This is a genomic window from Solwaraspora sp. WMMD1047, assembly GCF_029626155.1.
Classification (GTDB): Bacteria; Actinomycetota; Actinomycetes; order Mycobacteriales; family Micromonosporaceae; genus WMMD1047.
This window is the reverse complement of the sequence record NZ_JARUBL010000001.1, coordinates 2,227,906-2,284,288: the sequence shown is the minus strand read 5'-3', so window position 1 is coordinate 2,284,288 and position 56,383 is coordinate 2,227,906. Positions and strand designations below refer to the sequence as shown.

General features: G+C 72.7%; 50 protein-coding genes and 3 pseudogenes (1 of these 53 cut by a window edge). 19 read left to right on the top strand and 34 right to left on the bottom strand.

Going from position 1 to position 56,383, the window contains the following annotated elements:
• Positions 1-21: 21 nt before the first annotated feature.
• Both O7627_RS10555 and O7627_RS10550 read left to right on the top strand, forming a co-directional pair.
• Positions 22-1,230: a DUF349 domain-containing protein gene (locus tag O7627_RS10555; RefSeq protein ID WP_278093314.1), complete on the top strand. Its 1,209-nt coding sequence runs from the start codon at positions 22-24 to the stop codon at positions 1,228-1,230.
• A gap of 258 nt (positions 1,231-1,488) precedes the next feature.
• Positions 1,489-2,895, top strand: coding sequence for a cellulose binding domain-containing protein (locus O7627_RS10550; RefSeq protein WP_278093313.1), 1,407 nt, complete (start codon positions 1,489-1,491; stop codon positions 2,893-2,895).
• Between the two features lie 77 nt (positions 2,896-2,972).
• Here the strand turns inward: O7627_RS10550 and miaB are convergent, their stop codons facing one another.
• The gene (gene miaB, locus O7627_RS10545; protein ID WP_278093312.1) at positions 2,973-4,478 is read right to left on the bottom strand and encodes a tRNA (N6-isopentenyl adenosine(37)-C2)-methylthiotransferase MiaB; all 1,506 of its coding nucleotides are present in this window, start codon (positions 4,476-4,478) and stop codon (positions 2,973-2,975) included.
• Between the two features lie 82 nt (positions 4,479-4,560).
• Here miaB and O7627_RS10540 point away from each other — a divergent pair, with 82 nt between their 5' ends.
• Positions 4,561-4,845: a DUF2277 family protein gene (locus tag O7627_RS10540; protein WP_278093311.1), complete on the top strand. Its 285-nt coding sequence runs from the start codon at positions 4,561-4,563 to the stop codon at positions 4,843-4,845.
• Here the strand turns inward: O7627_RS10540 and O7627_RS10535 are convergent.
• Entirely contained in the window at positions 4,791-5,309 is a 519-nt protein-coding gene (locus O7627_RS10535; RefSeq protein WP_278093310.1) for a hypothetical protein, read from the bottom strand. The genes O7627_RS10540 and O7627_RS10535 overlap by 55 nt on opposite strands.
• A 448-nt stretch (positions 5,310-5,757) precedes the next feature.
• Here O7627_RS10535 and O7627_RS10530 point away from each other — a divergent pair, with 448 nt between their 5' ends.
• The 4 genes from O7627_RS10530 to O7627_RS10515 all read left to right on the top strand — a co-directional run bounded on the left by O7627_RS10530 (position 5,758) and on the right by O7627_RS10515 (position 9,182).
• Complete coding sequence (locus O7627_RS10530; protein WP_278093309.1) at positions 5,758-6,510, top strand: amino acid ABC transporter ATP-binding protein; 753 nt, start codon at positions 5,758-5,760, stop codon at positions 6,508-6,510.
• A 69-nt stretch (positions 6,511-6,579) separates the two neighbouring features.
• Positions 6,580-7,461 (top strand): glutamate ABC transporter substrate-binding protein, encoded by an 882-nt coding sequence (locus tag O7627_RS10525; protein ID WP_278093308.1) that lies wholly within the window; start codon positions 6,580-6,582, stop codon positions 7,459-7,461.
• 42 nt (positions 7,462-7,503) lie between these two features.
• Complete coding sequence (locus tag O7627_RS10520) at positions 7,504-8,211, top strand: ABC transporter permease subunit (RefSeq protein WP_278093307.1); 708 nt, start codon at positions 7,504-7,506, stop codon at positions 8,209-8,211.
• The gene (locus O7627_RS10515; RefSeq protein ID WP_278093306.1) at positions 8,208-9,182 is read left to right on the top strand and encodes an amino acid ABC transporter permease; all 975 of its coding nucleotides are present in this window, start codon (positions 8,208-8,210) and stop codon (positions 9,180-9,182) included. Before O7627_RS10520 ends, O7627_RS10515 begins: the two co-directional genes overlap by 4 nt.
• Positions 9,183-9,192: 10 nt before the next feature.
• On the opposite strand, the gene rny is transcribed toward O7627_RS10515, so the two are convergent.
• From rny to O7627_RS10485, 6 genes and pseudogenes are all read right to left on the bottom strand, one after another.
• Entirely contained in the window at positions 9,193-10,968 is a 1,776-nt protein-coding gene (gene rny / locus O7627_RS10510; RefSeq protein ID WP_278093305.1) for a ribonuclease Y, read from the bottom strand.
• 549 nt (positions 10,969-11,517) lie between these two features.
• Positions 11,518-12,303, bottom strand: coding sequence for a regulatory protein RecX (locus O7627_RS10505; RefSeq protein WP_278093304.1), 786 nt, complete (start codon positions 12,301-12,303; stop codon positions 11,518-11,520).
• Between the two features lie 17 nt (positions 12,304-12,320).
• Positions 12,321-12,821, bottom strand: coding sequence for a hypothetical protein (locus O7627_RS10500; protein ID WP_278098239.1), 501 nt, complete (start codon positions 12,819-12,821; stop codon positions 12,321-12,323).
• Positions 12,822-12,992: 171 nt separating this feature from the next.
• Positions 12,993-13,841, bottom strand: a pseudogene (locus tag O7627_RS10495) (recombinase RecA); the annotation flags it as partial.
• A 3-nt stretch (positions 13,842-13,844) separates the two neighbouring features.
• Positions 13,845-14,459: pseudogene (gene recA / locus O7627_RS10490) on the bottom strand (recombinase RecA); the annotation flags it as partial.
• A 183-nt stretch (positions 14,460-14,642) separates the two neighbouring features.
• On the bottom strand, positions 14,643-14,843 hold the full coding sequence (locus O7627_RS10485; RefSeq protein WP_278093303.1) for a DUF3046 domain-containing protein: 201 nt from the start codon (positions 14,841-14,843) through the stop codon (positions 14,643-14,645).
• Positions 14,844-15,042: 199 nt separating this feature from the next.
• Between O7627_RS10485 and O7627_RS10480 the strand changes: the two genes are divergently transcribed.
• Entirely contained in the window at positions 15,043-15,366 is a 324-nt protein-coding gene (locus O7627_RS10480; RefSeq protein WP_278093302.1) for a hypothetical protein, read from the top strand.
• Positions 15,367-15,461: 95 nt separating this feature from the next.
• Here the strand turns inward: O7627_RS10480 and O7627_RS10475 are convergent, their stop codons facing one another.
• From O7627_RS10475 to O7627_RS10465, 3 genes are all read right to left on the bottom strand, one after another.
• Positions 15,462-16,700, bottom strand: a complete 1,239-nt coding sequence (locus O7627_RS10475) for an MFS transporter (protein ID WP_278098238.1) — start codon at positions 16,698-16,700, stop codon at positions 15,462-15,464.
• A 95-nt stretch (positions 16,701-16,795) separates the two neighbouring features.
• A complete protein-coding gene (locus O7627_RS10470) occupies positions 16,796-17,938 on the bottom strand; it encodes an acyl-CoA dehydrogenase family protein (protein WP_278093301.1) in 1,143 nt (380 codons plus the stop codon).
• Between the two features lie 175 nt (positions 17,939-18,113).
• On the bottom strand, positions 18,114-18,497 hold the full coding sequence (locus O7627_RS10465) for a hypothetical protein (protein ID WP_278093300.1): 384 nt from the start codon (positions 18,495-18,497) through the stop codon (positions 18,114-18,116).
• A 116-nt stretch (positions 18,498-18,613) separates the two neighbouring features.
• Between O7627_RS10465 and O7627_RS10460 the strand changes: the two genes are divergently transcribed.
• A complete protein-coding gene (locus tag O7627_RS10460) occupies positions 18,614-19,432 on the top strand; it encodes a helix-turn-helix transcriptional regulator (protein ID WP_278093299.1) in 819 nt (272 codons plus the stop codon).
• On the top strand, positions 19,386-19,577 hold the full coding sequence (locus O7627_RS10455; RefSeq protein ID WP_278093298.1) for a DUF397 domain-containing protein: 192 nt from the start codon (positions 19,386-19,388) through the stop codon (positions 19,575-19,577). The genes O7627_RS10460 and O7627_RS10455 overlap by 47 nt, the downstream gene beginning before the upstream one ends.
• 468 nt (positions 19,578-20,045) lie before the next feature.
• Here the strand turns inward: O7627_RS10455 and O7627_RS10450 are convergent, their stop codons facing one another.
• A complete protein-coding gene (locus tag O7627_RS10450) occupies positions 20,046-20,747 on the bottom strand; it encodes a UdgX family uracil-DNA binding protein (RefSeq protein ID WP_278093297.1) in 702 nt (233 codons plus the stop codon).
• Positions 20,748-20,980: 233 nt separating this feature from the next.
• Here O7627_RS10450 and O7627_RS10445 point away from each other — a divergent pair, with 233 nt between their 5' ends.
• Positions 20,981-21,421, top strand: coding sequence for a hypothetical protein (locus tag O7627_RS10445; protein ID WP_278093296.1), 441 nt, complete (start codon positions 20,981-20,983; stop codon positions 21,419-21,421).
• Positions 21,422-21,593: 172 nt separating this feature from the next.
• Here O7627_RS10445 and O7627_RS10440 read toward each other — a convergent pair whose 3' ends face one another.
• Positions 21,594-22,934, bottom strand: a complete 1,341-nt coding sequence (locus O7627_RS10440; RefSeq protein WP_278093295.1) for an aminotransferase class I/II-fold pyridoxal phosphate-dependent enzyme — start codon at positions 22,932-22,934, stop codon at positions 21,594-21,596.
• Between the two features lie 39 nt (positions 22,935-22,973).
• Between O7627_RS10440 and O7627_RS10435 the strand changes: the two genes are divergently transcribed.
• Both O7627_RS10435 and leuE read left to right on the top strand, forming a co-directional pair.
• Positions 22,974-24,224 carry a bifunctional pyridoxamine 5'-phosphate oxidase family protein/GNAT family N-acetyltransferase gene (locus O7627_RS10435; protein ID WP_278093294.1) on the top strand — a complete coding sequence of 417 codons (1,251 nt, stop codon included), beginning with the start codon at positions 22,974-22,976 and terminating at the stop codon, positions 24,222-24,224.
• Positions 24,221-24,880, top strand: coding sequence for a leucine efflux protein LeuE (gene leuE / locus O7627_RS10430; RefSeq protein ID WP_278093293.1), 660 nt, complete (start codon positions 24,221-24,223; stop codon positions 24,878-24,880). The genes O7627_RS10435 and leuE overlap by 4 nt, the downstream gene beginning before the upstream one ends.
• Positions 24,881-24,900: 20 nt before the next feature.
• Here the strand turns inward: leuE and O7627_RS10425 are convergent, their stop codons facing one another.
• From O7627_RS10425 to O7627_RS10375, 11 genes and pseudogenes are all read right to left on the bottom strand, one after another.
• Positions 24,901-25,674, bottom strand: a complete 774-nt coding sequence (locus O7627_RS10425) for a sporulation protein (protein WP_278093292.1) — start codon at positions 25,672-25,674, stop codon at positions 24,901-24,903.
• Position 25,675: 1 nt separating this feature from the next.
• Positions 25,676-26,740: a hemolysin family protein gene (locus O7627_RS10420; RefSeq protein ID WP_278093291.1), complete on the bottom strand. Its 1,065-nt coding sequence runs from the start codon at positions 26,738-26,740 to the stop codon at positions 25,676-25,678.
• The gene (locus O7627_RS10415; protein ID WP_278093290.1) at positions 26,737-28,074 is read right to left on the bottom strand and encodes a hemolysin family protein; all 1,338 of its coding nucleotides are present in this window, start codon (positions 28,072-28,074) and stop codon (positions 26,737-26,739) included. The genes O7627_RS10420 and O7627_RS10415 overlap by 4 nt, the downstream gene beginning before the upstream one ends.
• Positions 28,075-28,187: 113 nt before the next feature.
• Positions 28,188-28,574, bottom strand: a complete 387-nt coding sequence (gene mnhG, locus O7627_RS10410; protein ID WP_278093289.1) for a monovalent cation/H(+) antiporter subunit G — start codon at positions 28,572-28,574, stop codon at positions 28,188-28,190.
• Positions 28,575-28,666: 92 nt separating this feature from the next.
• Positions 28,667-28,924, bottom strand: a pseudogene (locus O7627_RS10405) (monovalent cation/H+ antiporter complex subunit F); the annotation flags it as partial.
• On the bottom strand, positions 28,921-29,544 hold the full coding sequence (locus tag O7627_RS10400) for a Na+/H+ antiporter subunit E (RefSeq protein WP_278093288.1): 624 nt from the start codon (positions 29,542-29,544) through the stop codon (positions 28,921-28,923). The pseudogene O7627_RS10405 and the gene O7627_RS10400, both read right to left, overlap by 4 nt.
• Positions 29,541-31,046: a Na+/H+ antiporter subunit D gene (locus tag O7627_RS10395; RefSeq protein ID WP_278093287.1), complete on the bottom strand. Its 1,506-nt coding sequence runs from the start codon at positions 31,044-31,046 to the stop codon at positions 29,541-29,543. Before O7627_RS10395 ends, O7627_RS10400 begins: the two co-directional genes overlap by 4 nt.
• Complete coding sequence (locus tag O7627_RS10390; protein WP_278093286.1) at positions 31,043-31,570, bottom strand: Na(+)/H(+) antiporter subunit C; 528 nt, start codon at positions 31,568-31,570, stop codon at positions 31,043-31,045. The genes O7627_RS10395 and O7627_RS10390 overlap by 4 nt, the downstream gene beginning before the upstream one ends.
• A 1-nt stretch (position 31,571) precedes the next feature.
• Positions 31,572-34,406, bottom strand: a complete 2,835-nt coding sequence (locus tag O7627_RS10385; RefSeq protein ID WP_278093285.1) for a Na+/H+ antiporter subunit A — start codon at positions 34,404-34,406, stop codon at positions 31,572-31,574.
• Between the two features lie 142 nt (positions 34,407-34,548).
• Entirely contained in the window at positions 34,549-34,947 is a 399-nt protein-coding gene (locus O7627_RS10380; protein ID WP_278093284.1) for a hypothetical protein, read from the bottom strand.
• A 49-nt stretch (positions 34,948-34,996) separates the two neighbouring features.
• A complete protein-coding gene (locus O7627_RS10375) occupies positions 34,997-35,386 on the bottom strand; it encodes a hypothetical protein (protein ID WP_278093283.1) in 390 nt (129 codons plus the stop codon).
• Between the two features lie 142 nt (positions 35,387-35,528).
• Here O7627_RS10375 and O7627_RS10370 point away from each other — a divergent pair, with 142 nt between their 5' ends.
• The 4 genes from O7627_RS10370 (at position 35,529) to O7627_RS10355 (ending at position 42,409) form a co-directional block, all read left to right on the top strand.
• On the top strand, positions 35,529-40,106 hold the full coding sequence (locus O7627_RS10370; protein ID WP_278093282.1) for an ATP-dependent helicase: 4,578 nt from the start codon (positions 35,529-35,531) through the stop codon (positions 40,104-40,106).
• A gap of 207 nt (positions 40,107-40,313) precedes the next feature.
• Positions 40,314-41,090, top strand: a complete 777-nt coding sequence (locus O7627_RS10365) for an SAM-dependent chlorinase/fluorinase (protein WP_278093281.1) — start codon at positions 40,314-40,316, stop codon at positions 41,088-41,090.
• A gap of 94 nt (positions 41,091-41,184) precedes the next feature.
• On the top strand, positions 41,185-41,403 hold the full coding sequence (locus tag O7627_RS10360) for a CPCC family cysteine-rich protein (RefSeq protein WP_278098237.1): 219 nt from the start codon (positions 41,185-41,187) through the stop codon (positions 41,401-41,403).
• A gap of 187 nt (positions 41,404-41,590) precedes the next feature.
• Entirely contained in the window at positions 41,591-42,409 is an 819-nt protein-coding gene (locus O7627_RS10355; RefSeq protein WP_278093280.1) for a DNA-formamidopyrimidine glycosylase family protein, read from the top strand.
• Here O7627_RS10355 and O7627_RS10350 read toward each other — a convergent pair.
• Positions 42,401-42,742, bottom strand: coding sequence for a hypothetical protein (locus O7627_RS10350; protein WP_278093279.1), 342 nt, complete (start codon positions 42,740-42,742; stop codon positions 42,401-42,403). The genes O7627_RS10355 and O7627_RS10350 overlap by 9 nt on opposite strands.
• A gap of 591 nt (positions 42,743-43,333) precedes the next feature.
• On the opposite strand from O7627_RS10350, the gene O7627_RS10345 reads away from it, so the two are divergent.
• Both O7627_RS10345 and O7627_RS10340 read left to right on the top strand, forming a co-directional pair.
• Positions 43,334-43,675, top strand: coding sequence for a hypothetical protein (locus O7627_RS10345; RefSeq protein WP_278093278.1), 342 nt, complete (start codon positions 43,334-43,336; stop codon positions 43,673-43,675).
• 253 nt (positions 43,676-43,928) lie between these two features.
• Complete coding sequence (locus O7627_RS10340) at positions 43,929-47,315, top strand: fibronectin type III domain-containing protein (RefSeq protein WP_278093277.1); 3,387 nt, start codon at positions 43,929-43,931, stop codon at positions 47,313-47,315.
• Here the strand turns inward: O7627_RS10340 and O7627_RS10335 are convergent.
• The 9 genes from O7627_RS10335 to O7627_RS10295 all read right to left on the bottom strand — a co-directional run.
• Positions 47,237-48,064 carry a hypothetical protein gene (locus O7627_RS10335; RefSeq protein ID WP_278093276.1) on the bottom strand — a complete coding sequence of 276 codons (828 nt, stop codon included), beginning with the start codon at positions 48,062-48,064 and terminating at the stop codon, positions 47,237-47,239. The two genes, O7627_RS10340 and O7627_RS10335, sit on opposite strands and share 79 nt — an antisense overlap.
• A gap of 29 nt (positions 48,065-48,093) precedes the next feature.
• On the bottom strand, positions 48,094-48,960 hold the full coding sequence (locus tag O7627_RS10330; protein WP_278093275.1) for a PspA/IM30 family protein: 867 nt from the start codon (positions 48,958-48,960) through the stop codon (positions 48,094-48,096).
• Positions 48,961-49,010: 50 nt separating this feature from the next.
• The gene (locus tag O7627_RS10325; RefSeq protein ID WP_278093274.1) at positions 49,011-49,430 is read right to left on the bottom strand and encodes a helix-turn-helix domain-containing protein; all 420 of its coding nucleotides are present in this window, start codon (positions 49,428-49,430) and stop codon (positions 49,011-49,013) included.
• An 85-nt stretch (positions 49,431-49,515) separates the two neighbouring features.
• A complete protein-coding gene (locus O7627_RS10320) occupies positions 49,516-50,031 on the bottom strand; it encodes a CinA family protein (RefSeq protein WP_278093273.1) in 516 nt (171 codons plus the stop codon).
• Positions 50,028-50,621, bottom strand: a complete 594-nt coding sequence (gene pgsA, locus O7627_RS10315; protein ID WP_278093272.1) for a CDP-diacylglycerol--glycerol-3-phosphate 3-phosphatidyltransferase — start codon at positions 50,619-50,621, stop codon at positions 50,028-50,030. Before pgsA ends, O7627_RS10320 begins: the two co-directional genes overlap by 4 nt.
• On the bottom strand, positions 50,618-52,141 hold the full coding sequence (gene rimO, locus O7627_RS10310; RefSeq protein ID WP_278093271.1) for a 30S ribosomal protein S12 methylthiotransferase RimO: 1,524 nt from the start codon (positions 52,139-52,141) through the stop codon (positions 50,618-50,620). The genes pgsA and rimO overlap by 4 nt, the downstream gene beginning before the upstream one ends.
• A 63-nt stretch (positions 52,142-52,204) precedes the next feature.
• A complete protein-coding gene (locus tag O7627_RS10305; protein WP_278093270.1) occupies positions 52,205-54,682 on the bottom strand; it encodes a DNA translocase FtsK in 2,478 nt (825 codons plus the stop codon).
• A 68-nt stretch (positions 54,683-54,750) separates the two neighbouring features.
• The gene (locus tag O7627_RS10300) at positions 54,751-55,209 is read right to left on the bottom strand and encodes a DUF2784 domain-containing protein (protein ID WP_278093269.1); all 459 of its coding nucleotides are present in this window, start codon (positions 55,207-55,209) and stop codon (positions 54,751-54,753) included.
• 71 nt (positions 55,210-55,280) lie between these two features.
• A protein-coding gene (locus O7627_RS10295) for an alpha-lytic protease prodomain-containing protein (protein WP_278093268.1) crosses the window boundary here: on the bottom strand, positions 55,281-56,383 show its 3' portion. The gene runs 463 nt beyond the window's last position; 1,103 of the gene's 1,566 nt are visible here — the last part of the coding sequence; its start codon lies off the right edge, out of view — the gene reads right to left on this strand; its stop codon occupies positions 55,281-55,283.

Sequence of the window (56,383 nt, the reverse complement as noted above, 5' to 3'; positions counted from 1 at the left end):
CGGGAGAACGAGGATGGGCACATGAGCGACTGGACGACCTTCGGACGGGTGGACGCGGACGGCACCGTATACGTCAAGACCGCCGAGGGTGAGCGGGTCGTCGGGTCCTGGCAGGCGGGCTCCCCGGAGGAGGGGCTGGCGCACTTCGCCCGTCGCTTCGACGACCTCGTCACGGAGGTCGACCTGACCGAGGCGCGCCTCAACTCCGGCGCGGCGGACGCGTCGCAGTCGCTGGCCACCATCCGGCGGCTGCGCGGCTCGCTGGCCTCGGCGCACGTGGTCGGCGACATCGACGCGCTGGCCGGCCGGCTGGACCGGCTGGCCACGGTGGCCGAGGAGAAGTCCGTCGAGGCCCGGGCCGCCCGGGAGGCCGCCCGCACGGAGGCGCTGGCGCGCAAGACCGCGCTGGTGGAGGAGGCGGAGAAGCTCGCGGCCGAGTCGACCGGTTGGAAGACCGCCGGGGATCGGCTCAAGGAGATCCTGGAGGAGTGGAAGACCATCCGCGGGGTCGACAAGAAGACCGACGGCGAGCTGTGGAAGCGGTTCGCGGCGGCCCGCGACGGTTTCACCCGGCGCCGGGGTGCCCACTTCGCCACCCTCGACGCGCAGCGCAAGCAGGCGCAGGGGGCGAAGGAGGAATTGGTCGCGGAGGCCGAGTCGCTGGCCGACTCGACCGACTGGGTGCCCACCGCGAACCGGCTCAAGGAGCTGATGGCGCAGTGGAAGGCGGCGCCCCGGGCCGCCAAGGAGGCGGAGCAGAAGCTGTGGGAGCGGTTCCGGGCCGCGCAGGACGCCTTCTTCACCCGGCGCAGTGAGGTCTTCTCGGCCCGCGACGCCGAGCAGCGCGGCAACCTGGAGCGCAAGCAGGCGCTGCTCGCCGAGGCTGAGGCGCTCGACGTGGACGCCGATCCGCGCGGGACGCAGGCCCGGCTGCGGGAGATCCAGGGGCAGTGGCACGAGGCCGGCCGGGTGCCCCGGGAGGCCGCGACCGGCCTGGACCGTCGGATGCGGGCGGTGGAGGAGCGGGTCCGGCTGGCGATGGATTCGGCCTGGCGGCGTACCGAGCCGTCGGCGAACCCGCTGCTGGCGCAGATGCGCGAGCAGGTCGCCGAGGCCGAGCAGCGGCTCGCCCGGGCCCAGGCCGCCGGCGACGCGAAGCGGATCCGCGAGGCGGAGCGGGCGCTGGCCACCAAGCGGCAGTTCCTGCAGCTCGCCGAGCAGGCCAGCTGACCTCGAACACGTCCTGACCCGGCGCCGGCGGTGCCGGGCACCGGCCGGGCCAGCCCGGTTTGCAACTTTTTCAGGGACTGCCGAAACGCTTCGACGCTGTTTACATCGATCATGTCCTATGCTCTGATCGGAAAGCGCTTGCCCCGGGCAGCGAGCGCGGGAGCCTCTGACCATCCGGCCGGGTCGCGGAGGTCGACTCCGGGGCGGTACCGCTCGATCGGCACCGCGATCCGGCCACACTCCAGAGGAGAGCAGCAGATGTTTTCAGCACGGCGTCGTACGACGCTGTTCGCCACGGCGCTGGCCACCGTGACGCTGGGCGCGGCCGGTGTGGTCACCGCCGTCACCGCGCACGCGGCCGCCGGCTGCCAGGTGAGCTACGCCGTCGGTTCGCAGTGGCCCGGCGGATTCAACGGCAACGTCACCATCACCAACCTGGGCGACCCGCTGTCCGGTTGGACCCTGCGCTGGTCGTTCGGCGCGGGTCAGCAGGTCGTCCAGGCGTGGAGCGCCACGGTGACCCAGAGCGGCAGCCAGGTGACGGCGGTGAACGTCGGCTACAACGGCAACCTCGGCACCAACGCCAGCACGTCGTTCGGTTTCAACGGCAGTTGGAACAATTCCAGCAACCCGGTGCCGAGCGGCTTCACCCTCAACGGGGTGGCCTGCACCGGCTCGGTCAACCCGACCTCCGGCCCGACCACCGGCCCGCCCCCGCCCACCACGGCTCCCCCACCGACCACGCCCCCACCGACCACACCGCCGCCGACCACACCGCCGCCGACCACCGGTCCCCCGACCCAGCCGCAGACCGGGCTGGTCGGCTGGGCCACCCAGAACGGTGGCACCACCGGCGGCGGCAACGCCGGCACCACCACCGTCACCAACGCCTCCGCCCTGACCAGCGCGCTCGGCTCGAGCAGCGCCGCCGTGATCCGGGTCTCCGGCACCATCTCCTGCTCCGGCATGCTCCGGGTCCGGTCGAACAAGACCATCCTCGGCAACTCCGGCGCCACCATCTCCGGCTGCGGCTTCAACATCAACGGTGACCGCAACGTCATCATCCGCAACCTGACCTTCCGCAACTGGAACGACGACGCCATCAACGTGCAGGAGTCGGCGACGAACATCTGGATCGACCACAACAGCTTCACCAACGGGTACGACGGTGCCGTCGACATCAAGCGCGGCTCGGACTTCATCACCGTCTCCTGGAACCGGGTCTTCGGGCACGACAAGTCCATGCTGCTCGGCCACAGCGACGACAACGCCGCCCAGGACCGCGGCCACCTGCGGGTGAGCTACCACCACAACTGGTTCGACGGCTCCAACCAGCGCCACCCCCGGGTCCGCTTCGGCAACCCGGTGCACGTCTACAACAACCTCTACAGCAACGTCGGTGGCTACGGCGTCGCCTCCACCGAGGGGGCCGGCGTCCTCGTCGAGGGCAACTACTTCGAGAACACCGACGACCCGTACCACCTGGGTGAGGGCTCCTCCGGTCCGGGCAGCCTGGTGGCCCGCAACAACCACTTCGTCAACTCGGGTAGCGGCCAGACCGGCGGCAGCGTCGCCGGCATCCCCTACTCGTACCAGCTCGACGCGGCCAGCAGCGTCAAGTCGATCGTGACGGCCGGCGCCGGCGCCGGCCGGATCACCGTCTGACCGCGACCGGGTCCACGGGCCCCGCGCATCGTCCTACCCGGACGGTCGCGGGGTCCGCGCGCGTCGGGCGAGGCGGATCAACCGGCGCCGCACGCCCCGGCGGGCGCCGCGGCCGGCGGCGGGCCGAGGGTGGGCAGGCCCAACGAAACCCCGGGGGTACGCGGAGCGCGCCCCGCCTCGGCCGCGTCCCCCGCCCGGGTCCGCCGGTGGGCCACCAGCGGCCCGTCGGCGTTGAGGTGGTGCGGGGCCGCATAGGTGACCGTGGCGTGCACGATGTCACCCGGCCGGATCGCCGCCGGATCGACGGCGCCGCCGGCCGGTGCGGCGAAGTGCACCAGCCGGCCGTCGCGGGCCCGGCCGGAGAGCCGCCCGGTGCGGTCGTCCTTGCGCCCCTCGCCGACGGCGACCAGCACCTCGACGGTCTCGCCGATCAGCTTGCGGTTCTCCGCCCAGGTGATCTCCTCCACGCAGGCGATCAGCCGCTCGTACCGCTCCTGCACCACCGGCTTGGGCAGCTGGTCGGGCAGTTCGGCGGCGGGGGTGCCGGGCCGCTTGGAGTACTGGAAGGTGAACGCCGAGGCGAACCGGGCCTGGCGTACCACGTCGAGGGTGCGGCAGAAGTCGGCCTCGGTCTCGCCGGGGAAGCCGACGATGATGTCGGTGGTGATCGCCGCGTCCGGCATCGCCGCCCGCACCTTTTCGATGATGCCCAGGTAACGCTCGGCCCGGTAGGACCGGCGCATCGCCCGCAGCACGTCGTCCGAACCGGACTGCAGCGGCATGTGCAGGCTGTGGCAGACGTTCGGGGTCTCGGCCATCGCGGCGATCACGTCGTCGGTGAAGTCCTTCGGGTGCGGGCTGGTGAACCGGACCCGTTCCAGGCCGTCGATGCCGCCGCAGGCGCGCAGCAGCTTGCCGAAGGCCAGCCGGTCGCCGAACTCGACCCCGTAGGAGTTCACGTTCTGCCCGAGCAGGGTCACCTCCAGCACGCCCTCGGCGACCAGCGCGCGCACCTCGGCGAGCACGTCACCGGGGCGGCGGTCCTTCTCCCGGCCGCGCAGCGACGGCACGATGCAGAAGGTGCAGGTGTTGTTGCAGCCGACCGAGATCGACACCCAGCCGGCGTAGGTCGACTCCCGGCGGGTCGGCAGGGTGGAGGGGAAGACCTCCAGCGACTCCAGGATCTCCACCTCGGCGGCGGCGTTGTGCCGGGCCCGCTCCAGCAGCACCGGCAGCGAGCCGATGTTGTGGGTCCCGAACACCACGTCCACCCACGGCGCCCGGCGGACGATTTCGCCCCGGTCCTTCTGCGCCAGGCAGCCGCCGACCGCGATCTGCATGCCCGGCTGGCGGTCCTTGACCGGCCGCAGGTGGCCCAGGTTGCCGTAGAGGCGGTTGTCGGCGTTCTCCCGTACCGCGCAGGTGTTGAAGACGACCACGTCCGGATCGTCGGAGTCGGCGGCCCGGCGGTAGCCGGCCTGCTCCAGCAGACCGGAGATCCGTTCCGAGTCGTGGGTGTTCATCTGGCAGCCGTAGGTGCGCACCTGGTAGGTGCGCGGGGCGCCCGGCGTTGCGATAGTCATGACAGGTGACAGAGTATCCGCAGCGCCGGGGAGTCGACGGCGCCGAGGCGCCGCCGGGCGCCGACCGGACCGGGGAGGGGCCATGTGCCGCAGCATCAAGACCCTGCGTGAGCCGTACGCCGAGGTGGTGACCGACGCCGACATCCAGGCGGCGGCGTTGCAGTACGTCCGGAAGATCTCCGGATTCCGCACCCCGGCGGCGCACAACGCGGCCGCGTTCGACGCCGCGGTGGCCTCGGTCGCCGAGGCCACCGCCGTCCTGCTGGGCCAGCTCGTGGTCCGCGGCGGCGGGGCGGCGCGGACCGGCGCCGATCACGCCGCGGCGAGCGCCGGGACCACCGAGTCGGGCGCCCACCGGGACCGGTGACACGGCGACCAGCCCTGACAGCGCGGGCTGGCCGTGGTGCAGAGCCGCCAGTTGGACAGCACCTCGCCGTCGTCGGTGTCGCGCACGTCGACGTGCACCGGGCGCATCGTGCCGTCCGGTGCGACCAGCAGGTGCCGCCCGTGGTCCAGGGTGTCGTCGGGCAGCAGGCAGCGCCGCCCCAGCCGGCGGGCGAAGGCCGCCACCGCACCCGGCTCGGTGAGCAGCTCCGGCGGGCCGTACCGGTCGCCCGCGCCGAACCGGGCGACGGCGCCGTAACAGTCGACTGAGGTCGGAAAGTCCCCGGGCCGGTGCCAGGCGTCGCAGAGCAGCACGCCGGGCGGCAGCCGCAGCGGGTCGGCGCCGGCCAGCGGCAGCACCGGTCTGCCGAGCGCGCCGGCGAGTGCCGCGTAGACCTCCGCCGGTGCCACCCGGTCGTCGATTCTCCAGTTCCACAGCTCGGTCATGCCGCCCCTCCTCGCTGTGCTCAGCGGTGCCCCGAAATGAGCCGTTATGGATGATGGTGACGCTCCCACGACCCTGCGCGCGGCTAAGTTACTAGTCTGTGACCATATCTGCCGAAATTCACTGATCTCGACTACCAGTCGTAACCAGAGAGTGACACAGTATCCGCACCCAGCGGCGTACCACACTCACCCAACGTGGTCGTTCATCCGACCCGATGTGGTCGGATGAACCGTCGCGCCCCGTTCACGGCCGGTCACCCCCCGGTGTTACTGCCTCGTGACCAACTCGATTGCGTTCCAGCACGTCAGGTCCCCTAGAGTTGCGGCACCGAGCCAGACTGGACCGGGAACGGCGGATCGGACCGACGACGGCGGCGTGTCGGACCGGCCCGGACGCCGACCGCCGGCCGGCTCTGGATCGACGGGCCGCAGACGAGACAGGTGGGCAATGACCGGGGCGACCGACGAACCGCTGATCAAGCTCGACGGGGTGAACAAGTGGTTCGGCCCGCTGCACGTGCTCGACGACGTCAACCTGTCGGTCGGCCGCGGTGAGGTCGTGGTGGTGATCGGACCGTCCGGTTCGGGCAAGTCGACGCTCTGCCGGACGATCAACCGGCTGGAGCCGATCAACTCCGGGACCATCACCTTCGACGGGCAGCAGCTGCCCGCCGAGGGCAGGGCGCTCGCCCGGCTGCGCAGCGAGGTCGGGATGGTCTTCCAGTCGTTCAACCTGTTCGCCCACAAGACCATCCTGGAGAACGTCACCCTCGGGCCGATAAAGGTCCGCAAGGAGAAGCCCGGCGCCGCCCGGGAGCGGGCGATGGCCCTGCTGGAGCGGGTCGGCATCGCCAACCAGGCCGACAAGTACCCGGCCCAGCTCTCCGGCGGGCAGCAGCAGCGGGCCGCGATCGCCCGCGCCCTGGCCATGCAGCCCAAGGCGATGCTCTTCGACGAGCCCACCAGCGCCCTGGACCCGGAGATGGTCGGCGAGGTGCTCGACGTGATGACGTCGCTGGCCGGCGAGGGCATGACCATGGTCGTGGTGACCCACGAGATGGGCTTCGCCCGGCACGCCGCCAACCGGGTCATCTTCATGGCCGACGGCCAACTCGTCGAGGACGCTCCCCCGACCGAGTTCTTCGCGAACCCGCGCAGCGAGCGGGCCAAGGACTTCCTGTCGAAGATCCTGACGCACTGATACAGCACCCCACCACAGTGGAGTGTGTCGCTCCTCGGCGGCACCCCTCGATCCAAGGAGGAGAAAGCAATGCGCGCTACCCGCTTGGCGGCCCTGGCCACCGTCGCGGCGCTCGCGGTCAGCCTGACCGCCTGCGGTGACGACGGCGGCGACGGCGGTGACACCGGCGCCGGCAGCAAGACCTTCGAAGCCGGCACGACGATGGAGAAGCTGAACCAGGCGCAGGTGCTGCGGCTTGGCACCAAGTACGACCAGCCCGGCTTCGGCCTGGTCGGCCTCTCGGAGAACCCGGAGGGCTTCGACGTCGAGATCGCCAAGATCATCGCCGAGGAGCTGGGCATCCCCGAGGACAAGATCGAATACACCGAGGCGCAGTCGGCGGTCCGCGAGGAGCTCCTCGAAACCGACCGGGTCGACATTGTGGTGGCCACCTACACCATCAACGACACCCGCAAGGAGCGGATCGACTTCGCCGGCCCGTACTACGTCGCCGGCCAGCACCTGATGGTCAAGGCCGACGACGACTCGATCACCGGCCCGGACTCGTTCAAGGCCGGCGACAAGAAGGTCTGCTCGGTCACCAACTCCACACCGGCCGCGAACATCAAGCAGTACCTGGCCAACGAGACCGAGCAGCTGATCCTCTTCGGCGGCTACCAGGAGTGCGTCGACGCCCTCGAGTCCGACCAGGTGGACGCGGTCACCACCGACAACGTCATCCTGACCGGCTTCATCGCCCGCAACGAGGGCAAGTACAAGCTGGCCGGTGAGAAGTTCACCGACGAGCCGTACGGCATCGGGGTCAAGAAGGGCGACACCGCCTTCCGCGACTTCATCAACGACACGCTGGAGAAGGCGTTCGCCGACGGCCGGTACGAGCAGGCGTGGAAGGACACCGCCGGCAAGTTCGACGAGAACCTGCCGGACCCGCCCACCATCGACCGCTACTAGGACGACGGGCAGCTGGAGGGTGAGAAATCAGGGGGCGCACGGATGTCAGTGATCATTGACAACCTGGACGTGTTCGTCAGTGGCTTCTGGGTCACCCTCCAGCTCTGCCTACTCTCCGCGGTCGGTGCCCTGATCCTGGGCACCATCGTGGTGGTCATGCGGATCTCCCCGGTGGCCCCGCTGCGGGCCGTCGGGACCGCGTACGTCACCGTCTTCCGGAACGTGCCGCTGACGGTGGTCTTCTTCTTCGCGGCCTTCGCGCTGCCGGCGCTGGGCACCAACGCCGAGCTCCTGAAGATCCCCGGCCTGACCACGGTCTTCAGCCGGCTCGGCATCGACCTGCCGTACTTCCGGTTCGCCATCATCGCGCTCAGCGTCTACACCGGCGCGTTCGTCTGCGAGGCGCTGCGCAGCGGCATCAACGCGGTCGCCGCCGGGCAGGCCGAGGCCGCCCGGGCGATCGGGCTGACCTTCACCCAGAACCTGCGCCACGTCATCCTCCCCCAAGCCTGGAAGGCCGCCGTCGTGCCCCTCGGCAGCGTGATCATCGCGATGATCAAGAACTCGGCGATCGCCGGCTTCTTCGGCGTCGGCGGTGACCTCTCCAACTCCGCGCAGGCGCTGATCACCACCGGCGGCCAACCCGCCATCCCGATCCTCACCGGCATCTCCGTCTTCTTCCTGGTGATGACCGTGCCGCTCGGCATGATGCTGGACCGGCTGGAGAGCCGCCGGGCGGTGGCCCGATGAGCGGCGAGCGCGGCGCCAGCGTCCTCTACGACGCCCCCGGCCCCCGGGCCAAGCGGATCACCAACATCGCCAGCGTGATCACCGCCGGGGTGATCGCCGTCGGCGCCTACTTCCTGGTCTACCGGCCGCTGGCCGAGCGGGAACAGTTCTCGATGGAGCTGTGGGGCCCGCTCGTCGACCCCGGCAACGAATACTTCACCACGGTCTGGGGCCGACTCGGCGACGGCTTCCTCGCCACCCTCAAGGCCGCCGCCCTGGCCATCCTCGCCTCGCTCGTGCTCGGCACCGCGCTGGCCGTGCTGCGCATCCAGCTCAAGGCCGCGCTACGTCGCCGCTTCGTCGGCCTCGCCACCCCCCTGGCGTACGCGCTGCGCGCGCTGAGCTGGACCCTCAACACCGTCACCCGGATCTTCGTCGAGGTGTTCCGGGGCATCCCGGTGGTGATCACCATCTTCTTCGTCTGGCGCGGCCTGCCGTCCACCGGCGTCGACCTCGGCAACACCATGTGGTACCTGGTCATCGGGCTGACCCTCTACAACATGGTGGTCATCGCCGAGATCCTCCGCTCCGGCATGGAGGGGCTGGCCGGCGGCCAACGCGAGGCCGCCGACGCGATCGGGCTCAGCTCGTTCCAGACCACCCGGCTGGTGCTGCTCCCGCAGGCGTTCCGGATCATGCTGCCGGCCCTGATCAGCCAGCTCGTGGTGATCCTGAAGGACACCTCGCTCGGCTTCATCATCGGCTACCAGGACGCGCTGCGGATCGGCCGGTCGATGGCCCAGGAGCTGACCAACCAGATCCAGATGTACTTCGTCATCGGGGTCATCTTCGTGCTGGTCAACTACGCGCTCTCCAAGCTCGCCCAGTACGTCGAGCGCCGGCTGGCCCGCGGCCAGCGGACCGACAAGACGGCGCCCGCCGAACCGCCGGCCAGCACCCTGCTACCGGCCGGCGGCGACGGCGCGAAGTAACCCGACCGGCTCAGCGGGCGATCTCGGTGGCCCGCGACTCCCGCACCACGGTCACCCGGATCTGCCCCGGGTAGGTCAGCTCCTCCTCGATCTGCTTCGCCACGTCGCGGGCCAGCACCGCCGCACCGATCTCGTCCACGTCGTCCGGCTTCACCATCACCCGGATCTCCCGGCCGGCCTGCATGGCGAAGACCTTCTCCACCCCCGACTTGCCGCCCGCGATCTCCTCGATCCGCTCCAGCCGCTTGACGTACGCCTCCAGGCTCTCCCGCCGGGCCCCCGGCCGGCCGCCCGAGCACGCGTCCGAGGCCTGGGTCAGCACCGCCTCGATGGTCTGCGGCAGCACCTCGTTGTGGTGCGCCTCGATCGCGTGCACCACGTCCTCCGACTCGCCGTACTTGCGGGCCAGATCCGCGCCGATCAGGGCGTGACTGCCCTCCACCTCATGGGTGAGCGCCTTGCCGATGTCGTGCAGGAACGCACACCGTTTGATCAACGGCACGTCCAGCCGCAGCTCCGCCGCCATCACCCCGGCGATGTGCGCGGTCTCCACCAGGTGCTTGAGCACGTTCTGCCCGTACGACGTCCGGTAGCGCAACCGGCCCAGCAGCCCGACCAGCTCCGGGTGGATCTCGGTGATGCCGACCTCCACCAGCGCGTCCTCGGCGGCCCGCTCGCAGAGCCGGGCCACCTCGTGCTTGGCGGTGTCGAACACCTCCTCGATGCGGTGCGGGTGAATCCGCCCGTCCAGCACCAGCTTCTCCAGGGTCAGCCGGCCGATCTCCCGACGCACCGGATCGAAGCACGACAACAGCACCGCCTCCGGCGTGTCGTCGATGATCAGGTTCACCCCGGTGACCGACTCGAAGGCCCGGATGTTGCGGCCCTCCCGGCCGATGATCCGCCCCTTCATCTCGTCACCCGGCAGGTGCAGCACGCTCACCACGCTCTCCGCGGTCTGCTCGCTGGCGACCCGCTGGATGGCGTCCACGACGATGTGCCGGGCCCGCTGCTCGGCCGTGTTGCGGGCGTCGGTCTCGATGTCGCGGACCAGCAGCGCCGCCTCCCGCTTCGCCTGGCCCTCGATCGACTCGACCAGCTCCAGCCGCGCCGACTCGGCGGTCAGCCCCGCGATCCGCTCCAACTCCCGGCGGCGGGTCTCCTCCGCCTCGGCGACCGCCAACTCCCGCTTCTCCAGCTCCGCGGCCCGGGCCGCCAGCTCCGCCGTCGCGGTCGCCAGCCGGCGCTCCCGCTCGGTCAGCCGGTCGACCTCCTCGCTGTGCAGCCGCTCCCGCTCGTCCATCCGCTGGGCCCGCCGCTCCACCTCGACGGCCTGCTCCCGGGTGGTGGTCGCCAGCAGCGCGGCCTCCCGCTCACCGCTGCGCCGAGCGGCCGCCCGGACCTGCTCGGCGTCGCTCTCGGCCTGCCGGTGCGCCCGCTCCAGGACGGTGTCGGCCTCGATCCGGGCGGCGTCCAACACCCGCCGGGCCTCCGCGCGGGCGGACTTCGCCTCGGCCTTCGCCGCCGCCGCCTCGGCCCGCGCCGCCGCCGCGGCGGACTTCGCGACGTCGACGGTGCTGGTCGCCTCGTCCGCCGCGCTGCGCAACGCCGCCAGCGACTGTTCCTGGCGGTCCTTCTCCGCGACGAACCGCGGATCGTCCGGCGCCGGCATCGCCGACGGCACCGCGATCCGCCGCAGCGCGCGGGCACCGAGCAGCACAGCGCCGAGAACCAGGAGCGCCAGCGCGACGATCGCGACCAGCAGCCCCCACTCCAGGCCGCTCATGCCGGCGTCCTACTGCAGTCGCCCAGCTCGCTCATGGCAGCCTCCCCTAGCCATCCGGCGCCGGACGATGGCCGCCACGGTGACACCATCCTCCGGCTCGAGACGCCCGACCGAGGCGGCAGGCCGTGGGTAGGAGGCCACCGGCAGACGCCCGGAGGGCACCACCGATGGCCGGGGTGAACTGCTGCGACGCCCGGACCGGCCCGGCCGGTCGCCGCTATCTGGCCGCTGAGCTGGCCAAAGTGATGCCGTACTGTTACGCGATCTATGTTGTGCGCTTAGCCTGCGCTGGTCGGGCATTCTCGCTAAAGCGAGGCTAGGTCGCATGTCGCGATCGGTCAAGGACTCATGATCCGACCGGAGTCGGAACATAGCGCACCGGACCGCTCACGCACCGCTGAAATCATGCCCGGGCATAACCGGACGAGTCAGGAGTAGCGCCGAATCCTGCCGCCACGACGGCCAAACCCGGGGACCGACACCACGACACCACGAGTCAACCCACCAGTCACCTCAGGTCAACCCCCCGTGATCGACTACGCCGCCCGCCTACCGACCGTCCGGGCGACCGTCACCGTCGGACTCTCCGGCCGCCGACTCGGCGAGGGCATCCTCGTCGATCTGCTGGGCGAACTCGGCCGCCTCGGCGCTCTGCGCCGCCAGCGCGTCCTTCACCGCCCGGATCGCCACCCCCGGCGGGTACCCCTTGCGGGCCAGCATGCCGACCAGACGCCGGAACACCGCCTCCGGCGGGCCGCTCACCGACCGCAGCCGGCGGTCGACGAGCGCCCGCGCCGTCGCCGCCTCGGTCTCCTCGTCCAGCTCGCCGAGCGCCTCGTTCGTCACCTCGGCGTCCACCCCGCGCTGGCGCAGCTCGTTGGCCAACGCCCGGCGGGCCAGACCGCGCCCCTGGTGCCGGCTGGTCACCCAGGCCCGGGCGAACGCCGCGTCATCGATCATCCCGACCTCGTCGTACCGGTCGAGCACCCCGGCGGCGACCTCTTCCGAGATCCCCCGCCGGGCCAACGCGGTGGCCAACTCCGCCCGGGTACGCGGCCGCACCGCCAACTGCCGCAGGCAGATCTCCCGCGCCGCCTCGGCCTCGTCCCGGGGCTCGCCAGCGCCACCCCTGCGGCCGGGCCGGCCGGCCGGCTCCGGGTGTTCCGCTCCCCCTGCCGGGTCCGGTCCCCCTGCCGAATCCGGTCCTGCCTCGAAGTCCGCCGCCTGACCTGGGGCGGCCCGGCGGCGGCCGGTGCCCGTCCTGCGTCCAGCACCCGTTCGGGGCGGGGCCGCGTCCCAGCCCCGCCCCGAACGGGCACCTCGTCGTCCAGCCATGCCGGCTCAGCTACCGGTCAGAAGTCCACCGGCGGCAACTCCGGCCCACCGGCGGCATCCGGCGCACCGACCCCCACGCCCAGCTTCTCCAGGATCTTCTTCTCGATCTCGGCGGCCACGTCCGGGTTCTCCCGCAGGAACTCGCGGGCCTTCTCCTTGCCCTGACCGAGCTGATCACCGTCGTAGGTGTACCAGGCACCCGACTTGCGAATGATCGACTGCTCGACCCCGACGTCGATAAGCGACCCTTCGCGCGAAATTCCCTTTCCATACATGATGTCAAATTCCGCCTGCTTGAACGGGGACGCAACCTTATTCTTCACAACTTTTACTCTTGTCCGGTTTCCTACCACATCGGTGCCATCCTTGAGGCTTTCGATGCGGCGCACGTCGAGCCGAACCGAAGCGTAGAACTTCAACGCCCGCCCGCCGGTGGTCGTCTCCGGACTGTTGTGCACCATGACACCGTCGACGAAGTAGTTGTGGTTGCCCTCGACCTCGATGTCGAACCGATTCATCGACCGTGTCCTGGGCTTGATCCGCACGTCTAGGACGCGAGCCGGCACCGGTCGCATCTCCACAGGCACGAACTCCGGCTCGACAGCGCACTGCCCGCGGAACCTCGGAAGAAGCTTGCGCTCCATCGCCACGGGCACGAACGGTGCCACGATCTCCTGGAACTTCGCGGATGCCGCCGTCGTGAGCTGGAGGACAGCGACCCGGCGCGCGCCCCGTGCCATCAGCTTGACCTCCAGGCCGTACGCATCCCGCAGGTGTTCCACGAGTCGCTGCCGGGTGCCCTCCGCCATGGCCTCGACGCAGATCTCGACCCGACCCGAACCGCCCTTCGTCCGCTCCTGGACACCGGCCGAACGTGACGTGAAACAACCATCGTCCATGTACCACACCGCGAGGGCCAATGGCGTCAGTGCCTTGAGGTAGTCCCAGCTCAGGTGCTTCTTGCCGTCACCGAGGTAGACCGCACGGCGCAATTCGTCCAGCTCCGGGAGGGGGGTGAAATCGGCGAACACCGCACCCCGGTCATCGACGCGGCGGCTGTTCGCGATATTGCCGAGCAGTAACACCTTCCAGTCCAGGTAGTCGGCCTGCTCCGCACCATGCCCCAGCCGGAACCGCACACCGGCGCGGTCGTTCCGGTTCGGTGACAGATTGCCGTCACCCATCAGCGAACCGAGCACGACCTGCCACTGTTGCTCGCTGAGTCGCCGCTCCTCGGCCAGCATCACCCGGTCGCCCGCGATCAACTCGCCGGCCTCCCGCCACCCGCCCGGAGTACGGACGAGGTGGTTGGCGGTGGCGGCGAACTGCGCCCGCCCGTTCCCGCCCGACTTGGCGACGGTGAACTGCAGGAACTCCTCCGCCGGACCGTTGTTGAACCAGTTGACGATTTTCTTCGGCTCGATCCGGTCGGTCACCGGATCATAGGAGAGGACTTCGACATTCATCCGCTGATTGACGATCTTGCCAATCTTCTCCTGCGTCCCATCCGCAAGGGTGACCCTTGTGGCATAGGACATACAGCCGAACATGACTCCGATTTTTTCGCGGAGTTGGTTGATGAAGATTGCGGTGGTGCCGGTGTTGCTGAGTACGCCGGTGATCTTCCGCAGCGCCTGGCTCATCAGCCGGGCCTGCAGGCCGACGTGGCTGTCGCCCATCTCGCCCTCGATCTCGGCGCGCGGCACCAGCGCGGCCACCGAGTCGATGACGATGATGTCCAGCGCCCCGGAGCGGATCAGCATGTCCGCGATCTCCAGGGCCTGCTCGCCGGTGTCCGGCTGGGAGACCAGCATCGCGTCGGTGTCGACGCCGAGGGCCTTCGCGTACTCGGGGTCGAGGGCGTGCTCGGCGTCGATGAACGCCGCGATCCCACCGGCCCGCTGGGCGTTCGCCACCGCGTGCAGGGCGACCGTGGTCTTACCGCTGCTCTCCGGGCCGTACACCTCGACGACGCGTCCGCGGGGCAGACCGCCCACGCCGAGCGCCACGTCGAGCGCGATGGAGCCGGTCGGGATGACCGCGGTCTGCACGACGGGGCGTTCCCCCAGCCGCATCACCGAGCCCTTCCCGAACTGCTTGTCGATCTGAGCGAGAGCAAGGTCTAGCGCCTTGTCCCGGTCAGGTCCTGAAGCCATGGTTGCCACCCCTGCCTTCGCCGGCGTCTTTGATGAGCTTCTCGTCACGATGGGACACGCTAGGCGCTGGGTCCGACAGAAAACAGCCGCCGGGCCGTGACCTGTGGACGGCGCCTCGCTGTGGACAATAGCCGAACAGGTGTACGAGCGACGCACGACACGCCAGACCGGCGTAAAAGCTGCTCAGCGTAACTGGGTGGGCACGCGATCGGGGTAGGCGGCAACGACCGCCCGCCACACCGTGGCGGTCCGTTCACCCGCGGCGAGGGCCTGGTTGATGGTCCTGCCGCCCAGTTGGGGCAGCACCTGGTCGGTGGCGAGGCTCGCCGCGTACGCGGGTCCGAAGGTCTCCTCAAGCCGCGCCCAGAAGTCGGTCAGCCGCACCTCGTCCCCCTCCGCGGTCGTCGCGCCCGGTCACCGTCGCAGCCAACGCTAGCGCCACCGCCGGGCCGGGCGGATACCCACCCGCCCCGGGACGCCGCGACAGCAATGTGACAGAGTTCGAAACATTGACATCCAACAACGGAGACGTCCATTATCGACTGGGTTCTCAAAGTCTATCGAAGGACACGGGGTGAGACGAGTGAGACTACCGTTGATCAAAGTATTGGCGACCGCCGGAATGGTCGCCGCCGCAATTCTGATCGCCCCCGGCGCCGCGCAGGCCGGCACCACGGCCGCCGTCTACTGCCAGTCGAGCCGGGACGCCAACCCGGGCACCTATCATCAACTCCTCTGCGAGAACACGTCGGGCGACGTCGCCTACCAGGCGGTCGTCCGCTGCTCGAACGGCCAGACCGTGCTCGGCCCGATCCGCCAACAGTCCACCGGTGGCGGCTGGTCCCGGGCGACCTGCCCGACGGGAACCACCCGGGTGTCCTACTCCAACAACATCTGGCCGGACTGACGCCACCCTGCCCATTTCTCCGGCGGCTTTCTGACGGTCCGGCCGAAAACAGCGAGCAGCAGCGGCGGCGGCAATTGTCGCCGCCGCTGTGCAGATCACCTGCCCCTCGGCGGGACGGGACGCAGCGCCAGCGCCACCAGCGGCACCACCGCGATCGCGGCCAGCACGTTGAGCACCGGGAAGCCGACGAGTTCGACGACGAACCCGCTCAGCGCCCCGGCCAGCGCCCCGGCCAACCCCATCGTCAGGTCGGATAGCCCCTGCACGGAGGGGCGGTCCGCGACCGGGACGGACTCGGAGAGCAGCGTCGAGCCGGCCACCATGGTGCCGGACCAGCCGAGCCCGAGCAGGAACAGCCCGACGGTGAGCCGGACCGTGTGGTGGCCGGCGGTGCCGGCGACGGTGACCGCGGCGAGCAGCGTCGCGACGCCGCCGAGGATCACCGCCCGGCGGCCGAACCGGTCGGTGAGCCAGCCGACCACCGGCGACAGGGCGAACATCCCGGCGATGTGCACGCTCAGCACGATGCCCACCACCCGCAGCACGGTGTCGTCGGAGTGCCACTCGCCCAGGTGCACCGGGGTCATGGTCATCACGCCGACCATCACCAGGTGGCCGACCGCGACGGCGGTGATGCCCAGCCGGGCGGCCGGCCGGCGGGCCACGATCCGCAGCCCGGCGAGCATCCCGCCGGCCCGCCGAGGTCCGCCGGCGGCGTCCGGGCCGGCGTCCGCGCAGGCCCGCGCGGTCAACAGCGGGTCGGGCCGCAACAACCCCAGGAGTACGCCGGCAGCCAGGCAGAATCCGGCCACGCTGAAGACGAACGGCCCGGACAGCGGCGGCAGCCCGAAACCGGCGACCGCGTCGTCGGCGGACTGGGCCAGGTTGGGCGCCACCACGGCGCCGAGGGTGGTGGCCCAGACGATGACCGAGAGCTGCCGGCCGGCGCGCTCCGGCGGGGCGAGGTCGACGGCGGCGTACCGGGCCTGCAGGTTGGCGGCGGTGCCACCACCGAACAGCAGCATGCCGAGGAAGAGCAGCGGGACCAGGTCGGTGACGGCGGCGGCGATCACGAGTACGCCGCCGAGCGCGCCGGTCAGGTAGGCGAGGACGAGGCCGGGTCGGCGGCCGCGGGCGGTGATGACCCGGGTGACCGGGATCGCGAGCAGGGCGGCGCCGACCACGGCGGCGCTCTGGGCGAGCCCGGAGATGCCGGTGCCGCCGATCCGGGCGGCGAGCAGGGCACCCACCGAGATCCCGATGGTGAGACCGACGCCGCCGATGATCTGGGTGCAGAACAGCAGCCGCAGGGTGCGCCGCTGTATCCGGTCCAGCTCCGGTTGGTCGCCGGTCGGCTGGTGGCCGGCCGGTTGACTGCCGGTCGGTTCGTCGCTGGTCGGCGCGGCTCGGGCGGTGGTGGGCGGTGTGCTCACAGGCCCAGCCCTCGCCCGATGATCTCCTTCATGATCTCGGTGGTCCCCCCGTAGATGGTCTGTACCCGGCCATCCAACCAGGCCCGGGCGACGGGGTACTCGGCCATGAAGCCGTATCCGCCGTGCAGTTGGACACAACGGTCGGCGACCCGGGTCTGCAGTTCGGTGGTCCACCACTTGGCCTTGGCGGCATCGACCACGGTGAGCCGGCCGGCGTTGAACTCGGCCAGGCAGTGGTTGACGAAGGTCCGGGCGATGGTGATCTCGGTGTCCAGCTCGGCGAGGAGGAACCGGTTGTGCTGGAAGGCGCCGATCGGCCGGCCGAACGCCTGCCGGGTCCGGGCGTAGTCGAGGGTGAGGGCGAGCAGGGTCTCGGCGGCGGCGACGGCGGACACGGCGATGCTGAGTCGTTCCCGGGGCAGGTTGGCCATCAGGTGGTAGAAGCCGTGGTTCTCCGTACCGATGAGGTTTTCGGCCGGGACCCGGCAGTCGGCGAAGAAGAGTTCGGCGGTGTCGTTGGCCTTGAGTCCGACCTTGGCGAGCCGGCGGCCGCGGGTGAAGCCGGGGGTGTCGCGTTCGACGGCGATCAGGCTGAGCCCGTGCGCGCCCTGGTCGGGGGCGGTGGAGGTGACGACGATGACCAGGTCGGCGAGTTCGCCGTTGGTGATGAAGGTCTTTTGTCCGTTGAGGATCCAGCCGTCGCCGTCGCGGACGGCGGTGGTGCGTACGCCGGCCAGGTCGGAGCCGGCGCCGGGCTCGCTCATCGCGATGGCGGTGATCAGGTCGCCGGCGCAGAAGCCGGGCAGCCACCGGTCGCGCTGTTCGGCGGTGGTGAGATCGGTCAGGTACGGGGCGACGACGTCGTTGTGCAGTCCGAAGCCGAGGCCGGAGGTGCCGGCGGCGACGATCTCCTCGACCAGTACGGCGTTGAACCGGAAGTCGCGTTGACCGCCGCCGCCGTACCGCTCGTCGACGTCGGGTCCGAGCAGCCCGGCGGCTCCGGCCGCGCGCCAGACGGCCCGGTCGACGATCCCGGCGGCCTCCCAGGCGTCGTGGTGCGGGACGGCCTCCCGGCGCAGAAACTCCCGGCACAGCGACCGGAACTCCTCGTGGACGGCCTCGTACAGGTGCTGGTCCATCCCGCCAGTCTGCTCCCGGCCCGGCGGTCACCGGCGTCGGCAACCAGCGCGAGTCGGATCCGGGGCGTGGGATCTGGGGCATGGGATCTGGGGCGCGGGATCTGGGGCGCGGGATCCGGGCGGCGGCGAGCCGGGCGGCGATGGCCTTGCCGGAGCGGACGGTCGATGGAGCCGACTAGCGGTCCGGCTCGTCCGGGTTGTCGGCCCGCCAGTCGAGGGTCAGTTCGAGTAGCCGTTTCTGGGCCTGCCGGCCGTACCAGCACAGCCCGGTCAGCTCGCCGAGCGGGAGACCGCACCCGCATCTCTTGTCGTCGGCCGGTTCGTGTCGCGCGAGCATCGTCCGTAGGGTGTCCGCCTGGACGGTCGGCGGAATGGTGTCCGGCGCCCGGAACCGGATGACCTGGTCCTCGGAATCCTCGATCCCCGGGCCACTGCCATTGTCGATCTGGTCGCGCCGGGCGCGACCTGGGAAGTTGTGGTGTCCGCCGATGCGTCGGTCGTTTATCGGTCGCCATCTACTGTTCCGGCCGGGCTGGGGCTCGTCGCTTCCGGTTCCCATCCGCGCTGCCTCCGATCTGGGTGCGGAGTTGCCGTTATCCACCCTGGACGATCGGCGGAAATGAGCGGAAGATGTTGCCGAGCCGAATGGTCGCCCACGGAGTGGAGGGTCGAGAGTTGGCTGATACGAATGAGTTTCGCCATTCGCTGCGCCGGGAGCGGATGGCCCGGGGAATGTCGCAGGATGCCCTCGGGGCGGAGATCCACGTCAGTGGGTCGCAAGTGGGCAACTACGAAGCGGGCAAGCAGATCCCACCCGATGACATCGCGGACGCGCTGGACGCGTTCCTCTCCACCGGTGGTGAGCTGAAGCGTCAGGCGCGGCACGCCCGAGGCGAGGCCATCCCGCCGTGGATGCGGTCCTGGAAGGCGAACGAGGAACGGGCGGTGCTGCTCCGCACCTTCGAGCACTCCGTCATTCCCGGCCTGCTCCAGACCGAGGCGTACGCCCGAGCCGTGATCACGGCCGGACTCAACTCGGAGGTGCAGATCGAGGAGATGACCCGGGACCGGATGGCCAGGCAGGCCAAGACCATCGCAAGGACGGACCCGGTGACGTTCAGCGCCGTCATCGGCGAGGCGGCGTTCCGGCACGGCGATCCGGAGATCATGAAGGACCAGCTCGAACACCTGGTGGACATCGGCCACCGGGCGAACATCCACATCCGGGTGGTGCCGTTCGCCGCCGGGCTACATGCTGGTCACGGTGGAGCGTTCGCGCTCGCCACGCTGGCGGACGGAGTCACCGTCGCATACGCGGACGACCCGATTCAGGGGAAGGTGGTCGGTGCGGCGAAGGATCTGCGGCACCTGATGCTCTGCTGGGAGAGCGTCAACGCCCTGGCGCTACCCTGCGACCAGTCCCGCGCACTCATCCTGAGGATGATCGATGAATACGACACAGATCAGCCCGACATGGCGCAAGTCGACCCGTAGTGGCCCCAACGGCGGTAACTGCGTGGAGGTCGCCGACAACCTGCCCGGCCGAGTACTGGTCCGCGACAGCAAGGATCAGACCGGACCGACGCTGACCTTCGAGCCGGCCGCCTGGTCCACGTTCGTCAAGGCCGTCAAGCCGTAGCCCACCTGAGGTCGAGCCGACCGGACCCGCCACGCGCCCGACCACCACCCCATCGGCTACCCAGGGTTAGCAGTTTCGGCCGCCCATGCCCATCCGCCCACCCAACGGCAGCGGCGAGACGGAAGGTCGGCCCACGAGGTGAACGCCAGTTACCCTAAAACTCGAAGGTAGGGTAACTGGCGTTCACCTCGTGCCCGAACACTCACCACACCGAGCCGGAAGCACCGCACCGACGGACACGCGCAGTAACCGCCGCACGAATTGGCCCCATGACGCCCCGACCGCGACCCCAAGGACCGCCGGCAGCGCCGGCGACCAGCGCGGATAACCGCAGCACGAGCGAGGTCAGCGCAGACAAGGGCAGCATGGACAACCGCAGCGCAGACAAGGGCAGCGCGGACAACCGCACCGCGGACAACCGCACCGCAGATAAGGACGGCGCGGATGCGGGCGGCGGGGGGTTGGTCGTTATCCGGCCAGGGCTCGGGCTGCCACGGTGAGGTCGCTGACCAGGCCGGCGTACGCGGTGTCCCGGTCGTCGGCGCGCAGCACGGCCGAGGGGTGGATGGTGGCCAGCAGCCGGGTCGGCTCCACCGAGGTGGTCGCGCCGGTGGCGTCGGTGGGGACCTTGGCGAAGTCCTGCGGTCGCTGCGCCGACTCCGGCCAGGGCAGCAGGACTCCCCGCGACCGGGTGACCCGGAACGACGGGCCGAGGAGCGCCTTCGCGGCCGTGGCGCCGAGCACCACGACGAGCTCCGGGTGCAGCCGGGCGAACTCGGCGACCAGCCACGGCCGGCAGGCCACGATGTGCGTCTGGTCGGGGGTCTGATGGATCCGCCGCTTGCCACGCAGCTCGAACCGGAAGTGCTTCACGGCGTTGGTGATGTAGACCTGCCCGGCGTCGATGCCGGCGTCGTCGACCGCGCGCCGCAGCAGGTGCCCGGCCGGGCCGACGAACGGCAGCCCTTTCTGATCCTCGACGTCGCCGGGCTGCTCGCCGACGAATACCACCCGGGCGCGCTCGTCACCCCGGCCGAAGACCGTCTGGGTGGCGTCGCGGTGCAGCTCGCAGCCCTGGCAGGACGCGGCAGCGGCGCGCAGGTCGGCGAGCGAGTCGGCGGCCGGCGGGATGAACTTCTGTGCACCGGGCGCGGTGCTGGTCTCGGCCATGCCATCGTTGTACCCCATCAAGCCGGCCGGAATCGGACCGGGCGGGTGCTGCCGGCATCGGGAACCTGGCCGGGTACCGCCGGCATTGGACCGGGCGGGTACCGCCGGATCGCGGGCACTGCCGACACGTGCGCTCGCCGGTAGCGCCGAGACCAACCCTCGCGCGCAGCGCCGACATCGGTGCGGGCAGCACCGGCCGGCGGGCTGGCGGGCCGCTGTTAGCGTCGGCGCCCATGGAAGCGTCGCAACGTTGGTACCGGCCGGCGCCGAACGGCCTGCTGCTCGCCGGGTCGGTGGTGATTCTGCTCGGCTACCTGCTGCCCTGGTTCAAGACCGACGAGCAGAAGCAGTGGTGGTGGTCCGGGTGGAACTACCTGACCCTGAGCAGTGGCGGCGGTTGGACCTGGTGGGCCGTCTTCCTCCTGGTGGTGGCGATCGGCGCCAGCTGCTGGGCCGGCCGGTCGCTGGAGCTGGCGCAGGTCGCTGTCGGGGCGGCGACGGCCGCGATGGTCTTCGCGTCGGCGGTGGTGGCGGTGAGCCTGGGTGGGATGCCGGAGCGGAGCAGCATCAACTGGGTCGGCGAGCTGCCGTTCGGGATCGGCCTGCCGTTGATGGCGATCGGGTTCGGCACGGTGGTGGCCGCGTTGGCCGGCGCCCGCCGCCGACAGCCCTGACCGGGTGGGCGGCGCACTGACCCGAAGGGCACCGCGCTGACCCGAAGGGCACCGCGTCTGACTCGCCAACCGGCGTCTGTCGCCGGCGGTCGATCACCAAGGCCCTGCCGGCGCCGACCTTCGCCCAGCCCGGACGCGGTGACGCCACCCCCGGACGCGGTGACGCCGCCCGTTACGCGGTGAAGGTGTGCGGGGCGGTGGCGGACACCGCGCGGGTGACCGCGTCGGCGAGCGGCTCGACACCGGCGGGGTCCAGTCTGGTGATGGTGATCCGGATGGCCGGGCCGCTGGCGACCCGGAACAGCGCGCCGGGGGCGACCGCGTACCCGGCGTCGCGCAGCCCGGTCACCGCGCGGGTCTCGTCCGGCACCGGCACCCAGACGTTGATTCCGGCAACCCCCTGGGCCACGATCCCCCGGTCGGTGAGCGCGTCGCGCAGCGCGGCCAGCCGCCCGGTGTAGCTGTCCCGGGCCGCCGCGACCAGGTCCGCGACCTCCGGGTCGGCCCAGAGCCGCAGGACCAGCCGTTGCAGCAGGGTGGAGACCCAGCCGGTGCCGATCCGCATCCGGCCGGCGACCCGGGCGACGGTCTCGTCGTCGCCGGCCAGCACCGCCAGCCGCAGGTCCGGGCCGTAGGGCTTGCTCACCGACCGGACGAAGGCCCAGGTCCGCGTCGCGCCGGCCAGCGGAGCCAACGGTACGGGGGCCAGCTCGGCGGCGTGGTCGTCCTCGATCAGCAGCAGGTCGGGATGGTCGGCGAGCAGAGCCCGCAACTCGGCCGCCCGCTCGGCGGTGACGGCCGCGCCGGTCGGGTTCTGGGCGCGGCTGGTCACCACCAGCGCGCGGGCCCCGGCGGCCAACGCGGCCCGCAGGCCGGCGGCGGTCGGCCCGGCCGCGTCGACCGGCACGCCGACCGGGCGCAGGCCGAGCGCGGCGATCAGGTCCAGCAGGTTGGCCCAGCCCGGGTCCTCGACGGCCACCGGGTCGCCGGGGCGCAGGTGGGCGGTGAGGAGCCGTTCGATGCCGTCCAGGGCGCCGCCGGTGACGGTGAGCTGGTCGGCGGGGATGCCGTCGTCGGCCAGCCGGGACCGGGCCCGCTCCACCAGCTCGGGCAGGACGCCCGCTTCGGCGTACCCGATGGGGTTGGTGGCGGTGGCGGCGACGGCCGCGAGGTGCGGTCCGAGCGGTGGCAGGAAGCGGGGGTCGGGCTCGCCGGCGGAGAGGTCGAGGGCGCCGGGCGGGACGGCCGGTTGCCGGGCGGCGCGGTGCGCGGCGATCGGCGGGCGGGGTCGGACCCGGGTGCCGTTGCGGCCGGCGGTCTCGATCAGGCCGCGTTGCCGTAGTGCCTGGTAGGCCTTGGCGACGGTGGCCGGGCTGACGGCCAGCTCGTGGGCGAGGGCGCGGACGGCGGGCAGGGCGGTGCCGGCCGAGAGGGCGCCGGTGCGGATGCCCGCCTCGACGCTGCCGGAAATCTCGGCTGCCGTCCGCCCAGTCATCTGATAACGTGCTGCCACAATTTTCGAATTGTACTAGCACAAGTTCGGGGAGGCAACATGTACGCACCGACGCCGCGGACCACCGCCAGCCGGCTACGGGACCGGGTCGGCTACCAGCGGGCCACCGCGCACGCGATCCTCGACGAGGCCCACCACTGCGCCCTCGGGTTCACCGTCGACGGCGAACCCCGGGTGCTGCCGACCCTGCACGTCCGGGTCGGCGACACCCTCTACCTGCACGGCTCAACCGGCAGCCGGCCGCTGCTGGCCGCCCGCGGACCGGCCGGACTACCCGTCTGCGTCTGCGTCACGCTGCTCGACGGGCTGGTCTACGCCCGCTCCCACCTGCACCACAGCGCCAACTACCGGTCGGTGGTCGCGCACGGCGTCGCCCGGCTGGTCACCGACTCCGACGAGCGGCGGGTCGCGATGGACGCGCTCGTCGACAAGGTGGGCCACGGCCGGTCCACCGACTCCCGGCCGCCGAGCCGGAAGGAACTGGCCGAGACGGCGGTGCTGGCGCTGCCGCTGACCGAGGTGTCGGTGAAGGTCCGCGCCGGCGGGGTCGCCGACGACCCGGCCGACCTCGACCTGCCGCACTGGGCCGGCGTGATCCCGCTGCGGCTGGTCCCCGGACCACCCGAACCCGCCCCCGGCGTGGTCGCCCCGCTGCCCGACTACCTGCGCCCGGCCCACTCCCCCTGGCTGGCCACCCCGACCCTGCACGGCGAGCACGTCCGGTTGGAGCCGCTGGAACCCGGGCACGCGCGGGAACTCACCACCGCGCTGGCCGACCCGCAGGTCTGGCGGTACGCCACCAGCCCGCAACCCACCAGCCCGGAACAGATGGCCGGGCACGTCGCCGGCCTGCTGCGGGCCCGGTGGCTCGGCGAACGGCTGACCTGGGTGCAGCGCGACACCCGCACCGGCGAGGTCGCCGGGCTCACCGCCTTCGTCCGGCCCGACGAGGCGACCCGATCGGTCGAGATCGGCGCCACCCTGCTCGGCCAGGGCTGGTGGCGTACCGGCATCAACACCGAGGCGAAGCTGCTGCTGCTCGGGCACGCCTTCGACACCCTCGGCGCGGTCCGGGTGAGCTGGCAGACCGACATCCGCAACGAACGCTCGCAACGGGCCATCGCCCGGCTCGGCGCGGTCCGGGAAGGGGTGCTGCGGGCCAACAAGCGCCGCGCCGACGGAACCTGGCGCGACTCCGTGCTCTACTCGATGACCGCCGAACAGTGGCCGGAAGCACAGCTCAACCTGCGGAAACGACTTCTGCCGCCGGCCCCGGTCGGGCGAGGATGACACCCGTGCTGGGGATCACCGACATCTGGACCTACGTGCTGGGCACCGTCGCCATCATTCTGCTGCCCGGACCGAACTCGCTCTTCGTGCTCTCCACCGCCGCCCGGCGCGGCGTCCGGGCCGGCTACCGGGCCGCCGGCGGGGTGCTGGTCGGCGACGCGGTGCTGATGGTGGCGTCGGCGGCCGGGGTGGCGTCGCTGCTCAAGGCGTACCCGCCGATCTTCGGGGTGATCAGGTTCGCCGGTGCGGCGTACCTCGGGTATGTCGGGGTGACGATGCTGCGCGGGGCCTGGCGGCGCTGGCGGACCCGGACCGACCCGGCGACGCCGCGCCTGATCGACGCCGCCGAGCCGGCGGCGGTGCGGCACCCGTTCCGGCGGGCCGCCGTGATCAGCCTGCTCAACCCGAAGGCGATCCTCTTCTTCGTCTCGTTCTTCATCCAGTTCGTCGACCCGACCTACCCGTATCCGGCGCTGTCGTTCCTGCTGCTCGGCCTGATCGCGCAGGTGACCAGCCTGGCCTACCTGACCGCGCTGATCCTGACCGGCACCTACCTGGCCGCCCAGTTCAGCCGGCGGCGCCGGCTCGCCGCGGCGGCCACCACCGGCATCGGCGTGCTCTTCCTCGGCTTCGGCGTCAAACTGGCCGGCGGCTGACGGGCCGCCGGCCGGCGCGGCTAGGACGCCGGCGGGCCGGCGGCGGCCGCCGCGTGCCGCTCGATGGCGTGCCGCAGCCAGGAGTCCAGCAGGTCGGTCCAGTCCACCTCGTCGACGCCGTCGTGCCGGACCCGGAACCGGCTGATGCTGAAGTGGCCGAAGCCGGCAAGCGCCAGCCGGCGGTCCACCCAGAAGATCACCTCCAGGCCGGTCGGATCGGCCAGGAAGGTCACCTCCAGCTCACTCATCGGCCCCGCGTAGAGCGGCCCCACCCAGAAGCCGATCTTCTGATGGAACGGCAGGTCGTGCGCCACGCCCGGCAGCCGGCCCGCCTGCATGCCCACCTGGCGCAGCTCGAACCCGAGCGTGTCGAACGCCCCGAGCAGCCGCTCCTGCGCCGGCAGCGGGTGGACGAAGAGCCCCAGCAGGTCGCCCTGGTCCAGCAGCGGCCCGACCGCCACCTCCGTGCGCAGCCCCATCCGCAGGTCCAGCAGGCCCTGCCCGCCGAGCACCGTGATCGGGGTCTCCCACGGCAGCGGATGCGCGAACGGCAGCGCCCGCGACTCCCCGGCGGCCAGCACGAACCGGCCGGTCACCGTCGTGCGGTGGAACTCCACGAGCGTCGGCGGGTCGTCGCCGGCCGCCGGCTCGACCCGGGTGACCAGGCCGAGCACCACGTGCTCGACCACCACCGCGGCCGACCCGGCGGCCAGCAGCACCCGCCCCGGCAGCGAGAGGCCGGGACGGGTGCTCGGGTTGGGCACCACGGTCCGCACCGAGAGCCCGCCGAACATGTCAGCGCATCCGTCGCCCGCGCGGCACCGCGTCGGTCTCGTCGTCGAACTCGCCGATCACCTGCTCCAGCAGGTCCTCCAGCGCGACGAAACCGACCGGCCGGCCGGTGCCGCCGCCGTTTGTGACGAGCGCCAACTGGGCCTGGTCGGCCCGCATGGCGGCCACCGCCTGGGTGACCGACGCCGACGCGTCCAGGCTGAACGGCGCGGCCATCAGCTCACCGGCGGTGGCCGACCGGCCCGCGGTGGTGGCCCGGACCGCCTCCCGCACGTGCACCACCCCGGCCACCTCGCCCGGGCCGTCCAGCACGGCCAGCCGGGACCGGCCGCTGTCCCGGCAGACCTGCTCGATCCGCTCCGCGCTGTCGTCCCGGGCCACCGCGATGATCCGGTCCACCGGCTCCATCACGTCGGCCACCCGGGTGGCCTGCAGCTGCAGCATGCTGGTCAGCATCTGGTGCTGGTCGGCGGCGAGCAGCCCGTGCGCCCGGGACTGCTCCAGCAGCATCCGCAGCTCCTCCGGGCCGTGTGCCTGCGCCAGCTGGTCCTGCGGCTCCACCCGGACCAGTCGCAGGGTGGCGTTGGCCAGGCCGTTGAGCACCGACAGCACCGGCCGGGACACCCGCGCGAAGGCCCGGAACGGCAACGCCAGCAGCAGCGCGGAACGCTCCGGGTCGGTGATCGCCCACGACTTGGGCGCCATCTCGCCGACCACCAGGTGCAGGAAGGTCACCAGGCCGAGCGCGAAGACCAGCGCGATCGCGTGGCTGGCCGCGTAGGGCAGGCCGGCGGCGTCCAGCAGCGGGCTGACCAGGTGCTCGATCGCCGGTTCGGCGAGCGCGCCCAGCCCCAGCGTGCAGACCGTGATGCCGAGCTGCGCCCCGGCCAGCATCAGCGACAGCTCGCGGACCCCGTCCAGCGCCGCGCGGGCCGCCCGGCCACCGGCCGCGGCGCCCTGCTCCAGCCGGTACCGCTTGCTGGCCAGCAGCGCGAACTCGGCCGCCACGAAGAACCCGTTCAGGGCGAGCAGCACGACGGAGATCACCAACGCCCATCCGGTGCTCACGCGGTCACCTCCAGCCGGACCGAGTCGGCCACGTGCCGGTCCACCGCGAGCACCTCGACCGCGGCCCGGCGCGGCGACTCCGGCTGGCCGCTGTCGACCTCGGCCGGCAGGCTGATCTCCAGCCGGTCACCCACCTGCGGCACCCGGCCCAGCTCCCGCATCACCAGGCCGGAGAGGGTGTCGTACTCGGGGGCCTCGGGCAGCGCGATGCCGGTGCTGTCGGCCACCTCGTCGATCCGCCAGCGGGCCGGCACCACCCAGGAGCCGTCCGACTGCCGCACCGGCGCCCGCTCCGGCGGGTCGTCCTCGTCCCGGATCGGCCCCACCAGCTCCTCGGCGATGTCCTCCAGGCTGATCACCCCGGCGAACCCGCCGTACTCGTCGACCACGCAGGCGAGCTGCCGGTGCCCGGCGCGCAGCCGGTCCAGCACCGTCGGCAACGGCAGCGTCTCCGGCACCAGCAACGGGGGTACGGCGACCGCGGCGACCCGGGTGGTGGCCCGCCGCTCCGGCGGCACGCCGAGCACGTCGGCGATGCCGACCACGCCGACCAGGTCGTCGACCCCCTCGGTGCCGCGCACCGGGAAGCGGGAGTGCCCGCTGTCCAGCATCTCGACGATCCGGCTGACCGGGTCGTCGGCGCGTACGGTGTGCACGTCCACCCGCGGCACCATCGCCTCACCGGCGGTGAGCTGCCGGAAGTCCAGGCCCCGGTCGAGCAGGGTGGACATCTCGGCGTCCAGGTGCCCCTCCAGCCGCGACTCGGCGATGATCTGCTCCAGGTCCTCCGGGGTGGCCCCGGTCGGCAGCTCCTCGACCGGCTCGATGCCGAGTCGGCGCAGCAGCCGGGTGGCGGCGGCGTCGAAGAGCCGGATCACCGGGCCGGCGACGGCCAGGTAGATCAGCGTGGAGCGGCTCAGCGCCCGGGCCAGCCCTTCGGCCCGGACGATGGCCAGGTTCTTCGGGGCCAGCTCGCCGAGCACCATCTGGATCACGGTCGCGATGACGAGCGCCAGGACGATGGAGAGCGGCAGGCTCACCGACCGGGACACACCGGCGCCGCCGAGCAGCTGGGCCAGCCCGTCCCCCAGGTACGGCTCGGCCACATAGCCGACCAGCAGCGCGGTGACGGTGATGCCGAGTTGGGCGCCGGAGAGCATGAAGGAGAGCCGGCCGGTGACCCGCAGCGCCCGTTCGGCGGCCGCGTCGCCCTCGTCGGCGAGCTGCTTGAGTTTGCCCCGGTCGACGGCGACGTAGCCGAACTCCTGGGCGACGAAGTAGCCCGTGGCGGCGGTGAGCACGATGATCAGAAGCAGACCGAGCGCGATCAACACGGCAGGCTCAGCGCTCCCGTGGTCGCGCGGTCGTCAGCTACTACTGGTTGCCGGGTCGTGCCCGGCTCGGTACAACTGCCCTCCTGGGCAGATGAGGCGGTCATGGCGGCATTCTATCGGCTGTCCGTCCGGTTCCGGCCGTCCGTCGGCTCAGCCCGCTCCTCCGTGGCGGTGGCCAGCTCGTCGGTGGCGAGCAGGTCGCGCCGGAACCGCCCGGACCGGTACGCGGTGCGCCCCACCATGTGCGCGGCGACCGGTGCGGTGGCCAGCTGGAAGAGGCCCACCAGCAGCAGGGTGGCCAGGTCCGACTCGGAGCGCAGCCGCAGCGCCACCCCGAGCAGGATCAGCAGCAGACCGAGCACCTGCGGCTTGGTCGCCGCGTGCATCCGGGACAGCACGTCGGGAAAGCGCAGCACGCCCACGCCGGCGGCGAGGCTGAGCGAGGCGCCCAGCACCAGACAGATCGCGCCGAGTACGTCGGCCACGGTGCCCCAGTTCACGACCGCTCCCCCGGCTCGCCCCGTCCGGCCGCGGCCGGATCGGTCGGCGCACCGGACCGGTCCGGTGGGGCGTACACCTCCGGTGCGGCGACCGCCTCGTCGCGGGCGGCGAAGCGGACCACGCCGACCGAGCCGACGAAGCCCAGGATGGAGAGGACCACCAGGATGGGCAGCGTGGTGGCGTGCCGGTTGATGGCCGCCTCGGCGCCGACCGCCCCGACCACGACGGCGAGCAGCACGTCGGTGGCGACCACCCGGTCCAGCAGGCTCGGGCCGCGCACGATGCGGGTCAGGGCGAGCAGCGCCGCCACCGACAGCAGGGCGGTGACGAGCACGACTACCACGGTCATCGGTTTGCTCCTCGGTCGGCGGCGCCGCCGGTGGCGGCGTCCGGGTCGGGGTCCGGGTCGGCGGACAGCATGCGCAGCTCGGCGTCGGACCCGATCGCCCGGACGATCCGGGCCTCCAGGTCGAGCACCTTCCGGTGCGCCGCCGCCACATCGTCGGGCCCCCGGACATCCAGGACGTGCACGTAGAGCGTCCCGTTGGCCCGGTCCGCCTCGACGATCAGGCTGCCCGGCACCAGCGAGACCGCCTCGGCGGTCAGCGTGAGGTTCAGGTCCGACCGGACCCGCAGCGGGACCCCGATGATGGCGCTGGCCGGTAGGTAGCGGGGCCGCAGCGCCGTGGCCGCCACCTGGAAGCTGGCGATCACCAGGTCGGTCAGGAACCGCAGCACGAAGCGGAGCAGGGCCAGCGGTCGCAGCCGGCCGCCGAAGGTGACCGACGGCAACGGGAAGAAGAGCAGGATGAACAGCGCCACCGCCGCGCCGCCGATCAGGTTGCCGATGGAGAACTCGCCCCAGAGCAGGTTCCAGACCAGCACCAGCCAGCCGACCGTGACGAGTTGGTCGCGCAGCCGGTGCCGGGACGCCGGCAGCCGTGGGGGTGGCTCGGTGGTCGGGCTCACGGCGTACCTCCCGGGAAGACCGCGTCGATGTACGGCACCCGGTCCCGCAGGTTCTCGGCGGCATCGGTGCTGACCTCGTAGAGCGGGCCGGCGACCAGGGTCAGCCCGACGCTGAACGCCACCAGGGCGGCGGTGGAGCCGACCATCAGCCAGGGCAGGCCGGGCGGCGCGTCCGGCTCGGCCAGCTTGGGCGCCCGCCAGAAGGCCAGGTTCCACGCCTTCATGGTGGCGTAGAGGGTGAGCAGGCTGGTGGCTGTACCGCCGGCGACCAGCACCCAGGCGAGCACGCCGCCGGCGTCCACCCCGGCCTGCAGCAGGCCGAGCTTGCCGAGGAACCCGGAGAACGGCGGGATGCCCGCCAGGTTCAGCGCCGGCACGAAGAACAGGATGCCGAGCAGTGGCGCGATCCTGGCCAGCCCGCCCAGCTTGTCGAGGTTGGTGCTGCCGGCCCGCCGTTCGACCAGCCCGGTGGCGAGGAACAGGGTGGTCTGGATCGTGATGTGGTGCACCACGTAGAAGATCGCGCCGGCCAGTCCGGCGGCCGAGGTCAGGGCCACCCCGAAGATCATGTACCCGATGTGGCTGACCAGTGTGAAGGACAGTAGTCGCTTGATGTCCGACTGGGCGACCGCGCCGAGGATGCCCATCACCATGGTCAGCAATGCGATCACCAGCATCGCGTCGGCGACCCGGCCGCCGGGGAAGAGCAGCGTCTCGGTCCGGATGATCGCGTAGACGCCGACCTTGGTCAGCAGGCCGGCGAAGACCGCGGTGACGGGCGCCGGCGCGGTCGGGTAGCTGTCCGGCAGCCAGGCCGACAGCGGGAACACCGCGGCCTTGATCCCGAACGCCAGCAGCAGGATGAGCTGCAGCGCCAGCCGCAGGTTGTCCGGGAGCGCGTCGAGCCGTTCGGCGAGCTGGGCCAGGTTGAGCGTCCCGGTGGCCCCGTAGATCAGCCCGATCGCGCTCAGGAAGATCATCGAGGAGAGGACGCTGACCACCACGTACGTCGTGCCGGCCCGGATGCGTACCTCGGTGCCGCCCAGGGTGAGCAGCACGAAGCTGGCCGCCAACAGGATCTCGAAGCCGACGAAGAGGTTGAACAGGTCGCCGGAGAGGAAGGCGTTCGTGACCCCGGCGGTCAGCACCAGGTAGGTGGGGTGGTAGATGGCCACAGGGGTGCCCTCGTCGCCGTCGGCCCGGCCCTCGCCGATCGAGTAGACCAGCACGCAGAGGGTCACCGCCGCCGAGACCACGAGCATCAGCGTGGCGAGCTGGTCGGCGACCAGCACGATGCCGACCGGGGCCGGCCAGCCGCCGAGCGAGACGGCCAGCGGCCCCTGCTGATGGGTCGCGACCAGCAGGGCCACCGCCACCGCGAGGGTGGCGGTCAGCACGGCGACGCTTGTCGCCCGCTGGAGCTGGGGCCGGCGGGCCAGCACCAGGGTCAGGGCCGCGCCGAGCAGCGGCATGATCACCGGCAGCGGTACGAGGTAGGTCATGCGTCCGGTCCGTTCTGCGGCAGGTGCCTCGGCGGCGGTTCGGGCTCGACCTGTTCGGGGTCGAGCGGGTCGGTGTCCACCCGGGCGGGGACCGGTTCGTCCGCGTCGGCGGGCTCGGCCTCCTCGCCGTTCTCGTCGAGGGTGTCCTCGGTGCCCGAACCCTCGTCCCGCTCCGCGCGCTGCACGATCAGCCGGTCCTCCAGGTCGTCCTGCACCTCGTCGTGGCCGATCAACTGCCAGCTCCGGTACGCCATGGCGAGCAGGAACGCGGTCAGGCCGAGGGTGATCACGATGGCGGTGAGCACCACCGCCTGCGCCAGCGGGTCGCTCATCTCCTCCTCGGGGGTGACGTTGACCAGCGGCGCGCCGCCGGCCCGGCCGCCGAGCAGGATGAGCAGGTTGACGCCGTTGCCGAGCAGCAGGACGCCGAGCAGCACCCGGGTCAGGCTCCGTTCCAGCAGCAGGGTGACGCCGGTGGCGAAGAGCACGCCGACCACGATCACCAGGACCAGATTCGGGCTCATGTCAGCTCCTCCCCGCTTCGGTGACCGGTCCGGGCTCGGTCTCGTCCTCGATCTCGATCTGCCGGTCCACCTCGGCCCCGACACTGCGCAGGACGTCCAGCACCAGGCCGACCACGATCAGGTAGACACCGGCGTCGAAGAAGAGCGAGGTGACCAGGTACAGGTCGCCGATCAGTGGCAGGTGCAGGTCGACCACCGTGCTCTGCAACGCCTCGCCGCCGAGCAGCAGGGCGACGAGGCCGGTGCCGACCGAGACGAACAGCCCGGCGCCGAGCACCATGCCGGCGTCGACGGGTGCCGCCTCGTCGAGTTCGTAGCGTCCGCCGGCGAAGTAGCGCACCGCCAGGGCGAGGCCGGCGACCAGGCCGCCGGCGAAGCCGCCGCCGGGCGCGTTGTGCCCGGAGAACATCAGGTAGATGGAGTAGAGCACCATCGTGTGGAACAGCAGCCGGGTGACCACCTCGAAGATGATCGAACGCCGGTGGCTGCGCAGGGTGGCGGTGGCCCGCAGCCAGACGCGTTCCCGCCGCCGCGGCGGCTCCGGCGCCGGGATGTCGCGCCGACGCGGACCGGGTGCCCCCCGGGGTGGTCGTTGGAAGATCAGGCTGGCCACCCCGGTGGCGGCCACCACCAGCACCGCGATCTCGCCCATCGTGTCCCAGGCCCGGATGTCGACGAGGGTCACGTTCACGACGTTGCGCCCGTGCCCGAAGTCGTAGGCCCAGGCGGGGAACTCCGCCGAGATGGGCACCGCCTGCCGACCGCCGACGGCGGCCAGGGCCAGCCCGGACATCACCAGCCCGACCGCGACGCCGAGCCCGATGCGCAGCCATCGGCCGCTGCGTGGCCGGTCCGAGAAGTTCGCCGGCAGCCGCCGCAGCACCAGCACGAACACCACGATGGTGACGGTCTCCACCAGGAACTGGGTAAGCGCCAGATCCGGGGCGCCGTGCAGCACGAACATCATCGCGGTGCCGTATCCGGTGACGCCGACCAGCACCATCGCGGTGAGTCGGCGACGGGCCCGGACGGTGAGCACCGCGGCGGTGACCAGCACGACGCCGACGACCAGTTGCAGCGGGGTGTCCCACCAGGAGACCCGCTCCGGCCAGGCCCCGCCGATCACCAGCGCTCCACCGGGGGCGAGCACCAGGACCAGCAGGATGATGCCGAGATACTGGGGCAGCGAGCCGCGCTGGGTGGCGCCGGTGGCCTCGACCGCGATCCGGTCGATCCAGTGGCTCACCCTCTGGTACGCCGACTCGCCGGTCAGCGGCGTGCTGATCAGGTGCAGGACGCCGGTGATCCGGGCCCGCACCGCGAAGAGCAGCCCGCCGCCGGCGAGCGCGAGCAGCGACAGGCCGAGTGCCGGGTTGAGGCCGTGCCAGAGCGCCAGGTGGTAGCCGGCCGGACCGAACAGACCGGCGTACGGGGCGAGCAGGTCGTCGACGACCGGGGCCAGGACGCCGAGCACCAGCCCGGCGGCGGCGAGCAGGCCGACCGGCACGAACATGGTGGCGCCGACGCGTTCGGTGCCGGTCGGCTCGGCCCCGGGCTTGTCGGCGAACGCTCCCCAGACGAACCGGGCGCTGTAGCCGGCGGTGAGCACCGCGCCGAGCACCAGCGTGGTGAGGATGACCGGTTGGTCGATGAACGCCTCGAAGGTCGCCTCCTTGGCGACGAAGCCGAGCATCGGCGGCAGCCCGGCCATCGACGCGGCGGCGAGCGCGGCGGCGGTGGCGACCCACGGCATCCGCCGCCAGAGCCCGGAGAGGGCGGTCAGCTCCCGGGTGCCGGCCCGCCGGTCGACGATCCCGACGGTGAGGAACAGCGTCGCCTTGAACAGGGCGTGTGCGAGCAGCAGCGCCGCCCCGGCCAGCGCCGCGTCCCGGGTGCCGGCGCCGGTCACCACGATCAGCAGGCCGAGCTGGCTGACCGTGCCGTAGGCCAGCAGCAGCTTCAGGTCGGTCTGCCGCAGGGCGGCCCAACCGCCGGCCAGCATGGTGAGCACGCCGCAGACGAAGACCACCGGCCGCCAGGGTGGGTCGAACGCGAACACCGGGGCCAGCAGCGCCACCAGGTAGACCCCGGCCTTGACCATCGCCGCGGCGTGCAGGTAGGCGCTGACCGGGGTGGGGGCGGCCATCGCCGCCGGCAGCCAGAAGCTGACCGGGAAGATCGCCGACTTTGAGAGCGCCCCGAGCAGGATCAGCACCAGCGCGGTGCCGAGGTACGCACCGGTGGGCAGCGGCCCGGCGACGATCTCCGACCAGCGGTAGGTGCCGGCGTGCTGGCCGAGCATGATGAAGCCGATCAGCATCGCCAGGCCGCCCAGGGTGGTCACGATGAGGGCCTGGCCGGCGGCCCGCCGGCTGGCCCGCCGCTGCGGGTCGTGGCCGATCAACAGGTACGAGAAGACGGTGGTGAGCTCCCAGAAGACGTAGAGCAGCAGCAGGTCGTCGGCGACCACCACGCCGAGCATCGCGCCGGCGAACCCGACGAAGACGGCCGCGAACCGGCCGAGTCCGGGCTCGTCCGAGTCGAAGTAGCTGGCGCAGTAGACCAGCACCAGCGCGCCGACGCCGCCGACCAGGACGACCAGCAGCCAGGACAGGGTGGTGACCCGCAGCGCCAGGTCGAGGCCGAGGGAGGGCACCCACGGGTACGTCTCGACGAGTGCCCCGCCGTCACGGATCGTGCCGGCGTGGGCCAGCGCCCAGCCCAGCGCGGCGGCCGGCCCCAGCGCCAGCGGGTAGCAGGCGCGCCGACCCCACCGGGCGACCAGCAGTGGCGCGACCAGCGCCAGGGCCAGGTGCAGGGCCAGCAGCACGAGCATGCGTACTCCAGATAGGTGTCAGCGCAGGCCCTCGTCGAGAGTCTGCGTTACGTCGGGATCAGACGACAGGAAGCCCGGTCACGGGCGGCTTTGGCGAATCCCGCCAGGGCTGGCGGAGGGACGGCGGCGGGCGATTGTCCGATCAGCTCGGCGGGGCGCGGCCGAGGCGCCCGGACACCACCTGCGATGGTGGTGCCGCGGCGCTGTGCGGGCCGGCCGGTTGGGCCGGCTCGGCCGCCCCGACCACCGGATGGCCGGGGGCCGGGCGGGCGGCGGGCTGCCATTCGACGTCGGGCGGGAGCAGTTCCTCGGTGGCGTGCGGGACGCCCGCCCGCTCAGGGCCGACCACCTGGTCGCCCCGACCGGTCGTGGGGTGCTGCTGAACCAGGGCGGCTGCGATCGAGGCGTGCGCGGTGGCGATGGCACCCGGCGGGACCGCCGGCGAGGCGGCACCGTGCACGGACGTTGTGCAGAGAACCGCGAGCAGGGCAGCAGCGAGCAGCCGACCGACCGGTCGGCGCGTCGGGTGCGCTGCCCGCATGTCCCTCCCCAGCTACTCGGGAGGTAAGTCTACCGGCACCCGGTGGTCGTTACCTGTCGGAAACATCCGGGGTCGGCTCGACCCGGGCCGGGTCGACCGGACCCTCGCGTCCGGAGTCGACGATCAGGTCCGGACGACCCAACTGCAGCACGATCCGGTTCACCACCGCTCGGGTGGCGGCCAGCGACCGGACCGTCGGGTGCCCGCCGCGGGTGGGCTGCCGCAGGGCGAAGTGGTGCACGGCGGCCCGCACCCGGGCCCGGTCGGCGGCGCTGGCCGAGGTGGTGCCGATCACCAGCTCCCGCAGGCAGGCCGCGATCCGCTCGGCCAGGTCGAGGTCGGCGGCGCCGAGTCCGGCCCGGACGCCGGTCAGCCGGTTGTCGACCGTGCGGAGCAGGATGTCGGTGCCGTGTTGGGCGCTCCGCTCGACCACGGCCATGCGATCTCCTCCGTAGCGGCCGGCATTTCGAGAGAAGTTACTGTACGTGTTGCGCCGCTATCAAGCGGTTAAGTCAGACTTAATGCGATACCCAGCGACCCGCCAGCGGAACCGTCGTACCCGCCGGGCAGGATTGTCGGTGATGGCCGACGACGTGCTGGAACGGTTCGGGGCGGCGACCCGGGAGTGGTTCGCCACCGCCTTCGCCGCGCCCACCGCCGCCCAGGCCGGGGCGTGGCGGTCGATCGGCGCCGGGCGCAACGCGCTGGTCGTGGCGCCGACCGGGTCCGGCAAGACGCTCGCCGCCTTCCTCTGGTCGCTGGACCGGCTCGCCGGCCAGCCGGTTCCCGACGATCCGCGTCGGCGTTGCCGGGTCCTCTACGTCAGCCCACTCAAGGCGCTGGCCGTGGACGTCGAGCGCAACCTACGTGGTCCGCTGGCCGGGATCCGGCAGGCGGCCGGCCGGCTCGGCGTCGCGCCACCGGAGATCACCGTGGGGATGCGCACCGGCGACACCCCGGCCGACCAGCGACGGGCCTTCGGCCGCACCCCGCCCGACATCCTGATCACCACCCCGGAGTCGCTCTTTCTGCTGCTCACCTCCGCCGCCCGCGATTCGTTGCGCGGGGTGGAGACGGTGATCGTCGACGAGGTGCACGCGGTCGCCGCCACCAAGCGCGGCGCGCACCTGGCGTTGTCGCTGGAGCGGCTCGACCAGCTGCTGGCCCGGCCCGCCCAACGGATCGGGCTGTCGGCCACGGTCCGGCCGATCGACGGCACGGCGCGGTTCCTCGCCGGGGCGCACCCGGTCGATGTCGTCGCGCCCGGCGCGGACAAGACCATCGAGATCAGCGTCGAGGTGCCGGTGGAGGACATGACCCGCCTCGACGAGCAGGAGGAGCCGTCCGACGAGTTCGGCACCCCGCGCCGGGCATCGATCTGGCCGGCGGTCGAGGAGCGGGTGCACGCCCTGATCCGGGCGCACCGGTCGACGATCGTCTTCACCAATTCGCGGCGCGGAGCGGAGCGGCTCTGCGCCCGGATCAACGAGCTGGCCGCCGAGGAGCTGGGGCTGGCGCCCGAGCCGCCGCACCGGCAGCCGGCCGAGATCATGGCCCAGTCCGGCGCCGCCGCCGGTGCGGCGCCGGTGATCGCCCGGGCCCACCACGGCAGCGTCTCCCGCGAGGAGCGGGCCGGCATCGAGGAGGCGCTCAAGTCGGGCCGGCTGCCCGCCGTGGTGGCCACCTCCAGCCTGGAGCTCGGCATCGACATGGGTGCCGTCGACCTGGTCGTGCAGATCGAGGCCCCGCCGAGTGTGGCGGCCGGGCTGCAACGGGTCGGCCGGGCCGGCCACCAGGTCGGGGCGGTCTCCCGGGGGGTGGTGTTTCCGAAGCACCGGGGTGACCTGCTCTCCTGCGCGGTGGTGGCCGAGCGGATGGTCGACGGGGCGATCGAGGAGTTGCGGGCCCCCCGCAATCCGCTGGACGTGCTCGCCCAGCAGATCGTCGCGATGGTGGCACTGGACCAGTGGACGGTGACCGACCTGGCCGCCCTGGTCCGGCGGGCGGCGCCCTTCGCCGAGCTGCCCGAGTCCGCGCTGCACGCGGTGCTCGACATGCTCTCCGGCCGCTACCCGTCGACCGCCTTCGCCGAGCTGCGCCCCCGGCTGGTCTGGGACCGCGCCGCCGACCTGCTCACCGGCCGGCCCGGCGCGCAGCGGCTCGCGGTCACCAGCGGCGGCACCATTCCCGACCGGGGTCTGTTCGGCGTTTTCCTGGCCGGCGCCGAGCGGGCCGCCCGGGTCGGTGAGCTGGACGAGGAGATGGTCTACGAGTCCCGGGTCGGCGACGTCTTCCTGCTGGGTTCGTCGTCCTGGCGGATCGAGGACATCACCCCCGACCGGGTGCTGGTCTCCCCCGCCCCCGGCCAGGCGGCCCGGATGCCGTTCTGGAAGGGCGACTCGCTGGGCCGGCCGGTGGAGCTCGGCCGGGCGATCGGCGCCCGGCTGCGCGGCCTGGCCCGCCGCGACGACGACGCCGCCGCGCAGGCGCTGCGCGCCGGCGGCCTGGACGACTGGGCCGCCGGCAACCTGGTGACCTACCTGCGCGAGCAGCGGGAGGCGACCCGGGCGCTGCCGGACGACCGCACCGTCCTGGTCGAGCGCTTCCGCGACGAGCTCGGCGACTGGCGGCTCGCCGTCCACTGCGTCCTGGGGTCCCGGGTGAACGCTCCCTGGGCGCTGGCGATCGGCCGCCGGCTCACCGAGCGGTACGGCGTGGACGCGCAGGTGATGCCGGCCGACGACGGGATCGTGATCCGGCTGCCGGACACCGCCGACCCGCCGCCCGGTGCCGAGCTGGTCGGGTTCGACCCCGACGAGATCGGCCAGCTCGTGGAGGAGTCGGTCGGCGGCTCCGCCATGTTCGCCTCCCGGTTCCGCGAGTGCGCGGCCCGGGCGCTGCTGCTGCCGCGCCGGGACCCGCGCCGGCGGCAGCCGCTGTGGCAGCAACGGCAGCGGGCCGCCCAGCTGCTGGACATCGCCCGCGAACACGCCGACTTCCCGATCACCCTGGAGGCCGCCCGGGAGTGCCTGCAGGACGTCTTCGACCTGCCCGGCCTGGTGGGGTTGATGCGCGACCTGGCCGGCCGGGCGGTCCGGCTGGTCGAGGTGGAGACCCCGCGCCCGTCGCCGTTCGCCCGATCGCTGCTGTTCGGCTACGTCGGCGCCTTCCTCTACGAGGGCGACGCCCCGCTGGCCGAGCGGCGGGCCGCCGCGCTGGCCCTCGACTCGACGCTGCTGGCCGAGCTGCTGGGCCGGGTCGACCTGCGTGAGCTGCTCGACCCCGCGGTGCTGGCCGAGACCGAACGGCAGCTGCGGTGGCTGACCGACCAGCGGCGGCCACGCGACGCGGAGGACGTGGTCGAGCTGCTCCGGCTGCTCGGTGACCTCTCCGACGCCGAGCTGGCCGACCGGGGCGTCGCGCCCGACTGGCTGACCGGGCTGGCCGCCGCCCGCCGGATCCTGCGGGTCCGGATCGCCGGCATGGAACGCTGGATCGGGGTGGAGGACGCGGGCCGGGTGCGCGACGCCCTCGGGGTGGCGCTGCCGGTCGGGGTGCCGCTGGCGTACCTCGAACCGGTCGCCGACCCCCTCGCCGACCTGGTCTCCCGCTACGCGCGTACGCACGGTCCGTTCACCGCCGCCGGCTGCGCGGCCCGGTTCGGGCTGGGCGGATTCGTGGTCGACCAGACCCTGCGCCGGCTGGCCGCCGCCGGCCGGGTGGTCGCCGGCGAGTTCGCGCCGTTCGAACCCGCCGCCAGCGGCGCCGACACCGCCACCCAGTGGTGCGACGCCGAGGTGCTCCGGCTGTTGCGCCGCCGGTCGCTGGCCGCCCTGCGGCAGGAGATCGAGCCCGCGCCGACCCGCGCGCTGGCCGCCTTCCTGCCCCGCTGGCAGCAGGTCGGCGCCGCCGGTCGGGGGGTCGAGGCGGTCGCCGCCGCGGTCGAGCAGCTGCAGGGCGCGGCCGTGCCGGCGTCGGCGCTGGAGAGCCTGGTGCTGCCCGGCCGGGTCGCCGACTACTCGCCGGCCCAGCTCGACGAGCTGTGCGCCGGCGGGGAGGTGCTCTGGGCCGGCACCGGCTCGATCGGCCGGGCCGACGGCTGGCTCACCCTCGCCTTCGCCGACACGGCCCACCTGCTGCTGCCGCCGCCCGACGAGGCGCTCGCCCTCACCCCCGCGCACCAGGCGGTGCTGGACGCGCTCGACGGCGGGCAGGCACTGTTCTTCCGGTCGCTGTCCGACCGGGTCGGCGGCACCGACGACGCCGCCCTGGTCGGGGTGCTGTGGGACCTGGTCTGGGCAGGCTGGCTCACCAACGACACGCTCGCCCCGGTCCGCGCGCTGCTCGGTGGCGGCGGGGCGCACCGCCGCCGGCCGGCCGCACCCCGGGGTCGGTACGGCCACCCGGGTCGCGGTCGGTTGCCCGGTCGGGGCGCGCTGCCCAGCCGGGGCGGGCCGCCCACCGCGGCCGGCCGCTGGTCGTTGCTACCGGCCCGGGAGCCCGACCCGACCCGGCGGGCCGCCGCGCTCGCCGACGCGCTGCTGGAGCGGCACGGCGTGGTGACCCGGGGTGCGGTGGCCGCCGAGGGCTGGCCGGGCGGCTTCGCCGCCGTCTACCCGGTGCTGGCCGCGCTGGAGGAGCGGGGTGCCGCGCGACGCGGCTACTTCGTCGAAGGGCTCGGTGCCGCGCAGTTCGCCGTGCCGGGCGCGGTGGACCGGCTCCGGGCGCTGGCCGAGCCCGCCGCGCTGGGCCGGCGGGCGGATCGCACGGCGCTGGTCCTCGCCGCCACCGACCCGGCGAACCCGTACGGCGCGGCGTTGCCCTGGCCGGAGCGGGTGGTCGACTCCGGTGATCCGGAGGCCAGCCCGGCCGGCGGGCACCGGCCGGGCCGCAAGGCCGGCGCCCTGGTGGCGCTGGTCGGCGGCGACCTGGTGCTCTATGTGGAGCGGGGCGGCCGGACACTGCTCTCGTTCGTCGACGACGGCGAGGCCTTGACGGCGGCGACCGGGGCGTTGGCCACCGCGGTCCGGTCCGGCGCGCTGGGACCGATCTCGGTCGAGCGGGCCGACGGCGCCGCGCTGGCGCCGTCACCACTGCGCGACGCGCTGACCACGGCCGGCTTCCGGGCCACCCCACGGGGGCTTCGACTGCGCGGCTGACCCCACGACCAGGCGACCAGGCTGGCCCCGCCGACCACGCGACCCCGCTGGCCCGGCCTGACCAGGCGACCAGGTGACCAGGCGGGGGCCGGCGCGCACGGCCGATCGAGAGCGCGTCGGCCGACTCGGGTCGGGCCGCCGCCGGCCCGCGCTGGCCGGCCCGGGTGGCTGGCCAGCGGCGCGGGAATCCGCTCCTAGGCTGCCGGTATGACGGCCTTCGACTGGATCAGCCTGACCACCGACTACGGGTTGGCCGACGGCTTCGCCGCGCAGCTGCGCGGAGCCCTGGCCCGGAGCGCGCCGGCCGTCGGGGTCATCGAGGTCACCCACCTGGTGCCGGCCGGCGACCTGCGGCGCGGGGCGGCGGTGCTCGCGCAGACCGTCCCGCACCTGCCCCGCGCGATCCACCTGGGCAGCGTCGGCACGGGCGCCCGGCCGATCCTGGTGGTCACCCCCGGAGGGCTGCTCGTCGGCCCGGACAACGGGCTGCTGCTGCCGGCGGCGGCCGCGCTCGGCGCCGTCGACCGGGTGGTCGAACCGGCCGACGGGGCCTGGTTCGCGCCGAGGGTCCACCCCAGCTTTCACGGCCGGGACCTCTACGCACCGGTGGCGGCCCGACTCGCGGCCGGCGCCCGGCCGGACGACGCCGGACCGGTTGTCGACCCGGCCGGACTGGTCCGGCTTCCGGAACCGATCGTCGAGATCGGACCCGGCTGGCTGACGGCCGAGGTGCTGGCCGTCGACCGGTTCGGCAACGTGCAACTGGCTGCCCCGGCCACCGCCCTCGACCAGTTGGGAGCGGACCTACTGGTCGCCGGGCGGCCGGCGGTGCGGTCCACGGTGTTCACCGACGCGCCGGTCGGTGCGCTGGTCGTCTACGGCGATCCGGCCGGCCTGGCCGCCGTGGCGATCAACGGCGGCCGCGCCGCCGACCTGCTCGGCGTCGAGGCCGGCGACCCGTTACGCATCGCCGTCGCCGGGTGACCAGCGGGGTGTGGCACATGGTGGACGCCGGGTGCCGTCCGGCTCGCCGGCATGAAATGCTGGCTCGGTGGGGAAGCACTCGGTTGATATCGACATGTGTCCATGTTGCGGCTTCCGGACCGGATGCGGGACCTGCCCCGTCTGTTTCTGGACCGACGACGGTCGCCGCGAACCCGACGCGGAGGGACTAGCGGACGGACCCAACGGTGATCTCACGCTCTCGCATGCGCGGTTGAACTTCGCCATCTACGGCGCGAGCCACCCGCGCTACCAGGAGATGGTCCGGCCACCCCGCCCGGACGAGCAGCCCTGACTCCACCCGGCGCCCACACCCGCCACCGCCGAGCGCCCTCGCACCGCCGCGACGCCGGGCGGCCCCGCACCGCAGGGCGGACCCGCACCCCTCGCCACGCGGACCCGCACCCCTCGCCACGCGGACCCGCACTGCGCCACGTGCGGACCTGCGGTGTCGGTGGCGGTGGGCGAGGCAGGATGGACGGGTGCCCGAAGGCGACACCGTCTGGAACACGGCCCGCGTGCTGCACCGCGCGCTGGCCGGACGGCGGCTGACCGGATCGGACTTCCGGGTGCCCCAGTTGGCGACCGCCGACCTGACCGGGTCTGCGGTGGTGGCGGCGATCAGCCGGGGCAAACACCTGCTGCTGCGGCTGCGCCAGCCCGATGACCGGCAGCTCACCCTGCACTCCCACCTGCGGATGGACGGCGCCTGGCGGGTGTACGCGCCCGGGCAGCGGTGGACCGGGCGGCCCGGCCACCTGATCCGGGTGGTGCTGCGTACCGCCGAACCGGTGGCCGTCGGATATCACCTGCACGAGGTGGCGTTGGTGCCGACCGCCGAGGAGGATTCGCTCGTCGGCCACCTCGGCCCGGACCTGCTCGGCCCGGACTGGGACCCGGCCGAGGCGGTCCGGCGGCTGGCCGCCCGGCCGGACACCAGCATCGCCGAGGCCCTGCTCGACCAGCGCAACCTCGCCGGGATCGGCAATCTCTACAAGTGCGAGGTGCTGTTCCTGCGCGGCATCTCGCCGTGGACGCCGGTTCGTGCGGTACCGGACCTGCCCGGCCTCGTCGATCTGGGCCAGCGCCTGTTGGCGGCCAATCGCGGTCGGTGGCAGCAGAGCACCACCGGCTCGTTGCGCAATGCCGAGACCAGCTACGTCTACGGTCGCCGGGCGCGGCCGTGCCGCAGGTGCGGTACCGCCATCCGCAAGCGTGAGCAGGGTGAGCGGGTCACCTACTGGTGCCCCCACTGCCAACCGGACCCCGCCCCGGACGGCAGCCGGTCGCCGTCACAGTAGGTGGACGTGCTCCACCCCGTTCTTGGTCTGTAGCTGAAGGCTGCCGTCGCCGCGCTCCAGGAGTTCGAGGACGAGGTTGTAGACGACCAACGCCCGGTTGATCGTGTCGGTCTTGGAGTCGTGGGTACGCAGGCACGCCTGGTCGAGCGAGTCGACGGCGCGGGGGGTGAGGTTGACGGTCACCCGGACCAGCGGACGCGCGTCGGCGGCGCCCTCCGACCCGGTCTGGCCGGCGGCACCGGATCGGGTGTCGCCCGCCAGGTGGGCGTCGCCGCCGGCGGTACGGGCGGCGGGTGGCCGGGAGCCCCGGTCGCGGCGGTGGTCAGCGGTCATCTCCGACCCCCTTCCGGGTCGAGGTGGGTAGTGTGCCGGCTTGCCCATGACGAGCCTGGGCCGCGTAGCGCACTTCCCCAATTGGTCACAACGATCCTCCTTGGAATGTCACTGGTTGAATATCGCGGCGGCGGACGAAACGCCGCGAGTGGATGCACGCGCATTTCCGGGGGTCGCCGGAGGTTAATCCCGTTCCCGGGACTCATGGTGTCAGCAAGCCGACGATGCCCACCTCCGGAACCCAGACGACGCACCCATTGTGCGACATCCGGAATTGCTATTGACAGGGGCCTGGTGGTCGCGCTCGACAGCAGCACGGCGCGGAACGCAGCATGTCGTGCCCAGCCTACCTGCGACAACCACCCGGACGGGTGACACCAACCGTGCTATTGCGACAGTTCGCCCAACCCACCCTTGACACGACGTCAGGTGCATGAGAAGTATGCATCTGGAATCAGCAATGATGCGCTTGATTAGCGGACAGATCGCTGCATGCTCCCCCCTCCATGTAGCTCACCGCGCCAACGCGAAAGCCCTTCAAGAAAGGTCTGGGACGTGGACCGTGCCGACCGGTCGGGGTCACCCGAACCGATGGATCTGACAGCGGAGTCAGAACCGGACAACAACCCGAGCCACCGAGGGAGGGCCGACGACATCGCGCTCGTCGGCGAGCGAGGGAAGAGGACCCCGCACCGGGAGCGCACCCGGGCCGGGGGGAAGGAGCATGAATGCGACACCGAACTGGAGGTGGTCCGGATCACCCGACGCCGGACCAACCCCCCGCCCCCCAGGACCGAGGCGTTCCTCGCCCCGGCGCTGGTCCTGTCCGCCTGCCTCGAAACCGGAGCAACGCCGGGCACCACCTTCTGGGCCACCGCTACCGCCGCCGTGATCTGCATCGGAACTCACCTCGTAGATAGGTGGACCTCGTAGCCGGACACCGGGACCGGACCGCGCTCGTCGGCGGTCCGCCACCCACCCGTACCCGGTGATTGTCGCCGCCGGCCACGGGCCGTGGCCGGCCCACGGGCCCGGCTGTGGAGAACCACCTCCACTGTGGATAACCTCCGGTCGTCGAGTTGATCTGCTAAGGACCGGCCGCGCCAGCCGCCGCCCCCGTATCCATCGATGCCGTACCGCTGTTGGGTCATTACGTATCGTGGCAACGGCGTGAGGGGTCAGGATCATGTTCAGGAAGCTGGTCGCCGGTCGACTGAACCGAAGCCCACACGGCGAGGCCGGAGCGCGGACCGTCCCCACCGTGCCGACCGCCCGGCCCGGCGTCGACCAGGGACCCGGCCGGATCGCCGCGCTCGACCCGTCCGCCCCACCGGACTACTTCGCCGGTGGACCGCACTTCGCCAACAGCCCGCTGCCGATGATCGACTCCACCGGCCGGGTGATCGCCGGCACCGGACTGCGCAAGTTCGTCACCGCCCTGCCGGGCGTGGGCACCGCCCGGCAGAACGAACTGGGCAACTACCTGCCGGTCGCCGTCCCGGACACGATCACCTACCCGGGCTGCGACTACTACGAGATCGGCATCGGGCAGTACGCCCAGCAGCTCCACAAGGACCTGCAGGCGACCCGGTTGCGCGGCTACCGGCAGCTCAACAACGGCACCGACGCGACCGGCCACAACACCGTCAGCCCGCCGACCCGGCCGTACCTGCTGGGACCGGTGATCGTGGCCCGCCGCGACCGGCCGGTCCGGATCAAGCTCATCAACCAGCTGCCCACCGGGCCGCAGGGAGAGCTCTTCCTCCCGGTGGACGCGACGGTCGGCGGCGGTCAGCCGGGAAACCGGGCCGGGCTGCGGTTGGCCGGCGCGGCCACCCCGTGGATCAGCGCCGGTCGGCCGGACCAGTGGCTCACCCCGGCCGGCCAGGACGACCCGCCCCACCGCGGCCCCGGCCTGGCGACCGTGCCGGACATGCCCGAACCGAACGACGGCGCGGTCACCCTCTTCTACCCCAACCAGTCCAGCGCCCGACTGCAGTGGTTCCACGACGCGACCGAGGGCATCGGCCGGCTCGCCACCTACGCCGGTCAGCTCGGCCTCTACCTGCTGGAGGACCCGGAGGAACACCGCCTGATCGCCGACCAGGTCCTGCCCGCCGACCAGATTCCCCTGGTCATCACGGACAAGACATTCGTACCCGGCGACGCCCAACTGGCCGAACAGGACCCGACCTGGGACCGGGCGAACTGGGGATCCCGCGGCAATCTCTGGTACCCGCACGTCTACCTGCCCAACCAGAACCCGCAGCACGAATCCGGCAGCAACCCGATGGGACGCTGGGACTACGGGCCATGGCACCGGCCGCCGTCGCCGCAGACCGTCCACGGTCCGACCACGAACCCCTACCACGACCCGGTCACCGCACCCTGGCAACCCGCGCAGGCACCCGGCACCCCGGCGCCGTCGGTGGTCCCCGAGGCGCTGCTGGACACCCCGCTGGTCAACGGCGCCGCCTACCCGTACCTGCAGATCCAGCCGAAGGCGTACCGGTTCCGGATCCTGAACGCCTGTCTCGACCGGGCGCTGAACCTGCAGCTCTACCACGCCGCGACGAACGCCCCGATGTGGCAGCCCGACGGTTCGCTCAACGACGGCGCCGCCGGTGAGGTGCCGATGGTGCCGGCCACTCCCACGCCCGGCTTCCCGGCCGGTTGGCCAACCGACGGCCGGCCCGGCGGCGTCCCCGACCCGGCCGCCGCCGGGCCGGAGATGATCCAGATCGGCACCGAGGGCGGCCTGCTACCGGCGCCGGTGGTGCTGCCCAACCAGCCGGTCAACTACGTCTACGACCGGCGGGACGCCAACGCCCTCAACCTCTCCGCGTACACGCTGCTGCTCGGGCCGGGCGAACTGGCCGACGTCGTCATCGACTTCTCGTCGGTGCCGCCCGGGTCGACCCTGATCCTCTACAACGACTGCCCGGCACCGATCCCGGCCTTCGACCCCCGCTGCGACCACTACACCGACGGCCCCGACCAGACGGCGACCGGCGGTACGCCCAGCACCCGGCCCGGCTACGGCCCGAACACCCGAACCCTGCTGCAGTTCCGGGTGGCCGGTAACCCGGCCGCGCCGTTCGACCTGGCCACGCTGCGGACCCGGCTACCGCTGGCGTACGCGGCCAGCCAGCCGCCGCCGATCGTCGCCCACCCGGCCTACGACGCCGCCTTCGGGACCAGCACCCCGCACCCCACCTACGCGCCGGTCCACACCACCGCGCTCACCGTCCCGGCCGTCGACGGCACCGCGCCGGTGAGCCTGCCCCTGCACCAGAAGACGATCTCGGAACGGTTCGAGCCGGCGTACGGCCGGCTGGTGACCCGCCTGGCCGGCGACGACGACGCCGGTGAGGTCCTCTGCCCCACCGCCGACGAACCCGACGTACGGCTCTGGCGGATCACCAACGACGCGACCGCCACCGCCTTCGTCCACCTTGACCACGTCTCGGCCCAACTGGTCAACCGGGTCGGCCAGGACGGCGCGATCCGCCCACCCGACCCCAACGAGCAGGGCTGGAAGCAGACCCTGCGGGTCGACCCCCGCCAGGACTGCGTGGTCGCGGTCCGCGCGGCCCCGCCCGGTCCGCTGCCGTTCAAGGTCGGCGGAACCTGGGAGTACGGCTGGCGCGCCCGGCTGTTCGCGCCGGTCGAGAGCGAGGCCACCCGGCCGCTCGTGCTCCGGGTGGCGCCCCCGGCACCGACCGGGCTGACCGCCACCGCCGCGCCCGGCGCCGCCACCGTGCTGCCGGCGATCGTGCTGGAGTGGACCGGCAACGACGGCCGGCCGGCGGCCACCGGACGGCTGCTGGAACGGGCCACCGACCCCGGCTTCACCAGCGGGTTGACCCGGATCGGGCTGGCCGCCGGAGCCACCAGCCACACCGACTCGACGGTGACTCCCGGCCAGCCCTACCACTACCGCATCCGGACCGAGAACGCGGTCAGCTATTCGGCCTGGTCGAATCCGGCGTCGGCGACCGTCCGGCTGCTCGCCTCGGGCGGGTTGACCGCCGCCGTGCCGGCCGCCTCGCCGCTGCGGGTCAGCCTGGCGTGGAGCAACCGCTCCTTCGCCACCGGGGTGGACGTCCAGCGGGCCACCAACCCGACCTTCACCGCCGGGAGCCTGACCCGCTCGGTCCCGGCCACCGGCAACTTCCTGGACGCCACCGTCTCGGCCAGCACGACCTACTACTACCGGGTCCGCACCACCTACCTCGGGGCGGTGTCACCCTGGTCGAACGTGGCCGCCGAGAGCACCCCGGGCCGGCCGGACACGCCGACCGAGCTGACCGCCACCGGCGTGCCCGGCCCGGCCGTCTGCGTCAGCTGGGCGCCGGCGCCGGGCAGCCCGGTCAGCGAGTACATCCTGCAGCGGGCCACCGACGTCAGATTCGTCTCCGACCTGGCCAGCTTCACCGTGCCGGGGACGACCCGCACGTTCACCAGCGCCGGACCGGCCGACGGACAGACGTACTACTTCCGGATCCACGCGGTGAACGCGGCGGGCGCCTCCGCGGTGTCCGAACCGGTCTCGGTGACCACCGCCGGCTGACGCAGCTCGGCGAGCCCGGCGGCGAACCCGCGCAGCAGATCGCCGGCCTCGGTCAGCCGGGAGACCGAGGGGTGTTCCCGGCCCGCGGTGCCGTCCTCGGCGACGTAGCTCGCCGCCGCGGCGACCAACGACTCGTACGCGGCCACGCCCTCGTCGAGCTGCTGGCACAGCACCCGGTGAGAACTCTCCAGCCCCGGTCGGGCGGGCGGCGGGGCCAGTGTCACGGCCTTCTCCACGCTCGCCACCCGGTGCGCGAGATCGCGCAGCGACTGTTCGGCGACCGCCGCCTCCAGCACGGCCGGGTCGGCCGGCCCGGTCATCCGGTCGGCGAGCCCGGCCATGGTCAGGGCGGCCCGGTCCAGGCGGTCCCAGGCGCCGAGGGCGGCCGAGCCGCGCAGCGCCAGCCGGGCCCGGTTGCGGCGCAGCTCGGCAACTGCCGTCCGGCCGGCGGGCAGCCGCTCGACGGCCGCCACCAGCCGGGCCCGGGCCTGCTCGGCGGAGGCGACCGGGTCGGGTGCCGGCGGCGCCGGTCGGGCGGCCAGCGCCCGCAGGTCCGACCAGCGCCAGTAGGTCAACGCGAACGACCCGCCGGCCGCCGCCGCCCAGAACGCGTCCGGCAACCCGAGGCCCTGGTAGGGCGTGAGGATCGCCGCCGCGCCGCCGAGACCGCCGGCGAGCACGCTCCACCGCCGGGCGGACCTGCGCAGCCGGCGCAACCGACGGAAGTATCGGGCTCGCTCGTCCGCCATCTCAGGCCCCTCCCGCCGGCGCGGGCCGGTCATCCGGCCGCGCTGGTGTCCCCGGTCTTCTTGTCCTTGTTCATGCTGGCCCGCAGCTCGTCGAGGCGGGCCACCCCCGCGGTGTCCGCCGCGGACGCGGCCTGGTCCACCGCCGGCTGCTGGTTCGGGGCGCCGGCGAGCTTCTCGCCGGCCATGCTGGCCCGGATCTGCTCGAGCCGGGAGGTGCCGGCCAGGTCGAGGCTCGACTTCTGGATCTCCAGCATCCGGCCCTCGACCGAGTTGCCGGCCAGCTCGGCGCGGCCCATCGCGTTGGCGTACCGGCGTTCGATCTTGTCCCGGACCTCGTCCAGGGAGGGCGTGTTGCCCGGCGCCGCCAGCGACGACATCGACTCCAGCGAGCGGGCCACCGTCTCCTGCATCTTGGCCTGTTCGAGCTGGCTGAGCAGCTTGGTCCGCTCGGCCAGCTTCTGCTGCAGGATCATGGAGTTGTTCTCGACCGCGCGGCGGGCCTGGGTGGCGGCACCGAGCGCCTGGTCGTGCAGCGTCTTCAGGTCCTCCATCGACTGCTCGGCGGCGACCAGCTGGGTGGCGAGCGTCTGCGCCGAGTGCTCGTACTTCGTCGCCTCGTCCTGGTCACCGGCGGCCAGCGCCCGGTCGACCAGGACCAGCGCCTGGCGAGCCATCGACTGCAGCCGCTCCACCTCGGACATCTGCCGGGACAGCCGCATCTCCAACTGGCGCTGGTTGCCGATCACCGCCGCCGCCTGCTGGACCAGCGCCTGGTGCTGGCGCTGGGCGTCCTCGATGGCCTGCTGGATCTGCACCTTGGGATCGGCGTGCTCGTCGATCTTGGCGCCGAACAACGCCATCAGGTAGCGCCAGCCCTTGACGAACGGGTTCGCCATCTCCCCGGTATCCCCTCAGTGTCGTCCCGCCGTGGTCTAGGAGATCAACCTTACGCGGCGCGCGCCACCGCGGCGGCGGCCGGTCGGACCCGGCGGGTGGTACGCAGGGTCGCCTTCAACGGCGAGTCCTGCCGCACCGAGACGGAGACCTGACCGTCGACGACGGTGCGGACCGCGCTGGACTCCGGACGGTCCGGCTCGGAATCCTGCACCGGCACCAGCACGGCCGGGCGCTCCTCGGCCACCTCGACCGTGTCGCTCACCTCGCGCAGCACCTCGGAGAGGCGGGCGCCGAGGGCGTCGCAGATGGCGGCGAGCAGCTCGCTGGACGCTTCCTTCTGACCCCGCTCGATCTCGGAGAGATACCCCAGACTGACGTTGGCCGCCGAGGAGACCTCGCGAAGGGTCCGGTGTTGACCTTGGCGGCGCGCCCGCAGCGCGTCACCGATCACGCGGCGTAGTAGGACCATGACACCTCCCCTTGCCGGGGCCCGACCGCGCCCCGGAGCCTTCCCGCAACCGTACCCGTTGCGCGGGCCCGCGACATCCCTCCCGTCACGGTCCGATCCGCATCCGTTCGGCGAGCATCCGAAGACCGGCGGTCACCGTGGCACAACGCACCGCCACCCGGTTGCCGGGCAGATCGAACTCGCGCACCACCGACCCGCCGTCCGGCCCGGCGACCGCGACATAGACCCGGCCCACCGGCTGGCCGTTCTGCGGTTCCGGCCCGGCCACGCCGGTGGTCGCCACCGCCCAGTCGGCCCGGCACCGCCGCCGCCCACCCTCGGCCAGGGCCGCCGCCACGTCCGGATCGACCGGTCCCCGCTCGGCGAGCAGGTCGGCAGGCACCCCGGCCAGCTGGGATTTCAACTCGGTGGCGTAGACCACCAAGCCGCCCCGGAAGACCCCGCTCACCCCGGCGACGTCGACGATGGTGGCGGCCAGCAGGCCACCCGTGAGCGACTCGACCACCGCCAGCGTCTCCCGCCGGTCCCGCAGCAGGTGCACCGCCGCGGCCGCCGCCTCGGCAGCGACCCGCCCATCCGCCGCCGCGGCCGTCGGCGTCATCGGATCCGCCGCCGCAGCCGGAACGCCCGCAGCACGTAGTCCAGGCCGGTCAGCACCGTGACCACGACCGCTCCCCCCATGATCCACGGGCCTACCCATTCGAGCTGCGCCGGCACCGGCCACAGATACCACACGATCGCGACGATCTGCAGCGCCGTCTTCAGTTTGCCGCCCCGGCTCGCCGCGATCACCCCGTGCCGGATCACCCAGAACCGGATCAGCGTCACCCCGAACTCGCGGACCAGGATCAGCACCGTCACCCACCAGGGGATCCGGTCGTAGAAGGAGAGCAGCAGCAGGGCGGCACCGGTGAGCGCCTTGTCCGCGATCGGGTCGGCGACCTTGCCGAACGAGGTGACAAGCGCGAACCGGCGGGCGATCCAGCCGTCGACCAGGTCGGTGGCGGACGCCACCGCGAAGGTCAGGCAGGCCGCGATCCGCCAACCCGGATGGGTCATGGCGGAGACCACGACCAGCACGACGAAGACCGGCACCAGCGCCAGCCGCAGCCCGGTCAGCGCGTTGGCGGCGTTCACCACCGGCACCGGCCCGACGGCGGTGCCCCGCGCCGGGTCGGTCGCCTCGGTCATGCCGCCGCCGAGATCATCTCGTCCGGTACGGCGAGAAGGTCCACCCCTTCCGTACCGGTCACGGTGGCCCGCACCAGGTCCCCCGGACGCAACCCGGCCAGGTCCACCCCGCCGGCCGCCACCAGGGTCGTCGAGCCGTCCACCTCGGGTGCCTGGTGGGCGGCCCGACCCTCGACCAGACCGTCGTCCACCGTGTCGACCAGCACCTCCACGGTGCTGCCGACCCGCTCCTCGGCGCGCTGTGAGCAGAGCTCGTCGGCGAGCGCGGCCAACCGGTCGTACCGCCGCTTGACGGTCGCCGCCGGCACCTTGCCGGGCAGCCCGGCCGCCTCGGTGCCGTCCTCGTCGCTGTAGTCGAAGACCCCGATCGCGTCCAGCCGGGCCGCGGAGAGGAACCGGACCAGCTCCGCCACGTCGGCCCGGGTCTCGCCCGGGAACCCGACGATGAAGTTGCTCCGGGCGCCGGCCGCCGGGGCCAGCGCCCGGGCCGACGCCAGCAGGTCGAGGAACCGGGCGGACGACCCGAACCGCCGCATCCGGCGCAGCACCGGCTCGCTGGAGTGCTGGAACGACAGGTCGAAGTAGGGGGCGACTCCGGGGGTACCGGCGATCGCCTCGATCAGCCCCGGCCGGGTCTCCGCCGGCTGCAGGTAGCTGACCCGGACCCGGACGATGCCGGTCACCGCGGCGAGCTGCGGGAGCAGCTTCTCCAGCAGCCGGGGATCGCCCAGGTCCTTGCCGTACGAGGTGGAGTTCTCGCTCACCAGCACCAGCTCCCGCACGCCGGTCTTGGCCAGCCACTCCGCCTCGGCGAGCAACTCCTCCGGCGGGCGGGACACGAAGGCGCCCCGGAACGCCGGGATGGCGCAGAAGGCGCAGCGCCGGTCGCAGCCGCTGGCCAGCTTCAGCGACGCCACCGGCCCGGAGTCCAGCCGGTGCCGGAGCACCTGCCGCAGGTGGGCCGGCGTCCGCTCGTCGACCACCGGGCTGGCCGAACCAGCCGGCCCGGCGGCACCGGCCGGGCGGCCGGTGCCGTGACCGGGCAGCACCACGGTGCTGTCCCGGCGGGCGACCGGGGTCAGCGGCAGCAGCTCCCGGCGGTCCCGGGGGACGTGCGCGGTGATCGACTCACCGGCCAGCACCGCACCCAGCCGGGCCGAGATCTCGGGATAGTCGTCGAAGCCCAGCACCGCCTGGGCCTCCGGGAGGCTGTCGGCCAGTTCCCGGCCGTACCGCTCGGCCATGCAGCCGGCGGCGACCACCTTCGCGCCCGTCCCGGCGGCGGCCAGCAGGGTCTCGATCGAGTCCTGCTTGGCCTTCTCCACGAAGCCGCAGGTGTTCACCAGCACCACGTCGGCGTCACCGCCCTGGCCGGTCACCTCCCAGCCGTCGGCGTGCAGCCGGGCGGCCAGCTCCTCCGAGTCGACCTCGTTGCGGGCACAGCCGAGCGTGAGCAGGGCGACCCGCCGGCCGTCGGGCGCCGGGGCGGGAGGCGGTGGGTGGGAGGCGGCAGACACCATCCGAGGGTACCGGGCCGCCTCCGCCGTCCCGACGTCACGGCCGCACCGGCCGACCGGACGAGGTCAGTCGCCGCCGCCTAGGCTGGCCAACGCCTCCTCCAGCTCGTCCGGTTTGACCAGGACGTCGCGGGCCTTGGAGCCCTCGGAGGGTCCGACGATGCCGCGGGTCTCCATCAGGTCCATCAGCCGGCCGGCCTTGGCGAACCCGACCCGCAGCTTGCGTTGCAGCATCGATGTGGAGCCGAACTGCGACGTGACCACCAACTCGATCGCCTGGGTGAGCAGGTCCAGGTCGTCGCCGATGTCCTCGTCGATCTTCTTCTTGTTCTCCTGCGGCGGGGTGAGCACGTCCGGGCGGAACTCCGGCTCGCGCTGGTCCTTGCAGAACTTGACTAGGTCGGCGATCTCGGGCTCGCTGACCCAGGCGCCCTGGATCCGGACCGGCTTCGAGGCGCCCATCGGCAGGAACAGCCCGTCGCCCCGGCCGATCAGCTTCTCGGCGCCCGGCTGGTCCAGGATGACCCGGGAGTCGGCCAGCGACGAGGTGGCGAAGGCCAGCCGGGACGGCACGTTCGCCTTGATCAGGCCGGTCACCACGTCGACGGACGGCCGCTGGGTGGCCAGCACCAGGTGGATGCCGGCGGCCCGGGCCAACTGGGTGATCCGGACGACCGAGTCCTCCACGTCACGCGGGGCGACCATCATCAGGTCGGCCAGCTCGTCGACGATCACCAGCAGGTACGGGTACGGGCGGATCTCCCGCTCGCTGCCCGGCGGCGGCTTGATCTGCCCGGCCCGTACCTTGCGGTTGTAGTCGTCGATGTGGCGGACCCCGTTGGCGGCGAGGTCGTCGTAGCGCATGTCCATCTCGCGGACCACCCAGTCCAGCGAGTCGGCCGCCTTCTTCGGGTTCGTCACGATCGGCGTGACCAGGTGCGGGATGCCCTCGTAGCCGGTCAGCTCCACCCGCTTCGGGTCGATCAGCAGCAGCCGCACCTCGTCCGGGGTGGCCCGGGCCAGGATGGACACCAGCAGGCTGTTGAGGCAGCTGGATTTGCCGGCCCCGGTCGCCCCGGCAATGAGGATGTGCGGCATCTTGGCCAGGTTGGCGACCACGTAGCCGCCCTCGATGTCCTTGCCGAGCGCCACCAGCATCGGGTGGTGGTCGGCCGCCGCCGCGCGCGAGCGCAGCACGTCGCCGAGGGCCACGTCCTCCCGGTCCAGGTTGGGGATCTCCACACCGACCGCGCTCTTGCCCGGGATGGGGCTGAGGATGCGGATGTCCGGCGACTTCACCGCGTACGCGATGTTGCGGGAGAGCTGGGTGATCCGCTCCACCTTGACCCCGTGGCCCAGCTCCACCTCGTACCGGGTGACCGTCGGTCCCCGGGTGAAGCCGGTCACCGCGGCGTCGACGTCGAACTGGTCGAAGACCCCGGTCAGGGCGGCGATCACGTCGTCGTTGGCCTTGCTGCGGGTCTTCGGCGCCCCGCCCGGCTTGAGCAGGTTGGCCGGCGGCAGCTTGTAGTCCCCGGCCAGCCCGGTGATGGCGAGCTGCTCGGCCCGGGTCGGCGGCGGCGAGTGTTCCGGCGGATCGACCGCCTTGCGAGCCGCGGGCACCTTCGACGGCGGCCGGCGGGGCAGCGGGGGGTGCTCGTCGGGCTGGTCGTCGTACCCGTCGTCCGGACCGTCGTCGGCGACCGGCGGGCGGGCCGGCCGGCGCCGGGTGGGGCTGCGGCGGCGGCCGGCGGGTTCGTCCTCATCGTCGTCGTCGGGTTCGTCGGCCTGGTCCGGCGGCCGGCCGGTCAGCGTGCCGGCGAGCAGGCCGAGCCGTTCGGGGATCTTGTTGATCGGGGTCGCGGTGATCACCAGCAGGCCGAACAGCAGCAGCAACACCAGCAGCGGCACCGCCACCCAACCGGTGACCGCGCCGGCCAGGGTGTCGCCCACCCCGGCGCCGAGCAGGCCGCCGGCGTAGTCGCGCTCGGCGTTGCTGGTGGGGCGCTGGCCGAGGTGCAGCAGCGCGGCGGTGGCGACCACCAGCGCCGTCCAGCCGACCAGGCCGCGGCCCCGGTGCTCCGGGTCGGCCGGCTCCCGCATCAGCCGGACCGCGCCGATCAGGAAGAGCAGCGGCAGGGCCGCCGCGATGGCGCCGAAGAAGAGCCGGATGGTGTCCGCCAGCCGGACGCCGACCGGGCCGGCCGAGGAGAACCAGACCGCCACCGCGGTCAGGATCGCCAGGCCCAGCAGGAACAGCCCGGCGCCGTCACGCCGGTGCTCCGGGTCGAGGTCGCGGGCGGTGGCGGCCTGCCGGCCGGCGGCCCGGGCCGCCCAGCCCACGCTGTGCGCCAGTCCCATCCAGACGGTGCCGACCGCGCGACCCAGGTAGGCGGCCGTACTCGGCCGGGCCGGGCGGCGGCGCGCCGCCGGTCGGGCGGCGGGCGTCCGCCGGGTACGCCCACCGGCGGCACCGCGCGCGCTGGTCGCGCCGCGCGAGGACGCCGCGCGGCGCCGGTTGGTCTGGGAACCGCGACCCGCCACGTTGTCACGGTAACGGGGCGGCCTGAAGATTCCCCGCTTTTGCCAGCCGTGTCCCGCGGTGACCCTGACTACCTCGCGCGGTCCGACGGCATCTCCCGGTCCGACGGCAGCTGCCGGTCCGACGGGTCGGCCGGCGGCCGGCGGTCGGTCCGAACCGGGCTGAGCCCGCGGTGCCGGCGGATCAGCAGGCCGGCCCAGGAGCCGGCCACCACGAGCACGACGACCGCCTGGGCCAGCGCGGTGTACCGCTCCGGGTACACCACCCCTTCCAGATACCGGTCGATGAAGCCCCGGCTGAGGCCGGCCTCGCCGGCCCGCCGGCGGGACCAGTCCTCGGCCCAGGTCAGTGGGCAGGTGAGCTGGGCGGCGACCACCAGCACGCCCCAACCAACCGCGACCAGGTGCAGCCAGATCGTCCGGGGCCAGCGCCAGGCGAGAAAGCCGCCGACGACCAGGTAGGCCAGGAACCCGAAGTGCAGGGTGAGGATCAACGTCGTCAACAACCGGTAGCCCACGGTCACCTCCACCCGCAAGGCTACGGTCCGGCGCCGGTGGTGAACTGAGTGCGCGCACTCAGTTCACCACCGGCGGCCCGCGGTCAGCGCACCGAGAAGCCGAGGACGTACCGGCCGGAGCCGCTGTCGGACTGCACCCGGTAGCGGTACACCCCGGCCGGCCCCCGGTGGCTGAGCTGCTCGTCGGCGCCGGAGCCGGTGGCCCGGGCCACGGTGCGCCAGCCGCCGCCGCTCCAGCGCTGCAGGTAGAGGTCGAAGTCGGCACCGTCCGGGCCGTCCAGGCAGGCGGTGTGCCGGCCGGCCGGGGCGCGGAAGAACCGCCCGGAGGGCTGGATCTGGCCACGTCCCGAGCGCAACGCTCCGGCCCGGTCCACCTGGCTGCCGGCGCAGTCCCCGGCGGCCGGCGGCTCGGCTCCCGGCGGCTGGACGGCCGGCGGCTCGGTGGCCGGCGGCGCCTCGGTCGGCGGGGCGGTCCCGGCCGGCGGCGCCTCGCCGGCGGTCACCAGGGTCAGGTTGTTGGCCGCCAGGATCTCGTTCACCGGCTGGAAGAAGGTGGTGCCGCCGACGGTGCAGTTGCCGGAGCCGCCGGAGGTGACACCCTGGGCCTGGTCGCCGGAGATGAACGAGCCACCGGAGTCGCCGGGCTCGGCGCAGACGTTCGTCCGGGTCAGGCCGGTCACCGTCCCCTCGGGGTAGTTGACGGTGGTGTTCAGCGCCTGGATGACCCCGCACCGGGTGCCGGTGGTCGAGCCGGACCGGCAGACCGAGGAGCCGACCGGGGCCGGCTGCGAGCCGGCGACCGGCACCGTGCCGCCGTTGAAGTCGCGGACCACGCCCTGCGGCACCCAGTCGTCGTTGGTCCGTACCACCCCCCAGTCGTCGCCGGGGAACGAGGAGGCGGCGAAGACGCCCTGCGCGGCCCGGTTGGCGCCGCTGGTGGTCGCGCCCTGCGCGCCGCAGTGACCGGCGGTGACGAACCCGCCGACCACCGAGAAGCCGACCGAGCAGCGGGCGTTGCCGATGAAGAACGCCTCGCCGCCGATGACGTCGAACAGTGGCCGGGGCGATTCGGTGGAGGTCAGCACCTCGACCTGGTCGTCGCCGAGTCCGCTGTCGGCCACGAACCGGCCGACCGCCGACTCGGTGCCGGGGGCGGCGAGGACGACCACCCGGTTGCCGGCCACGT

Excerpts from the sequence above, each read along its gene's own strand:
- O7627_RS10555 (WP_278093314.1), top strand. The coding sequence starts at position 22 with ATGAGCGACTGGACGACCTTCGGACGGGTGGACGCGGACGGCACCGTA.
- O7627_RS10550 (WP_278093313.1), top strand. The coding sequence starts at position 1,489 with ATGTTTTCAGCACGGCGTCGTACGACGCTGTTCGCCACGGCGCTGGCC.
- miaB (WP_278093312.1), bottom strand. The coding sequence starts at position 4,478 with ATGACTATCGCAACGCCGGGCGCCCCGCGCACCTACCAGGTGCGCACC.
- O7627_RS10540 (WP_278093311.1), top strand. The coding sequence starts at position 4,561 with ATGTGCCGCAGCATCAAGACCCTGCGTGAGCCGTACGCCGAGGTGGTG.
- O7627_RS10535 (WP_278093310.1), bottom strand. The coding sequence starts at position 5,309 with ATGACCGAGCTGTGGAACTGGAGAATCGACGACCGGGTGGCACCGGCG.
- O7627_RS10530 (WP_278093309.1), top strand. The coding sequence starts at position 5,758 with ATGACCGGGGCGACCGACGAACCGCTGATCAAGCTCGACGGGGTGAAC.
- O7627_RS10525 (WP_278093308.1), top strand. The coding sequence starts at position 6,580 with ATGCGCGCTACCCGCTTGGCGGCCCTGGCCACCGTCGCGGCGCTCGCG.
- O7627_RS10520 (WP_278093307.1), top strand. The coding sequence starts at position 7,504 with ATGTCAGTGATCATTGACAACCTGGACGTGTTCGTCAGTGGCTTCTGG.
- O7627_RS10515 (WP_278093306.1), top strand. The coding sequence starts at position 8,208 with ATGAGCGGCGAGCGCGGCGCCAGCGTCCTCTACGACGCCCCCGGCCCC.
- rny (WP_278093305.1), bottom strand. The coding sequence starts at position 10,968 with ATGAGCGGCCTGGAGTGGGGGCTGCTGGTCGCGATCGTCGCGCTGGCG.
- O7627_RS10505 (WP_278093304.1), bottom strand. The coding sequence starts at position 12,303 with ATGGCTGGACGACGAGGTGCCCGTTCGGGGCGGGGCTGGGACGCGGCC.
- O7627_RS10500 (WP_278098239.1), bottom strand. The coding sequence starts at position 12,821 with ATGAATCGGTTCGACATCGAGGTCGAGGGCAACCACAACTACTTCGTC.
- O7627_RS10470 (WP_278093301.1), bottom strand. The coding sequence starts at position 17,938 with ATGGACCAGCACCTGTACGAGGCCGTCCACGAGGAGTTCCGGTCGCTG.
- O7627_RS10465 (WP_278093300.1), bottom strand. The coding sequence starts at position 18,497 with ATGGGAACCGGAAGCGACGAGCCCCAGCCCGGCCGGAACAGTAGATGG.
- O7627_RS10455 (WP_278093298.1), top strand. The coding sequence starts at position 19,386 with ATGAATACGACACAGATCAGCCCGACATGGCGCAAGTCGACCCGTAGT.
- O7627_RS10450 (WP_278093297.1), bottom strand. The coding sequence starts at position 20,747 with ATGGCCGAGACCAGCACCGCGCCCGGTGCACAGAAGTTCATCCCGCCG.
- O7627_RS10445 (WP_278093296.1), top strand. The coding sequence starts at position 20,981 with ATGGAAGCGTCGCAACGTTGGTACCGGCCGGCGCCGAACGGCCTGCTG.
- O7627_RS10435 (WP_278093294.1), top strand. The coding sequence starts at position 22,974 with ATGTACGCACCGACGCCGCGGACCACCGCCAGCCGGCTACGGGACCGG.
- leuE (WP_278093293.1), top strand. The coding sequence starts at position 24,221 with ATGACACCCGTGCTGGGGATCACCGACATCTGGACCTACGTGCTGGGC.
- O7627_RS10425 (WP_278093292.1), bottom strand. The coding sequence starts at position 25,674 with ATGTTCGGCGGGCTCTCGGTGCGGACCGTGGTGCCCAACCCGAGCACC.
- O7627_RS10395 (WP_278093287.1), bottom strand. The coding sequence starts at position 31,046 with ATGACCTACCTCGTACCGCTGCCGGTGATCATGCCGCTGCTCGGCGCG.
- O7627_RS10390 (WP_278093286.1), bottom strand. The coding sequence starts at position 31,570 with ATGAGCCCGAATCTGGTCCTGGTGATCGTGGTCGGCGTGCTCTTCGCC.
- O7627_RS10385 (WP_278093285.1), bottom strand. The coding sequence starts at position 34,406 with ATGCTCGTGCTGCTGGCCCTGCACCTGGCCCTGGCGCTGGTCGCGCCA.
- O7627_RS10380 (WP_278093284.1), bottom strand. The coding sequence starts at position 34,947 with ATGCGGGCAGCGCACCCGACGCGCCGACCGGTCGGTCGGCTGCTCGCT.
- O7627_RS10375 (WP_278093283.1), bottom strand. The coding sequence starts at position 35,386 with ATGGCCGTGGTCGAGCGGAGCGCCCAACACGGCACCGACATCCTGCTC.
- O7627_RS10370 (WP_278093282.1), top strand. The coding sequence starts at position 35,529 with ATGGCCGACGACGTGCTGGAACGGTTCGGGGCGGCGACCCGGGAGTGG.
- O7627_RS10365 (WP_278093281.1), top strand. The coding sequence starts at position 40,314 with ATGACGGCCTTCGACTGGATCAGCCTGACCACCGACTACGGGTTGGCC.
- O7627_RS10360 (WP_278098237.1), top strand. The coding sequence starts at position 41,185 with ATGTGTCCATGTTGCGGCTTCCGGACCGGATGCGGGACCTGCCCCGTC.
- O7627_RS10350 (WP_278093279.1), bottom strand. The coding sequence starts at position 42,742 with ATGACCGCTGACCACCGCCGCGACCGGGGCTCCCGGCCACCCGCCGCC.
- O7627_RS10345 (WP_278093278.1), top strand. The coding sequence starts at position 43,334 with ATGGATCTGACAGCGGAGTCAGAACCGGACAACAACCCGAGCCACCGA.
- O7627_RS10340 (WP_278093277.1), top strand. The coding sequence starts at position 43,929 with ATGTTCAGGAAGCTGGTCGCCGGTCGACTGAACCGAAGCCCACACGGC.
- O7627_RS10335 (WP_278093276.1), bottom strand. The coding sequence starts at position 48,064 with ATGGCGGACGAGCGAGCCCGATACTTCCGTCGGTTGCGCCGGCTGCGC.
- O7627_RS10330 (WP_278093275.1), bottom strand. The coding sequence starts at position 48,960 with ATGGCGAACCCGTTCGTCAAGGGCTGGCGCTACCTGATGGCGTTGTTC.
- O7627_RS10325 (WP_278093274.1), bottom strand. The coding sequence starts at position 49,430 with ATGGTCCTACTACGCCGCGTGATCGGTGACGCGCTGCGGGCGCGCCGC.
- O7627_RS10320 (WP_278093273.1), bottom strand. The coding sequence starts at position 50,031 with ATGACGCCGACGGCCGCGGCGGCGGATGGGCGGGTCGCTGCCGAGGCG.
- pgsA (WP_278093272.1), bottom strand. The coding sequence starts at position 50,621 with ATGACCGAGGCGACCGACCCGGCGCGGGGCACCGCCGTCGGGCCGGTG.
- rimO (WP_278093271.1), bottom strand. The coding sequence starts at position 52,141 with ATGGTGTCTGCCGCCTCCCACCCACCGCCTCCCGCCCCGGCGCCCGAC.